Here is a 57,671-nt window from a genome sequence, read left to right as displayed (position 1 = left end):
GTGGTCGCGCCGACCAGGGCGAAGGTGCCCACCCGGTGCAGGGAGTCGACGACCTCGCGGCTGGGCACGCCGAAGTGGAAGGACACCACCGGTACGGGGTTGTCCAGCAGGACGGCGAGTTTGGTGTCGTAGCCGTCGTCCCGGGCGCAGTCGGGGTCGCCCAGCTCCGTCTCGTACCAGGTGGCCTCACCGGCCAGCTGGTGGGCGTAGACGTCGACGGCGGCGGGGTCGGCCGCCTCGGCCTGCGGGAGGAAGATGTTGACGCCGAAGGGCCGGCTCGTCAGCCCCCGCAGGTGCTTGATCTCCTGGTACATCCCGTCCGCGGTCTTGTACCCGGCGGCCAGGAAGCCCAGCCCGCCCGCCTCGGACACCGCGGCCGCGAGCCGTGGCACGGAGACGCCGCCCGCCATGGGCGCCTGCACGATCGGGTAGGGGAAGAGATCGGTCAGTGCGGAGGACATGACGGCATGTTGTCACGTCCTCCACACAAGTCCGAATCCGGGCTTCCGTTGGCATACGCCAGAAGCATCCGCATCGCGGCGTACGGCGTCAGCGCCCGTTGAACGCGTCCTTCAGCCGCGAGAACAACCCCTGCTGCCCCGACTGACTGTGTCTGCCCGGGGGACGACCCCCGGACCCCCGGCAGGCTTCGGCCACCGCCCGCACCCCCGCGGCACACCGACACCTGCCGGGCTCTACGTCAGCGCCCGTTGAACGCGTCCTTCAGCCGCGAGAACAACCCCTGCTGCCCCGGCTGGAACTGTCCCTGCGGGCGTTCCTCTCCCCGGAGCTTGGCCAGCTCGCGCAGGAGGCGTTCCTGTTCGGGGTCGAGCTTGCCCGGGGTGGTGACCTCGACGTGGACGATGAGGTCGCCCCGGCCGCCGCCGCGCAGGTGGGTGACGCCCCGGCCGTGCTTGGGGATCGACTGGCCGGACTGGGTGCCCGGGCGGATGTCGACCTCCTCCATGCCGTCGAGGGTCTCCAGCGGCACCTTGGTGCCGAGGGCGGCCGCGGTCATCGGGATGGTGACCGTGCAGTGCAGGTCGTCGCCGCGGCGCTGGAAGGTCGCGTGCGGCAGCTCGTGGATCTCGACGTACAGGTCGCCGGCCGGACCGCCGCCGGGGCCGACCTCGCCCTCGCCCGCGAGCTGGATCCGGGTGCCGTTGTCGACACCGGCCGGGATCTTCACGGTCAGGGTGCGCCGGGAGCGGACCCGGCCGTCGCCCGCGCACTCGGGGCACGGGGTCGGGACCACGGTGCCGAAGCCCTGGCACTGGGGGCAGGGCCGGGAGGTCATGACCTGGCCCAGGAAGGACCGGGTGACCTGCGAGACCTCACCGCGCCCGCGGCACATGTCGCACGTCTGGGCCGACGTGCCGGGCGCCGCGCCCTCGCCGTTGCAGGTGTTGCAGACGACGGCCGTGTCGACCTGGATGTCCTTGGTCGTGCCGAACGCGGCCTCGTCCAGCTCGACCTCGATGCGGATCATCGCGTCCTGGCCGCGCCGGGTGCGCGAGCGCGGCCCGCGCTGCGACGCCGTACCGAAGAACGCGTCCATGATGTCCGAGAAGTTCCCGAAGCCACCCGCGCCGAAGCCGCCGGCGCCACCGCCGCCCCCGGCCTGCGAGAGGGGGTCGCCGCCGAGGTCGTAGACCTGCTTCTTCTGCGGGTCCGACAGCACCTCGTAGGCGGCGTTGATCTCCTTGAACCGCTCCTGGGTCTTCGGATCGGGGTTGACGTCCGGGTGCAGCTCGCGGGCGAGCCTCCGGAACGCCTTCTTGATCTCGTCCTGGGAGGCGTCGCGGCGCACGCCGAGTACGGCGTAGTAGTCCGTGGCCACCTACGACTCCGCCAGGATCTGTCCGACGTACCGTGCCACTGCGCGTACCGCTCCCATCGTTCCCGGGTAGTCCATGCGGGTCGGTCCGACCACGCCGAGCTTGGCAACCGCCTCGCCGCCCGAACCGTAGCCGACCGACACGACGGACGTTGAGTTGAGTCCCTCGTGGGCGTTCTCATGACCGATCCGTACGGTCACGCCCGGATCCTTCGCCTCGCCGAGCAGCTTGAGGAGCACGACCTGCTCCTCCAGCGCCTCCAGCACCGGCCGGATCACCAGGGGGAAGTCGTGCCCGAAGCGGGTCAGATTGGCGGTGCCGCCGATCATCAGCCGCTCCTCGTTCTCCTCGACCAGCGTCTCCAGGAGGGTGGAGAGCACGGTGGAGACCGTACCGCGATCCTCGGCCTCGAAGGGCTCCGCCAGATCTTCCACCAGAGACGGCACATCCGTGAAACGGCGCCCCGCGACCCGGCTGTTGAGCCGCGCCCGCAGATCGGCCAGCGAGGCCTCGCCGAACGGCGCCGGGCAGTCGACCATCCGCTGCTCGACCCGGCCGGTGTCCGTGATCAGCACCAGCATCAGGCGGGCGGGCGCGAGCGAGAGCAGCTCCACGTGCCGCACGGTCGAGCGGGTCAGCGAGGGGTACTGCACGACCGCGACCTGCCGGGTGAGCTGCGCGAGCAGCCGCACCGTGCGGGCCACCACGTCGTCGAGGTCGACGGCGCCCTCCAGGAAGTTCTGGATGGCACGCCGCTCGGGCGCGGTCATCGGCTTGACGCCGGCCAGCTTGTCGACGAAGAGCCGGTAGCCCTTGTCGGTCGGGATGCGCCCGGCGCTGGTGTGCGGCTGGGCGATGAACCCCTCGTCCTCCAGGGCCGCCATGTCGTTGCGCACGGTGGCCGGGGAGACGCCGAGGTTGTGCCGCTCGGTGAGGGCCTTGGAACCGACCGGTTCCTCGGTGCCGACGTAGTCCTGGACGATGGCGCGCAGCACCTTCAGCCTGCGTTCACTCAGCATTCTGCGCGCACCTCCAGCTGTCGTCCGCCCGTTTCGGCCTGTCCGGCCTGCCCTGACCTGTCTGCCCTGGCACTCATGGCTCGCGAGTGCCAGACTTCCCCGGCCCAGTGTACGGCCGTGGGGTACGCCCCCGGCAAGGCCGGGACCAAGCCGTTAGCGTCGTCGCCGTGACGGTGACTTGGGAAGAGCTGGGCTGGGAGCGGCTGGCGGACGGGGTGGGGCGGCGCCGGCTGCCGGGCTGGGACTGCACGGCGGGGCTGGTGCTCGGCGCGGAGGCGGCGCTGATGGTGGACGCGGGGTCGAGCCTGGACGAGGGCGCCCGGTTGCGCGAGGGGGCGCGGCGACTCGCCGGCCGCCGTGTGACACATCTCGCGCTGACCCACCCGCACTTCGACCACGTCTTCGGCGCGGCGGCGTTCGCGGACGCGGAGGTGTACGGCGCGTACGGCGCCGGGGGCACGGACGCGTTGTTCGCGCCGGGCGGACAGGGCCGGGAGGCGCTGCGCGCGGACGCGGTGGCGGAGGGCCTGGACGCGGGGGCGGCGCGGGCGGCGGCCGACGCGCTCGCCCCCGTCCGGCACGAGGTCCGCGGCGAGCGGTGGCTCGACCTGGGCGGCGGCCGTCAGGTGCTGCTGGCCGACGTCGGCCCGGGCCACACCGGGCACGACCTCGCGGTGCTGGTGCCGGGCGCCCCGGCGGTCGTCTTCTGCGGCGACCTGGTCGAGGAGTCCGGCGAGCCGCAGGCGGGCCCCGACGCCGCACCGGGGCGCTGGCCGGACGCCCTGGACCGGCTGCTGGGCCTGGGCGGCGACGACGCGCTGTACGTCCCCGGTCACGGAGCGGTGGTGGACGCGGCGTTCGTCCGGGCCCAACGGGACGCGCTGGCCGCCCGGTTCGGCGTGTCGCACTGATCACGGCGCACCGTCTCCTCGTATCGTCATCAGAATGCGCCAGTACTCCGCCGACCTGACCCCTCCGTGGAAGAAGCCGCAGCCCGTTCCCGAGGTACCGGCCGATCCCGGCCTGGTGGTCGAGGAGCCCGGCACCGGTTTCTGCGGCGCGGTGATCCGCTGCGAGGCGGGCACGGTGACCCTGGAGGACCGCTTCGGCAAGCACCGGGTGTTCCCGCTGGAGCCCCGCGGTTTCCTCCTGGAGGGCCGGGTGGTGACCCTGGTCCGCCCGTCCTCCTCCGGCCCGGCGCGGTCCGCCCCCTCCCGCACGGCGTCCGGTTCGGTCGCCGTCCCCGGCGCCCGCGCACGGGTGGCGCGCGCCGGGCGCATCTACGTCGAGGGGCGGCACGACGCCGAGCTGGTCGAGAAGGTGTGGGGCGACGACCTGCGCATCGAGGGCGTCGTCGTGGAGTACCTGGGCGGCGTGGACGACCTCCCGTCGATCGTCGCCGACTTCACCCCCGGCCCCGACGCGCGGCTGGGCGTCCTGGTGGACCACCTGGTGCCGGGTTCGAAGGAGTGGCGCATCGCGGAGGCGGTGACGAGCGAGCACGCGCTGGTGGTGGGCCACCCGTACATCGACATCTGGGAGGCGGTGAAGCCGTCGTCGGTGGGGATTGAGGGCTGGCCCCGGGTGCCTCGCGGTCAGGACTGGAAGACGGGGGTGTGCCGGGCACTGGGCTGGCCGTCGGACAACACCGGCGCGGTGTGGCAGGCGATCCTGGCGCGGGTGTCCTCGTACAAGGACCTGGAGCCCGAGCTGCTGGGGCGGGTGGAGGAACTGATCGACTTCGTTACGGCGTGAGTGAACCCAGCCCCTCCGGCGTTTGAGGAGCGGGGGTCCGGGGGCAGCGCCCCCGGGGTCGGGACGGGAAGGGGCGGCGGGGGCGAGGAAAGCCCGGTCAGTCCACCAGGTCCCGTACCACCGCGTCCGCCAGCAGCCGCCCGCGCAGCGTCAGCACCGCGCTCCCCGCCTCGTACGGCCCCTCCTCCAGCAGCCCCTCCGACAGCGCCCGCCGGGCCGCCGCGAGTCCCGCCTCCCGCAGGAGTGACAGCGGGACGCCCTCCCGCAGCCGCAGCTCCAGCAGGATGCGCTCCACCCGCCGGTCCTCGTCCGTCAGCACCTCACGCCCGGCGCCCGGCGACTTCCCCGCCGCCAGCGCGCCCGCGTACGCCCCGGGGTGCTTCACGTTCCACCAGCGCACGCCGCCCACGTGGGAGTGCGCGCCCGGCCCCGCGCCCCACCAGTCGGCGCCCCGCCAGTACAGCTCGTTGTGCAGGCAGCGCCCGGCGTCGGAGGTGGCCCAGTTCGACACCTCGTACCAGTCGAAGCCCGCCGCCGCGAGGGTCTCCTCGGCGATCAGATACCGGTCGGCGTGCACGTCGTCGTCGGTCATCGGCACCTCGCCGCGCCTGATGCGCCGGGCCAGCTGGGTGCCCTCCTCGACGATCAGGGCGTACGCCGAGACGTGGTCGGGTCCGGCGCCGAGCGCGGCGTCCAGCGAGGCCCGCCAGTCGTCGTCGGACTCCCCCGGGGTGCCGTAGATCAGGTCGAGGTTGACGTGGTCGAAGCCGGCCGCGCGGGCCTCGGCGACGCAGGCCTCGGGGCGGCCGGGGGTGTGGGTGCGGTCCAGGATCTTCAGGACGTGCTGCTTCGCGCTCTGCATGCCGAAGGAGATCCGGTTGAAGCCGCCCTCGCGGAGGGTGGCGAGGTACGCCGGGTCGACCGACTCCGGGTTGGCCTCCGTGGTGATCTCCGCGTCCGGCGCCAGGCCGAACTCGTCGCGGATCGCGCCCAGCATCCGCACCAGGTCACCGGCGGCCAGCAGGGTGGGCGTGCCGCCGCCGACGAAGACCGTGCGGACCTCGCGGGGGTCGTCGCCGAGCACCTTGCGGGCCAGGCGGACCTCGTCGACGAGCGTGTCGGCGTAGTTGTCGCGGGAGGCGAGGACGCCGCCGGTGCCGCGCAGCTCGGTCGCGGTGTAGGTGTTGAAGTCGCAGTAGCCGCAGCGGGTCGCGCAGTACGGCACGTGCAGGTAGAAGCCGAGGGGGCGGTCGGCGGCCCCGGCGAGCGCGGACGCGGGCAGGGCGCCGTCGGCGGGGACGGGTTCGCCGTCGGGGAGTGCGGAGGGCATGCGTTCCATTGTCCCGTACCCGCGCGGATCCCCCGCCCGCTCACTCGGCCTGGAGCACCAGCAGGGCCAGGTCGTCCTCCGGGGGCCGGGGTCCGAACTCGTGCACCAGCCGCCGGATCCGCTCGGCGACCAGCTCGGCGTCCAGGCCCGTGCACCCGGCCAGCGCGGCGGCGAGCCCGTCGCCGTCGTCGAACTGCCGGGAGCCGCTGCGCCGCTCCGTGATCCCGTCCGTGACGCACAGCAGGGTGTCGCCGGAGCGCAGCTCGAAGGTCTCGCTGACGTACGTCGCGTCCTCGACGACACCGAGCAGGGTCTGCGGGCACGCGACCGCGCTCACCGTGCCGTCGGGCCCGAGCAGCAGCGGCAGCGGGTGTCCGGCGGAGGCGACGGTGCAGCGGACGCCGCCGTCGAAGGGGACCAGCTCGCCGTAGAGGAGGGAGAGGAACCGGGTCTGCGGTCCGTCGCCCGGGGCAACCGGTGGGCCTCCGGCGGCGACCAGGGCGCGGGCGGCGGCGTCGGCGGCCTCGGTGGCGTCGTCGAGGAGGAGCTGGTTGAGGCGGTCGAGGACGTCGGGGACGCCGTACTGCTCGCGGGCCAGCAGCCGCAGCCAGGGCCGGGCGAGGCCGATGACGACGGCGGCCTCGGGGCCCTTGCCCTGGACGTCGCCCACGGCGAAGCACCAGCGGCCGTCGCCGGCCGGGAAGAGGTCGTAGAAGTCGCCGCTGGGGCCGCCCTTGTCGCGCGGTTCGTAGACGAGGGCGCTGCGCACGCCGGGGATCTCGGCGACGGCGCCGGGCAGCAGACCGCGCTGGAGCACGGCGCTGATGGTGGCCTGCCGGGCGTACTGGCGGGCGGCGCCGATGGCGAGCGCCACCCGGCGGCTGAGGTCCTCGACCAGGCCCGTGATCTCGTCCGGGAAACCGGGGGAACCGGGCCGGCCGTCGGCGTCGGGCCGACCGTCGGTGTCGGGGGCGCCCGCGCCGTCCGGGCCGCCGGAGGCGTCCGGCGGGTCGGTCCGGCCGATGACCAGGGTGCCCAGGGGCCGGCCGCCGGCCACCAGGCGGTAGGCGAGCGCGCTGCCGTGCGTGCCGAGCGCCTCGGCGGGCCAGGGGTGGCCGACGGGACCGGAGCGCCACGGGTCGCGGGGGCGGGGCGGCTCCTTCTCCAGGGCCGCGCGCAGTGCGTCGAGGTGTCCCTCGCCCGCGTGCCACACCCGGGCCAGCCGGGCGCCGACGGCGGCCCCGGTGTCGTCGCTCCAGGCGGCCCGGCCCAGGGACTCGTCCTCCAGCCACACCCCGCACCAGTCGGCGAGCCGGGGCACGATCAGCTGGCCGGTGAGGGAGGCGACCAGGTCCTCGTCGAGCTGTCCGGCCAGCAGGTCGGAGGCCTCGGCGAGGAAGGACAGGGCGCCGCGGCCCAGCCACTCCCGGTCGCGGGGACGGCGCCGGCCGGACCTTCCGGACGCGCGGTCCGGGCGGTCGGGGACTGCCGGCTCCCCCGCGCCCGCGGCCGGTGCTCCGTGCGGGCCCCCGGCGTGCGCCCCGGTCCGCGCCCGGTGCCCGGACGACTCGACGGCCACGGCCTCGACGGCGCCCTCCGCCGGTTCGGCGCCCCCGGCCGGCAGTCGCGCCCACACCGTCTTGCAGCCCGGGCGGTAGGTGACGCCCCAGGCCTCCGCGAGGGCGGCGACGAGTCGCAGGCCGCGCCCGTACTCGGGGGGCTCGTGCGGCGTCTCGGGCTCGCCGCCCCTCGGGGCGCGGGAGGGGTGGTGGTCCGCGACCTCGACGACGAGGGTGCCGGTCTCCTCCACCTGGAGGACCACCTCCACGTCGGTACCGGCGTGCACGACGGCGTTGGTGACCAGCTCACTGACGACGACCAGGGCGTCGGCGGCGAGGTGCTCGGTCAGGTGTTCCGTGCCGGGCAGGCCGAGCGCGGACCAGTCGGCGAGCGCGGCCCGCGTCATCGCACGGGCCGCGCCGGGCGCCAGGGAGCTGCCGAGCAGGGTCACGCGCGCCCGCGCGCACTCCTCGAAGCCCTCGCCGAAGCCCTCGGCGGTGCGCGCGGCCGCGGCGCCGGCGCGGGAGGCGGTCTCCCGCTGCGTCGGAATGGCCCCCATGGACGTCTCCCCGGGCAGTGCGTGCGAATTCCTCGCAGTCGATGCCGACAGAGTGACAGACCGGACCCGCCCATAAGCGCGGAGTTACCGAAGTGGGCCGCGATGGGTGAGAACCGTGCTAGGCGAACGTTCGAAGACGGCCGGAAGGCGACCGAAACCGGCCGCCTTCGGACATCCGCCGTGCGGACAGTGACACCGGGCGCGGCCGTGGCCCCCGCCGTGGCTCCGGCCGGGGCCTGCCGTGTCCCGGGCCGCCCCGGGACTACGCCTCGCGCGAGCCCGCGTACATCTCCTCGATCAGGTTCTTGTACTCCCGCTCCACCACCGGCCGCTTCAGCTTCAGGCTCGGGGTGATCTCGCCGTGCTCGACGTCGAGGTCGCGGGGCAGCAGGCGGAACTTCTTGATGGTCTGCCAGCGCTGCAGGCCCTCGTTGAGCTGCTTGACGTAGCCGTCGACCATCTCGACGGTCGCGGGGGCCGCGACGATCTCCGCGTACGGCTTGCCCTCCAGGCCGTTCTCCTTGGCCCACTCGGTGATGGCGATCTCGTCGAGGGCGATGAGCGCGGTGCAGAAGTTCCGGTCGGCGCCGTGGACGAGGATGTTGGAGACGTAGGGGCAGACCGCCTTGAACTGGCCCTCGACCTCGGCGGGCGCGATGTACTTGCCGCCGGAGGTCTTGATCAGGTCCTTCTTGCGGTCGGTGATGCGCAGATAGCCGTCGGGCGACAGCTCGCCGATGTCGCCGGTGTGGAACCAGCCGTCGGCCTCCAGCACCTCGGCGGTCTTCTCGGGCAGCTTGTGGTAGCCCTCCATGATGCCGGGGCCGCGCAGCAGGATCTCGCCGTCGTCGGCGATGCGCACCTCGGTGCCGGGCAGCGGCTTGCCGACGGTGCCGGTGCGGTAGGCCTCGCCCGGGTTGACGAAGGAGGCGGCGGAGGACTCGGTGAGGCCGTAGCCCTCCAGGATGTGGATGCCGGCCCCGGCGAAGAAGTAGCCGATCTCCGGCGCGAGGGCGGCCGAGCCGGACACGCAGGCGCGCAGGCGGCCGCCGAAGGCCTCGCGGATCTTGGCGTAGACGAGCTTGTCGGCGACGGCGTGCTTGGTGCGCAGGCCGGCGGGGGCGCTCGCGGTGCCGGTGCGCTTGAAGTTGTCCTGGGTGACCTTGGCGTACTCGCGGGCGACACCGGCGGCCCACTGGAAGATCTTGTACTTGGCCCCGCCGCCCGCGCGGGCCTTGGCGGCGACGCCGTTGTAGACCTTCTCGAAGATGCGGGGGACGGCCGCCATGTAGGTCGGCTGGACGACCGGCAGGTTCTCGATGATCTTGTCGACGCGGCCGTCGACGGCGGTCACGTGCCCGGCCTCGATCTGGCCGGAGGTCAGCACCTTGCCGAAGACGTGCGCGAGCGGCAGCCACAGGTACTGCACGTCGTCCTTGGTGACCAGGCCGGTCGCCGCGATCGCCTTCGCCATGTACGACCAGCAGTCGTGCGGGAGGCGGACGCCCTTGGGCCGGCCGGTGGTGCCGGAGGTGTAGATGAGGGTGGCGAGCTGGTCCTTGGTGAGCGCGCCGACCCGCTCCTTGATCAGTTGCGGGTCCTTCTCCAGCCGGGCCGCGCCCCTGCGCTCCAGGTCGTCGAGGGTGAGGATCCACTCCTCCGCGATGTCCGCACCGGCCGCGTCGATCACGACCACGTGGGTGAGGTCGGGCAGCTCCGCCCGCTTCTCCCTCGCCTTGGCCAGCTGCGCGGCGTCCTCCGCGATCAGCACCCGGCTCTCGGAGTCGGAGAGGATGTACGCCGATTCGTCGGCGTTGGTCTGCGGGTAGACGGTGGTGGTCGCCGCGCCCGCGCACATGATGCCGAGGTCGGCGAGGATCCACTCGATCCGGGTGGCGGAGGCCAGCGCCACGCGCTGCTCGGGCTGCACGCCCAGCTCGATCAGGCCGGCCGCGATCGCGTAGACCCGCTCGGCGGCCTGCGCCCAGGTCAGCGACTTCCAGTCGTCGGGGCCCTCGCCCGCGGCCGGCGGCACCGGGTAGCGGTACGCCTCGGCGTCCGGCGTGGCGGCCACCCGCTCCAGGAAGAGTCCCGCCACGGAGGGCGGACGGTTCTCGATCAGTGTCTGTGTGTCGCTCACGACATCCTCCGGGCCCGCGACGGTGCGGCTGGCTCGTTGCGGCTGGCTCAGGTGCGGCTGGTTCACTCTCGGGCGGTGTTCGGGCGGTGACTCGGACTGTTGCCCGATCACTTGTTTAACTCACGAGTAACTACGCGGCAGGCATCAGGGTAAAGGGCGACCGGCCCCGGCGTAAGACTCCGCGCCCTGTCACTTCCTACAGATGCGCCCCCGTGACATGCGAAGGGACCCGCCGCACTTTCGTACGACGAGCCCCTCCGTGTCCGTTTCGCCCGGACTCGGTGTGTGCCGTGGCGGTTACTTCTTGCCCTTGCCCGACCCCGCGCTGTCATCGCTGGACAGGACCGCGATGAAGGCCTCCTGCGGAACCTCCACGGAACCCACCATCTTCATCCGCTTCTTGCCTTCCTTCTGCTTCTCCAGCAGCTTCCGCTTGCGGGAGATGTCACCGCCGTAGCACTTGGCGAGGACGTCCTTGCGGATCGCGCGGATGGTCTCGCGGGCGATCACCCGGGAGCCGATGGCGGCCTGCACCGGCACCTCGAAGGCCTGCCGCGGGATCAGCTCCTTGAGCTTGGCGACGAGCCGGACGCCGTACGCGTACGCCTGGTCCTTGTGGGTGATCGCCGAGAAGGCGTCCACCTTGTCGCCGTGCAGCAGGATGTCGACCTTGACCAGACTGGAGGTCTGCTCGCCGGTGGGCTCGTAGTCCAGCGAGGCGTAGCCGCGGGTCTTCGACTTCAGCTGGTCGAAGAAGTCGAAGACGATCTCCGCGAGGGGGAGGGTGTAGCGGATCTCCACCCGGTCCTCGGAGAGGTAGTCCATGCCGAGCAGGGTGCCGCGCCGGGTCTGGCACAGCTCCATGATCGCGCCGATGAACTCGGTCGGCGCCAGGATCGTGGCGCGCACGACCGGCTCGTAGACCTCGTCGATCTTGCCCTCGGGGAACTCGCTCGGGTTGGTGACGGTGTGCTCGCTGCCGTCCTCCATGACCACGCGGTAGACCACGTTGGGCGCGGTGGCGATCAGGTCGAGGTTGAACTCGCGCTCCAGCCGCTCGCGGATCACGTCGAGGTGGAGCAGGCCGAGGAAGCCGACGCGGAAGCCGAAGCCGAGGGCGGCGGAGGTCTCCGGCTCGTAGACCAGGGCGGCGTCGTTGAGCTGGAGCTTGTCCAGGGCCTCGCGCAGCAGCGGGTAGTCGGAGCCGTCCAGGGGGTACAGGCCGGAGAAGACCATGGGCCTGGGGTCCTTGTAGCCGCCGAGCGCCTCCTCGGCGCCCTTGTGCTGGCTGGTGACGGTGTCGCCGACCTTGGACTGGCGGACGTCCTTCACACCGGTGATCAGGTACCCCACCTCGCCGACGCCGAGGCCGTCGGCGGCGAGCATCTCGGGCGAGTTGGTGCCGATCTCCAGCAGCTCGTGGGTGGCGCCGGTGGACATCATCCGGATCCGCTCGCGCTTGTTGAGCTGGCCGTCGATGACCCGGACGTACGTCACGACGCCGCGGTAGGAGTCGTAGACCGAGTCGAAGATCATCGCGCGGGCGGGGGCGTCCTTGACGCCGACCGGGGCCGGGATGTCGGCGACGACCTTGTCCAGCAGCGCGTCGACGCCGAGGCCGGTCTTGGCGGAGACCTTGAGCACGTCGTCGGGGTCGCAGCCGACCAGGTTGGCCAGCTCCTCGGCGAACTTCTCGGGCTGCGCGGCCGGCAGGTCGATCTTGTTCAGCACGGGGATGATCGTGAGGTCGTTCTCCATCGCCAGGTACAGGTTGGCGAGGGTCTGGGCCTCGATGCCCTGGGCGGCGTCGACGAGGAGGATGGTGCCCTCGCACGCGGCCAGCGACCGCGACACCTCGTAGGTGAAGTCGACGTGCCCCGGGGTGTCGATCATGTTGAGGATGTGCGTGGTGCCCTCGTCGTGGGACGGGGCCCACGGCAACCGCACCGCCTGGGACTTGATCGTGATGCCGCGCTCGCGCTCGATGTCCATGCGGTCGAGGTACTGGGCGCGCATCTGCCGCTGCTCGACCACACCGGTCAGCTGGAGCATCCGGTCGGCGAGCGTGGACTTGCCGTGGTCGATGTGCGCGATGATGCAGAAGTTGCGGATCAGCGCCGGGTCGGTACGGCTCGGCTCGGGCACATGGCTGGGGATCGCGGGCACGCAGGGTCCTGATTCTTGAGGCGTCCGCAGTGTCTGCGGTCTCGGGTCTCGGGTCGGATCGATACGTAGCCTCCATGGTCCCACGGGTGGGGAGCCGGTATGGGTTTGGGACCCTCGATGACCCGCTGGTAGTGTGGGTGGCTGTGTCTCATGCCCTCTCAGCGCGAGGCACTCCAACAAGAAATCACCGGCACGGGACCCTCGCGGCCTCGTGCCTGAACCTGCAAAGGCTCATTCGTGGCGAACATCAAGTCCCAGATCAAGCGGAACAAGACCAACGAGAAGGCCCGGCTGCGCAACAAGGCCGTCAAGTCCTCTCTGAAGACCGCGATCCGCAAGGCCCGTGAGGCCGCCGCCGCGGGTGACGTCGAGAAGGCCACCGAGTACCAGCGCGCCGCTTCGCGCCAGCTCGACAAGGCCGTCTCCAAGGGCGTCATCCACAAGAACCAGGCCGCCAACAAGAAGTCGGCCCTGGCCCAGAAGGTCGGCGCCCTCAAGGGCTGAACCCCTTATCTGGATTCATCTGGTGTGATCGCCGGAGGGACCCAGAGCGGGCCCTCTCTCATCCGCTCCCGTCCGGCACCCAAGGATCCATGCGCGGCCTGCGTTCGCCACGCGGGCATGGATCCGCGAGTTTGATCCAAAGGCCCCGGTGGGCCGTCCTTCCCCAGGACGGACGCCGGGGCCTTCGGTGTGCGCCGCTGTGCGACCCGGGTCACGCGCGCCGCGACCCGGGTTACGCGCGTCCCCGGGAACGCGCCGCCCGCGCGATGGTCACCACGGCCTTCTCCAGGGCGTACTCGGGGTCGTCCCCGCCGCCCTTCACCCCCGCGTCGGCCTCGGCCACGGCGCGCAGGGCCACGGATACGCCGTCCGGGGTCCAGCCGCGCATCTGCTGCCGGACGCGGTCGATCTTCCAGGGCGGCATCCCCAGCTCGCGGGCGAGGTCGGCGGGGCGTCCGCCGCGGGCGGAGGACAGCTTGCCGATGGCCCGTACGCCCTGCGCGAGCGCGCTGGTGATCAGCACCGGTGCCACCCCGGTCGCCAGCGACCAGCGCAGCGCCTCCAGCGCCTCCGCCGCGCGGCCCTCGACCGCGCGGTCGGCGACCGTGAAGCTGGAGGCCTCCGCCCGGCCGGTGTAGTACCGCCCGACGACCGCTTCGTCGACGGTCCCCTCGACGTCGGCGGTCAGCTGGGAGACCGCGGAGGCCAGCTCCCGCAGGTCGCTGCCGATCGCGTCGACCAGTGCCTGGCACGCCTCGGGCGTGGCCGACCGGCCGGCCGTACGGAACTCGGAGCGCACGAAGGCCAGCCGGTCGGCGGGCTTCGTCATCTTGGCGCAGGCCACCTCGCGCGCGCCCGCCTTGCGGCCGGCGTCGAGCACGCCCTTGCCCTTGGCGCCGCCCGCGTGCAGCAGGACGAGGGTGATCTCCTCGGCGGGTGCGCCGAGGTAGGCCTTGACGTCCTTGACCGTGTCGGCGGACAGGTCCTGCGCATTGCGTACGACCACGACTTTGCGCTCGGCGAAGAGCGAGGGGCTGGTCAGCTCGGCGAGGGTGCCGGGCTGCAGCTGGTCGGGGGTGAGGTCGCGTACGTCCGTGTCGGCGTCGGCGGCCTTGGCGGCGGCCACCACCTCCTGCACGGCACGGTCGAGCAGGAGGTCCTCCTGGCCCACGGCGAGGGTCACCGGGGCGAGAGGGTCGTCGTTCGCAGTCTTCCTGGCCATCGCGACAAGCATCGCACGCACCACTGACAACGCCGGTCGGGTACTGCCGGTCGGGTACTGCCGGTCGGGTACTGCCGGTCGGGTACTGCCGGTCGGGCGGCGCTACGGCTCCTCGCGCCAGCCCTCCCACTCCGCGGCGAACGCGTCCAGCTCACCGGGGTCCAGCGCTTCCCGCTCGTCGTGCAGGACGACCAGCCACTGGGCGTCCTCGGCGTCGTCCTCACCGGCCAGGGCGTCCCGGAGGATGCGCGGTTCCTCGTCGGTCCCGAACCGCTCCCCGAGCGCCTGGGCGGCCTCCTCCGCGGCATCGCGGTCCGGCAGCACCAGTACATGTCTCACGTCGCTCACGGGAGCCATTGTCGGTCAGCCCCTGGGCCGGTCAGACCCTGGGCCGGTCAGCTCCTGGGCCGATCAGCCCTTGGGCACGATCTGCACGTCGAGGTCGATGCGGATGCTGGGGCCGACCACGGCGATGCCGCGGGCCAGCATCGTCTGCCAGCTCACCGTGAAGTCGTCGCGGTGCAGCTCGGTGGTGGCGCGGCAGGCCGCTCGCGTCTCGCCCTCCATGCCGTTGCCGAGCCCGAGGTACTCGGTGTCCAGCGTGACCGTGCGCGTCACACCGTGCAGGGACAGCGCGCCGGTGACAGCCCACCGGTTGCCGCCGCGGTGCGTGAACCGGTCGCTGTAGAACTCCAGGGTCGGAAACCGCTCCACGTCCAGGAAGTCGGCCGAGCGCAGGTGGTCGTCGCGCATCTTCACATTGGTGTCGATGGAGGCCGCGTCGATCACGACGTGCATCGCGGACTGCTGCATGTCGTCGGCGATGCGCACCGCGCCGGCGAAGGAGTTGAACCGGCCGTGGATCCGGGCCAGCCCGATGTGCCGCGCGGTGAACGCGATCGAGGAGTGCGCGGGCTCGATCTCCCAGTCGCCCGACGCGGGCAGCTCCGGCGGCTGGGCCACCTGCAGCGTCACGTCCCCGAGCGAGGCCAGCGAGTCCTCGACGACCGTCGCGGAGGCGCGGTACGGGGTGTACCCCTCGGCGGACACGGCGAGCCGGTACTCGCCCGCCGGGACCGTCGCCACGAACGATCCGAAGGGGTCCGTACCGCCCCCGACCACCTTGCGCCCCATGGCGTCGCTGACCGTGAACTCGGCGCCCGGCACCGGATCGTTGACGGGGTCGAGGACGCGGCAGCTCAGCACTCCCGCGGCCGGCGGGGTGCGTACCGCCGCCAGGGGACCCGTCCGTTGCATCCGCTTAGTTCGGCTTCCCAGCAAGCGGCCGATCATTTGCGACACCCTCTGCACGACATGAGAAAACTAGTTGACGGAGAAACATTCGATCACCGATGTGGCATTCGAGGCAACACGGGACCACATCGCGGGAAACCGTCACATGTGCTGGGAGTGGACAGAAGCGGCCCCGTGGGGTGAGCACGAGGGGCATGACGGTCCTCACTCCCCTGCCACCCGCAGCTCCTTCCCCGTACCGGCGACCGCCACCGCCCCGTCCCGGTCCGTGCGCAGCAGCGTCGCCCCCTGGGCGCGCAGGGCCGCGAGCGTGCCGGATGCCGGGTGGCCATAGGTGTTGTCCTCACCGCAGCTGATGAGCGCCAGCCGGGGGGCGAGTCGGCGGAGGAACGCGAAGTCCTGGTGGGCCGAGCCGTGGTGGGCCACCTTCAGCACGTCGACGCCCTCCAGCGCCGCTGCCGCCGGGGAGCGGGCCAGCTCCCGCTGGGCCGGGGGCTCCAGGTCGCCGAGGAGGAGCAGACGCAGGCCCGCCGTCCGGACGAGGAGGGTGACGCTGGCGTCGTTGGGGCCGCCTTCCGTGCCCGGTGCGGGGGTGGCCGGCGGGCTCGGCGGGGGCCAGACCACCTGCCAGGACAGCGGCCCGGAGCGCCGCCGCTCACCGGCGGCGGCGTGGCGCAGGGGGATCCGCCCGGCCGCCGCCTGCCTGCGGACGAACTCGGCCTGGTCCGCCGGTTCTTCGAGGCCGGTCGTCTCGATCGCGCCGACCGAGCGGCCCCGCAGCACCCCGGGCAGCCCGGCCACGTGGTCGGCGTGGAAGTGGGTCAGCAGCACGAGCGGGACGCGGGTGACGCCGAGCGAGCGCAGGCAGTGGTCGACCAGGTGCGGGTCGGGGCCCGCGTCCACGACCACGGCAGTCCCCTGTCCCGCCGCCAGGACCAGCGCGTCGCCCTGGCCCACGTCGCACATCACCATCCGCCAGCCCGGCGGGGGCCAGCCCTTGATCACCCGGGCCAGCGGGGGCGGCTGCGTCACCACGAGGACCAGCAGCAGGGCGCAGAGCCCGCACCACCAGGGGTGCCGCACCAGTCGTCGGCCGGCCAGCAGCACGCCCACCGTGACGAGGGCGAGCAGCGCCGCACCGGCCCAGCCGCCCGGCCAGTCCAGGCCCGCACCGGGCAGCGCCGCCCCGGTGCGCGCGATGCCCGCGATCCACTCGGCCGGCCAGCCCCCGCACCAGGCCAGGCTCTTGGCCGGCGGCATCGCCACCGGCGCCGTCGCCAGGGCCGCGAAGCCGAGCACCGTGGCCGGGGCCACCGCGAACTCCGCCAACAGGTTGCACGGCACCCCCACCAGACTCACCCGCTGCGACAGCACGACGACGACCGGTGCGCACACGGCCTGCGCGGCACCCGCGGCGGCCAGCGCCTCCGCGAGCCGGGGCGGCACCCGGCGCCGGCGCAACGCCGCGCTCCACCGTGGAGCGATGGTCAGCAGGGCGCCCGTGGCCAGGACGGAGAGCAGGAAGCCGTAACTGCGGGCCAGCCAGGGGTCGTAGAGGACCAGCAGCAGGACCGCCGTCGCCAGAGCGGGCAGGAGTGATCTGCGGCGGCCGGTGGCCAGCGCGAGCAGGGCGACGGAACCGAACGCCGCCGCCCGCAGCACGCTCGGGTCGGGGCGGCACACGACGACGAAGGCGAGCGCGAGCACCGCGCCGAGCAGCGCGGTCGTCCGCAGACGCAGGCCGAGGCGGGGTGCCAGGCCTCGGCGCTCGGCCCGCGGGGCCAGGCCCGGCGGGCCGAGGAGCAGCGCGAGCACGATGGTGAAGTTGGCGCCGGACACGGCCAGCGTGTGGGTCAGATCGGTCTCCTTGAACGCCTCCTCCAGCTCCGGCGTGACGCGCGCGGTGTCGCCGACGACCAGTCCGGGCAGCAGCGCCCTCGCGTCCGCCGACAGGTCCTCGGTCGCCGCGCGCAGGCCGGCCCGCAACCTCCCCGCCAGCCGTTGCGCCGCCGAGGGCCCGGCGAGCGACTCCGGCGGCCGTGGGCCCGCCCGTACCCGCAGCACCGCGGCGATCCGGTCCCCGCCCTTCCTCGGGGGTGACAGCCGGGCGGTGACCCGGAGCCTCGTGGTCGGCAGCAGCTTCAGCCAGCGGGCGGCGGGTGCGGGCCCCGTGCGGGACCGCGCGCCCTGCTCGCCGACGTCCACGAGTACGAGGACCGGCGTCCGGGTCGTCACCGCCGTCCCGCCCGCCTCCGTCACCCGCCGCACGTCGGCCTCGATCAGCACGGTGGGCGGCACCGCACGGTTGCCCCGGACCCGCGGCCGGGTGAGGCGGGGGTCGCCCGTGACCTCCACCTCCGCGGTGACCGTGGCGTACCTCCGCGCCAGCTCCGGCACCGGCCCCCTCCGCGGGTCCGCGCCGTACAGCGCGGCCGAGGCGGCGGACGCGGCGACGCACAGCAGCAGGGCGACGGCCACCGGTGCCCGGGGCCGTCCGCGCCTCGGCGCCGACAGCAGGGCCCCGGCCAGGAGCAGGGCGCCCGTCACCACGCCCACCGCCCAGCCGGTCGGCACGTCCAGCACCAGTGCCGCCGTCGCCCAGGCAGCGAGGGCCGGCGGCACCAGGCGCAGGTCCGCGGGGCCCTCCTGCCGGGGGCGGGCCGCGCCCAGCCGGTGGCCGGACGCGGCGTGCACGCCGGCGCGCGGGCGCCTCGTACGGGGCTCCCCCGGCCCGCCGCGCCCCTCCGGCCGGTCGTCCCCGCCCGGCCGGTCCTCCGCGCCCGCGCCCGGCCCACTTGGCCCGCCCGGCCCGCGCAGTCCGTCGGGCCGGTCCGCGTGCCTCACGTCCGCGCTCATGGCCGCACGAGGTCCCGCAGGTCGGCGAACCGGCGCTCGCCGATGCCGTTGACCTCGCGCAGCTCGTCCACCGAGCGGAAGCCGCCGTGCTCGGTGCGGTAGTCGATGATGTGCTGGGCGAGGACCGGGCCGACGCCCGGGAGGGTGTCGAGCTGGTCGGCGGTCGCCGTGCCGAGGGAGACCGGTGCCGCTGGGCCCACCGCTCCCGGTGCCCCCGCCGGGGCAGGGCCCGCGCCCGGCGCGGGCGCCGGGGCCGGGGCCGTCGCTCCGACGATCACCTGCTCGCCGTCCACCAGGAAGCGGGCGCGGTTCAGCCCGTCGGTCTTCGTGCCGGGTCGCACGCCCCCGGCGGCTCGCAGGGCGTCCGCGACGCGGGACCCGGCCGGGAGGCTGTGGACGCCGGGTTTGCGGACCTTGCCGCCGACGTCCACCACGATCTCGGGCCCGGCCGTGGCCGTCGGCGCGGCCTTGGCCCCGGGCTCGTCCCCCGCCTCGCGGTCTCCGGCCGTCGGCCCCGGTGTCCCGGCCCCGTACGCCCCCGCCTCCCGCACCACCTCGGGTGCCGCCACCGGCTGGGTGCGGCCGGACCAGAAGTGCTGCACCGCGAAGACCGCCGCCACGAGGAGCAGCATCGAGAGCGCGGCCACGCTGCGCCGCTCCAGCCCGCACCGGGTCTGCAGCCACAGCGGCATCCGCTCCCGCAGTGCCTGCCCGGTCCGCTCCCGCCAGGCCGTCGTGGTGCCGTCGGACGGACCCGTGCCGGTGTCCGTGTCGCCGAGACCGTCGGGACCGCCGAGGCCGTCGGGGCCGGGCGACGGCGGGCCCTTCCCCGGCCCGTCCGGCAGCTCGTCGGGGCCGGCCCGCCCGGCGCGCTCGCCGAACAGGGCCTCCGCCCTGCGCCGCAGCTCCTCCGGCGGCGCGGACCGGCGTCCGTGCCGGGCATGGGAGCGGGGGCGGGCGTGGGAGCCGGGTGCGCGGCGGTGGGCGAGGCGGCCGTCGGAGGCCGGGGCGCGGCCCGGGCCACTGGTCGCGGACGTGCTGCGTGAGCGTGATCGAAGAGCCATGCGACGAGGATCGGGCAGCCCGGCACCCTCGCGATGATCATGGTCAATTCCCGGGGACTACCCACGGGTTGTGGAAAACTCCGCCCCTCCAACGAGTGACCCGGCACGGCGACGCGGCGCGGCGAACCCGGCACGCCCTCATCGCGTCGAGACCACAACCCCCAGCAGCCCCGGCCCCGTGTGTGCGCCGATCACCGCGCCGACCTCGCTCACATGCAGGTCGGCCAGCCCGGGCACCCGCTCGCGCAGGCGGTCCGCGAGGGCCGTGGCCCGGTCGGGGGCGGCGAGGTGGTGGACGGCGATGTCGACGGGCGCGCCGCCCGCCCGGTCGGCGGCGATCTCCTCCAGCCGCGCGATGGCCTTGGACGCCGTCCGGACCTTCTCCAGGGGTTCGATGCGGCCGCCCGCCAGCTGCAGCAGCGGCTTCACGGCGAGCGCGGAGCCGAACAGCGCCTGGGCAGCCCCGATCCGGCCGCCCCGGCGCAGATAGTCGAGGGTGTCGACGTAGAAGTAGGCGGAGGTGGCCGCGGCGCGCTTCTCCGCGGCCGTGACCGCCTCGTCCACCGTGCCGCCGGCCTCCGCCGCCTCCGCGGCGGCGAGCGCGCAGAATCCGAGGGCCATCGCGATCATCCCGGTGTCCACCACCCTGACCGGTACGGCGGCCTCACGCGCCGCGACGACGGCCGCGTCGTGGGTGCCGGAGAGCTCGGCGGACAGGTGCAGGGAGACGATGCCGTCGGCGCCGGACTCGGCGATCCGGCGGTAGGTCTCGGCGAAGAGCCGGGGACTGGGGCGGGAGGTGGTGACCGGCCGGCGTTTCTGCAGGGCCTGGGCCAGCGACCGGGTCGAGATCTCGGTCCCCTCCTCCAGGGCCCGGTCGCCCAGGACGACGGTCAGGGGTACCGCGGTGATGCCGTGCCGCTCCATCGTCCGGGCCGGAAGGTAGGCCGTTGAATCCGTGACGATAGCGACATGGCGGGACATGAGCTGGAGGTTACCTGGCGTAGTGCCCGTACGGCAGTCCGGCCCCGGCGACCGGGCGTTCACAGCGCCCCGGCCGGGCGGCCGAGCGGCCGGACCGGGCGGCTCGGGTGGGGCCGGTCAGGTCAAGTCGTGCTCTCCGGACGGGCCTTCTTCTGCCAGGGGTACACGGGGCGCGCCGCGGGCGGGGTGATGGCGGGGCGCGTGGCGTCCGCCTCCGCCGGGTCCTGGGCGGGCGGATCCGGCCAGGTCTGCCGGCTGGACGGGGCGTCGGCGGAGGGGGCCTCGGGCCAGGACGGCGGTGCGGCGGCGGGCTCCGTTTCCGTCCAGTGCCGCAGCGCACCGGCCTCCACGTCGATCTGCGCGCTGAGCGAGTCCAGGTCGTCGTCCGCGAAGCGGCGGGCGCGGTCGCGGGCCGCCCAGCGCAGGGCGTCCGCCGACCGGGTGATGCGCTCGGTGCGCTCGCGCAGTGCGGGCAGGCGCTCGGCGAGGGTGGCCCGGTCCGGCTCGGACTCCAGCCGCCGCAGCTCGGCGTCCAGCTCGAAGCCGTGCGCGCTGAGCCGCTCGAAGAGGGCGAGCGACTCCTTGAGGGACTCGTCCTCGGCCACGCGCGCGTGCAGCGCGTCCTGCGTGGCCCGCATGGAGGTGCGCAGGGTCAGCCGCAGCTGCGCCAGCTCGGCCGCCGGGCCCACCTGGACGAGGGACTTGGCCCGCAGGGTGTGGTCCTCGACGGTGCGGCGGGCCTGGGTGATGCCGCGGTCCACACTGCGCTTGGCGGCGCCGACGGCCTTCACCGTGGCGTAGACGCCGAGCACCACGGCGAGCAGGAAGAGCAGGGCGAACACGGTGAGCGCTGCTTCCACGAGGCTCCTCCTTCGGACGTCCGGTCCGCGCACCGGCGGTCCACGGCGCTGGTCGCGCCGCTCTTCCACGGTAAACGCAGCGGGCAGGCCCAGGGTTCCGCAAGAACCCCGAACCTGCCCGTACCGGACCCGGGGCCGGCCCCTAGGGGACGCCCCGAAGCGCCTCCCGCCCGGCCCCGGTCACCGGCTACGCCGGCACGATGTTCACCAGCTTCGGCGCCCGCACGATCACCTTGCGGATCCCCGCCCCGCCCAGTGCGGCGACGACCTTCTCGTCGGCCAGCGCGGCCTTCTCCAGGTCGTCCTCGGAGATGCCGGGTGCGACCTCCAGCCGCGCCTTGACCTTGCCCTTGATCTGGACGACGCAGGTCACGGTCTCGTCCACGACGTAGGCCGGGTCGGCGACCGGGAAGTCCTCGTGGACCACCGAGGTCTCGTGCCCCAGCTTGCGCCACAGCTCCTCGGCGACGTGCGGGGCCAGCGGCGCGACCAGCAGCACCAGCCGCTCGGCGACCGACCGCGGGACCGGGCCCCCGACCTTGGTCAGGTGGTTGTTCAGCTCGGTGACCTTGGCGATGGCGGTGTTGAACCGCATGCCCTCCAGGTCCTGCCGTACGCCGTCGACGGCCTTGTGCAGGGCGCGCAGGGTGTCGGTGTCGATGTCGGCCTCCGCGACGTCGGCCACGGACAGCTCGCCGGTGTTCTCGTCGACGACGTTGCGCCACAGCCGCTGCAGCAGCCGGAACTGGCCGACCACCGCGCGGGTGTCCCACGGCCGGGAGACGTCCAGCGGGCCCATCGCCATCTCGTACAGGCGCAGGGTGTCGGCGCCGTACTCGGCGCAGATCTCGTCGGGGGTGACCGCGTTCTTCAGGGACTTGCCCATCTTGCCCAGCAGCCGGGAGACCTTCTCGCCCTGGTAGTAGTAGGCGCCGTCGCGCTCCTCCACCTCGGCGGCGGGCACCGCGATGCCCCGGCTGTCCCGGTAGACGTAGGCCTGGATCATGCCCTGGTTGAACAGCTTGTGGAACGGCTCGGCCGAGGACACGTGCCCCAGGTCGAACAGCACCTTGGACCAGAAGCGCGCGTACAGCAGGTGCAGCACGGCGTGCTCGGCGCCGCCGACGTACAGGTCGACGCCGCCGTGCGGCAGGCCCTCGCGCGGGCCCATCCAGTACTGCTCGATCTCGGGGTCGACCAGCCGCTCGCCGTTGTGCGGGTCCAGGTAGCGCAGCTCGTACCAGCAGGAACCGGCCCAGTTGGGCATGGTGTTGGTCTCGCGGCGGTACTTCTTCGGCCCGTCGCCCAGGTCCAGGGTGACGTTGACCCAGTCCTCGTTGCGGGACAGCGGGGTCTCGGGCTCGGTGTCGGCGTCGTCCGGGTCGAAGGTGCGCGGGGAGTAGTCCTCGACCTCGGGCAGCTCCAGCGGCAGCATCGACTCGGGCAGGGGGTGGGCGATGCCGTCCTCGTCGTAGACGATCGGGAAGGGCTCGCCCCAGTAGCGCTGGCGGCTGAACAGCCAGTCGCGCAGGCGGAAGTTGACGGTGCCCTCACCGGCGCCGGTGCGCTCCAGCCACTCGGTGACGCGCTCCTTGGCCTCGACGACGCCCAGACCGTCCAGGGAGACGTCCGCACCGGAGGAGTTCACGATCTTGGCATCGTAGGAGGCGAACGCCTCGTCCCACGTCGACGTGTCGGTGCCGCGGCCGTCCGTCGGCTCGACGACGCACCGGACGGGCAGCTCGAAGGCGCGCGCGAACTCGAAGTCGCGGGTGTCGTGCGCCGGGACGGCCATGATCGCGCCGGTGCCGTAGCCCATCAGTACGTAGTCGGCGATGAAGACCGGGACCTGCTCGCCGTTGACCGGGTTGGTGGCGTACGCGCCGATGAAGACGCCGGTCTTGTCCTTGGCCTCGGCCTGCCGCTCGACGTCGGACTTGGCCGCGGCCTGCGCGCGGTACGCGGCGACGGCCTCGGTCGGGGTGGCGTGGCCGCCGGTCCACGCGTCGCGCGTGCCCTCGGGCCAGGCGTCCGCGGTGAACTTCTCGACCAGCGGGTGCTCGGGCGCCAGCACCATGTAGGTCGCGCCGAACAGGGTGTCGGGGCGGGTGGTGAAGACGGTGATGCGCTCGCCGTCGACGGGGAAGTCGACGCGGGCGCCCTCGGAGCGGCCGATCCAGTTGCGCTGCTGCAGCTTGATGGCCTCGGGCCAGTCCAGCTGGTCCAGGTCGTCCAGCAGCCGGTCGGCGTAGGCGGTGATGCGCATGTTCCACTGGCGCAGCTTGGCCTTGAAGACGGGGAAGTTGCCGCGCTCGGAGCGGCCGTCGGCGGTGACCTCCTCGTTGGCCAGCACGGTGCCCAGTCCGGGGCACCAGTTGACCGGCGCGTCGGAGGCGTAGGCCAGGCGGAACTCGCCCAGCACGTCGGCGCGCTCGGTCTCGCTCAGGGTGTTCCAGGCGCGCCCGGGGTGGCCCGGGACCGCCCGCTCACCGGAGGCGAACTGCGCGACCAGCTCGGCGATCGGGCGGGCCTTCTTCGCCTCGTCGTCGTACCAGGAGTCGAAGATCTGCAGGAAGATCCACTGGGTCCACTTGTAGTACTCGGGGTCGATCGTGGCGAACGACCGGCGCTTGTCGTGGCCCAGGCCCAGCCGGCGCAGCTGGCTCTGCATGTTCTTGATGTTGGCTTCGGTGGACACGCGCGGGTGCGTGCCGGTCTGCACGGCGTACTGCTCGGCGGGCAGGCCGAAGGCGTCGAAGCCCAGGGTGTGCAGGACGTTGTGGCCGGTCATCCGCTGGAAGCGGGCGAAGACGTCGGTGGCGATGTAGCCCAGGGGGTGACCGACGTGCAGGCCCGCACCGGAGGGGTACGGGAACATGTCCATGATGAACTTCTTGGGCTTGGCGACCAGCTCCGGGTCGCCCGCCAGGTCGCCCTTGGGGTTCGGCGCGGCGTACGTCCCCTCGGCGTCCCAGAAGTCCTGCCAGCGTGCCTCGATCTCGGCGGCCATGGCAGCCGTGTAGCGGTGCGGCGCGGTGTCCGCCGACACAGGGGCGGTCGCCGCGGGGTTCGTCTCGCTCATGATCCTCAAAGCTCCATCGATCGTCTCTGCCAGCGGCTGCGACATTCAAGACCAGCGGCTGCGATTGCCGGGAAATGAAAAATCCCCTCGCACAGGAGGGGACGCCGCGCCGATTCCGGCCACCGGACTACGACCGGGGTCGGGACTGATCAGCGCGGCTCGCTAAGCAGAAGGCGTACGGCACGCATGGCGTCAGGGTACCGCAGTCGCCGATCGGGCCGCGACGGGCTCCCGGCCCACCTCCGCACGACCGGAATCCGGGGCCCGGGATCCGGAAACCGGGACCGCTCCTGAACCAAGGTCAAAGGTTACTTCGCGTAACGACCGCTAAGGGACACCAGCACGAGCGCGCTGTCATTTGATAACAACGCAATAACTCAAACCTCCTACCCACGGGTATGGCGCCACTTAGAGTGCGGCAGCGGGACCGCTTTCCCGAACCGCTCGGAGTCGCCCCCATGAACCCTCCCCCGATCCACCCCCGCCACGCCGGCTCGCCGCCTCCCCTCACGTCCCTGACGTGGGGAGGTCCGTCGTCATGACGAACGACAGCACGGTGGACGACACCTTCGCCCAGTTCCTGAACTTCGGCGCCGGCGTCCTCTCCCTCGTCTTCCTCAGCTGCTCGGTGATCTGGGGCCTGCTCGCCCAGGACCGGATCGTCCTCGACACCCGGCAGCGGATCCTGGCCCAGGCGGTGCACCGGACCACCGCGGTCGCCTCGGTCGTCTTCCTGCTGGTGCACATCGTGGTCAAGCTGGTCCTGGACCACACCACCTGGGTCGCCGCGGTCCTCCCGTTCGGGCTCCTGGCCACCGAGGACGAGGCGTTCGGCGGCCGGGCCGTCCTCATCGGCTTCGGCACCCTGGCCAGCATGCTCATGATCTTCGTGGGGGTCACCGGAGCCCTGCGCAACCGCTTCGCCTCCCCCGCTCCCGTGGCGGCCCGCTGGCGGGCCATGCACATGCTGGCCTACCCGGCGTGGTGCCTGGCCCTGCTGCACGGGCTCTACGCGGGTCGCGCGGCGAAGCCGGTCTTCGTGGTCCTGTACGCCCTCTCCGTGGTCGGCGTGATGGCGGCCCTGGCCCTGCGCGCGGCGCCCCGTCCGGTCAAGCGCAGGGTCGCCGACCGGATCGCCGGTCTCCTCGGGTCCGGGGAGCGGCCCGCCCGCGAGGAGCAGGCGGCGGGCCCCGAGCGGGACACCGCGGCGGCCCTGCCGGGCTACGGACGCGCCGGGGCGCCGCCCTCGCGCGGCACCGCCCGGTCCGCCCCGCTGTACGAGTCCGCGGAGCGGCTCACTCCCCCGGAGCCCGCGAGCGGCTTCGCGGCGGCCTACCGCGCCGTCTCCGGCCCCTCGGGCAGGCGCCGGCCGCCGCTGACCGCCGACCCGGGCACGTCCGCCCCGCCGCCGGACCTGCGGCCCACCGAGGCGATGCCGGTCGTGGACGGCGGCGGCAGCACCTCGGGCAGCTGGCCCGTACCGTCGCCGCCCCCGGTCGGTGAGGCGCCGCCGTCGGCCTACGACCCGCTCAACGACACCGGCCACACCATCCCCGTCTACGGCACCGCGGACGCACAGGACCACTCCGCGCCGTACTCCTCGGGCTACGGCTCGAGTGACGTGTACGACACCCGTGAGACGAACGCGGTCTACGACACGTACTACCCCAGCGACACGTACAACAGCGGTCCCGCCCCTGAACCAACCCCCGGTGTGCCGTCGTCCCACGACTTCGACGCACCGGGTTCCGGTGAACCTTGGAACACGCCTTCCGGAGGCCTGAAGTGAACGAGGCCCTGCCCGACGTCCCAGAGGTCCGCGTGGTCGGGCTTCCCCAGCTCACGTCGGGTTTCGACCTTGTCGAGCGCCTGGATCTGCCGATGCACCTCAAGGTGCACGGTCCGCTCGAACCGATGGGCGGGGAGCAGCTCGCGCAGCTCTCCGAACGCATCAACCTGAAGGGCCGCGGCGGCGCGGGCTTCCCCTTCCACAAGAAGCTGCGTTCGGTCGCCGAGGCGGCGATCAAACGCGGCGTACGGCCGGTGGTGGTCGTCAACGGCAGCGAGGACGAACCCGCCTGCCGCAAGGACACGGTGCTGATCAACCGCGCCCCGCACCTGATCCTGGACGGCGCGCTGCTGTGCGCCGAGGCCATGGGTGCCCGCACGCTCGTGATCGGGGTCACCCGCGAGTCCACCCAGCGCTCCATGGAGGCCGCCCTCGCCGAACGCGGCCTGAGCAACGGCCGCCGGTCCGCCCTCCGCGCGCGCGTGCAGCGCAACCCGGTGCGCATGGTCACCGGTGCGGCGGCCTCGCTGATCCGCTCCATCGACGGCGGCCCGGCGATCCCGCCCGGCCGCAAGGTGAGCGCCTCCAGAAGCGGCGTCGGCGGCGCCCCGACCCTGCTGTCCAACGCCGAGACCTTCGCCCAGCTGGCCATCGCCGCCCGCATCGGCCCGGAGCGCTACGGCAACACCGGCCTGTACGACGAGCCGGGCACCGTGATGCTCACCGTCTCCGGCGCGGTGGCCCGGCCGATGGTGATCGAGGTGCCGACGGGCGTGCCGCTGCGCTACGTCCTCCAGCTGGCCGGCGCGCCACCGGTGCCGCAGGGCGTGCTGACCGGCGGCTACCACGGCAAGTGGATCGACGCGGCGACCGTCGACGAGGCGATCGTCTCCCGCAACTCGCTGCAGCAGGTGGGCGGCTCGCTCGGCGCGGGCGCGATCCTGCCGATCAGTCAGGACACCTGCCCGCTGGGCGAGTCGCTGCGGGTGGCGCAGTGGCTGGCCGAGGAGAGCGCGGGCCAGTGCGGGCCCTGCTACCTGGGCCTGCCGGCCGCCGCGCGGGGCCTTGAGGACATTCTCAACGGCGGCGGCCCGGCCGCCCTGGAGGCGGTCAAGCAGGTCGCGCGGAACGTCAAGCGGCGCGGCGCGTGCTCGCACCCGGACGGCTCGGCGATGTTCCTGGAGTCGACCGTCACGGCGTTCACGGACGACCTGGCCGCCCATGTCCTCGGCAACGGCTGCGGCCGGCCGGTGGCGGGCGTCCTGCCGCTCTTCGAGGGCGGCAGGGCCCCGACCGGCGTCCCGGGCGGCGGGGAGGAGAACGGTCCCAGCCGCCAGAAGATCTACGTCGACTGGACGCTGTGCCGGGGGCACGGGCTGTGCGCGGACATCCTCCCGGAGGTCTTCCAGCTCGGCGCCGACGGCTTCCCGACCGTCGCGCAGGCCGAGGTGCCGCGCTTCGCGGAGGCCAAGGCGGTGCGGGCGGTGCGCCGCTGCCCGGCGCTGGCGCTGCGCATCGAGGAGGACACCCGCGGGCAGGCGCCGTCCTCGCGCGGCAACCTGCCGGTGCTGTCCCAGGGCCGCGGCCGCCGGGCGCTCGGCCGCTGAGCCATGAACGGCGAAACCCCCCGGATCGGAGATCCGGGGGGTTTCGGTGAATTGTGGAGCTAAGGAGAATTGAACTCCTGACCTCCTGCATGCCATGCAGGCGCTCTACCAACTGAGCTATAGCCCCTTGCTTCGCTCCGCCCGGTTTCCCCGGCGGCGACGCCAACATTACACGGTCCACCGGGCACAACACCAAATCGTTTCCGCTTTGCCCGTTTTGCCCTCTTGTGGGACCGTCACCCGCTGACCGCGTCAGGCCGTCACGAACGAGTAGAAGCGTTTGAGCGTGCAGTGCTCCTCCAGCAGCCGGCCGTAGATCGGCTCGCCCTCGAGTTCGCGGTACGTCTCGATGGGGTCGCCTTTTATGATCAGCGCCCGCGCGCATTCCTCGCACCAGTACTGGTAGTCCGGGTTGACCGGCTCCATGTCGCGCACGATGGGCGTGCCGCTGCCGCACCAGTCGCACTTCCGCCTGTGTGCACCCATCGATCAGCTCCAGCTGTGGCCGCAGGCCGTGCACACGTAAGAGATTCCGCCGTTGTCGCCGAGGACTTGGGCCACATGACCGGAACCGCAGGAAGGGCAGCTGAGGCGGGTGACCGTGTTCCGTGCCACCGCTCCGCCGAGGAGGTGACCGACCTCCTCGAGGATGCTCCCAGGCATCACCACTCCCTCCCGTCGGGCCGCGGTCCCCTTCCGGCCGTTTGATTCTGCCACGGCCGGGCCGACCCGGTCAGCGACGCCTCAGTACCGTTCCGGACACGGAGTTCCACCGACGTATACGCCTGTGGGACGCGGGTTGCTCAAGCGGACGCAGACGAAAAATCCCGCCCCCCGAAGGGGACGGGATTCGTCCGTGGGCTGTGGAGCTAAGGAGAATTGAACTCCTGACCTCCTGCATGCCATGCAGGCGCTCTACCAACTGAGCTATAGCCCCTGGTGCCACGCGACCCGGGCCGCATGGTCCTTCTTCTCGTCCGCTCCGCTCGGCGGGGCGAACAAGAAGAACTTTAGCCTGCGACCTGCCGGAAAGTGAAATCGTCGGTCAGACGTCGTCGCCGAGCACCGGTTCCGGCAGGGTGCCGGCGTTGTGCTCCAGCAGGCGCCAGCCGCGGGCGCCCTCGCCCAGGACCGACCAGCAGCAGTTGGTCAGGCCGCCGAGGCTCTCCCAGCTGTGCGGCTCCAGGCCCAGCAGGCGGCCGATGGTGGTGCGGATCGTGCCGCCGTGGCTGACCACGACGAGGGTGCCGTCCTCGGGAAGCTTCTCGGCGTGCCGGAGCACCACGGGGGCGGCGCGGTCGGCCACCTCGGTCTCCAGCTCGCCGCCGCCGCGGCGCACGGGCTCGCCGCGCTTCCAGGCCGCGTACTCGTCGCCGTGCCGGGCGATGATCTCCTCGTGGGTCAGGCCCTGCCAGACACCCGCGTAGGTCTCCCGCAGGCCCTCCTCCAGGGTCACCTCGAGACCGGTGAGCACGGACAGCTCGGCGGCCGTGTTCGCGGCGCGCGCGAGGTCGGAGGCGACGATCGCGTCGGGCCGCAGGTGCACGAGCAGCCCGGCCGCACGGCGGGCCTGGGCGACGCCGGTCTCGGTCAGCTCGACGTCCGTGCTGCCCTGGAAGCGGCGCTCCACGTTCCACGCGGTCTGGCCGTGCCGCCACAGGATGACCCGGCGGCCGCGGCCCGGCCTGCCCGCCGTCACCTCGCCGGTGGCGCTCACCGCCAGTCCTCGTCGGTCCGGGTCGCCTCCTCGGCGGCCTGGAGCCGGGCGTGCTCCTCCGCCTTGCCGCGGGTCTCCTTGGCGTCGGCGGGCAGCTCCAGCTCGGGGCAGTCCTTCCACAGGCGCTCCAGCGCGTAGAAGACGCGCTCCTCGCTGTGCTGGACGTGGACGACGATGTCGACGTAGTCGAGCAGGACCCAGCGGGCCTCGCGGTCGCCCTCGCGGCGCACCGGCTTGGCGCCCAGCTCCTTGTTCAGCCGCTCCTCGATCTCGTCGACGATCGACTTGACCTGGCGGTCGTTGGGCGCGGAGGCCAGCAGGAAGGCGTCCGTGATCGACAGCACGTCGCTGACGTCGTAGGCGATGATGTCGTGCGCGAGCTTGTCGGCCGCCGCCTGGGCGGCGGCGTTGATGAGTTCGATGGAGCGGTCGGTCGCGGTCACTGCCTGGCTTTCGGGTCGGCGGTCGGTTGACCTCAAGGGTCTCACGACCGCCGACACGGGCCCATGTGAAAAACGTCCGCCCCCGCGGCCCCTACGACGCCGGCTTGTAGTCCTGGCCGAGCACGACCGACACCCGCGCGTTCGCGGAGACCTTCCCCTGGGAGACGGCGTCGGTGGACAGGCCCAGGGTCTTGGCGACCTGGACGGCGTTCTCCTTGTCGGCGGCCTCGGCGTAGACGACCTTCGACGCGGCCTCGGTGCCGGAGGCGGTGCCGCCGGACACGAAGGTGAAGCCGCCGTTGAGGAGGACGACGCGGGCCTTGCCGGCGCGGTCCTCGACGCCGGTGGCGTTGCGGACCCAGACGCTGACGGCCGCGTCCTTGTCGGGGCTCTTGGCGGTGCCGCCGAGGACGTCCTTGACGACGCTGTCACTGGCCTCGGCGCTCAGCCCGCCGTCGTCCTGGACGGGCAGCAGCGCGGTCTTGAAGTCGCCGCCCTTGGCGCGGTCGGAGAGCCCGGCGAGGAAGGTGCCGAGGTCCTTCTCGGTCAGCGGCGGGTCGAGGATCAGCCCGAGGGTCTGGACGGTGGTCGTCGCGCCCTGCGGGTCGGAGGACAGCTTGCGCAGCACGCCCTGCATGACCTGCCCGAACCGCTGCAGCGGGGCGTTGGCGTCCTCGCCCTTGCCGCGGTAGGTGGCGTAGGCGACGGCCATCTTGCCGCTGAGGGTCTGGCTCTCGCCCTTGTGCACGAGGGGGGCGGCGCCCTTGTCCTTGGACTCCGGGTCGGGCACGTCGGCGTCGGTGTCGACGTCGATGTTGCCGACCAGGTCGACGAGGATCTGGAGGTAGGGCGTGTCCAGCCGCCAGGTGCCCTCGATCTCAGTGCCGAGGGCGGAGTCCAGGGCGGTGCGGGTGGCGTCGGGGCCCGCGTCGTCGACGGACTTGGCGAGCGTGGTGGTGCTGCCGTCGTCGCCGGTCAGCGCGAGCGCGTTGGGCACCAGCACGGCGGTGCCCTGCTTGGTGGTGGTGTTGTTCACCAGCAGCGCCGTGGAGGTGCCGCCGCCCTTGGTGTCGTGCAGGTGGACGGCGATCACGTCGCGCTTCTGGGCGCCCGCCGCCGTCGTACCGCCGCTCTTGTCGTCGGAGGAGGACAGGCCGGGCAGCTTCCCGGCGTACCAGAGGTAGCAGACGCCGCCGACCGCGACCAGCGCCAGGACGACGACCAGGGCGACGACACGTGTGCGGGCGCGCCGCCGGGCCTCCTCGCGGCGTTCGGTGCGGTTCTCCGTGAACTTCATCCAGTCGATGACGTCCTCGGAGTCGCCGGTCGGCTCCTCGACGAAGGCGAACTGCTCGGTCCGGTAGTCCCCGCCGGGTCCGGCGGCCTCGGCGGGGTCGGTGCGCTCCCGCTCCTCGGGCGGGCCCGCCTGCTGCGGGATGTGCGCGGTCTGCTCGGCGACCCGGGGCTGCGGACCGCTGGTCGCGGCCCGGCCGTAGGGGTCGTACGCCGGCTGCGCCGGCTGCTGCCCGGTGTCGTAGCCGCCCTGGGTGCCGTAGGGGTCGTAGGGCTGCTGGACGGGCTGCCCGCTGCCGGTGGCGTACGGGTCGTAGCCGTAGCCCTGCTGCCCGTACTCCTGCTGGGTGTACTCCTGCTGCCCGTACTGCTGCCCCGGCTGCCCGTACTGCTGCGCCTGCTGTCCGTACTGCTGCCCCTGCTGCTGCGCGTACGGGTCGTACTGCTGCGGGTGGCCGGGCTGGGCGTGGCCCGGTCCCTGGGCCTGGCGGTACACCGGGCGGCCGTACTCGTCGTAGCCCACGAGTTCGTACTGGTCGTCGCCGTGTCCCGCGTCGTATCCGTCGTTCACCGGTGCCCCTCTCGGCTCACTCGCCGCGGTACAGGTGGCGTTTGTCGATATAGCGCACGACGCCGTCGGGCACCAGGTACCAGACGGGATCGCCCTTGGCGACTCTCGCACGGCAGTCCGTGGAGGAGATGGCGAGGGCGGGGACCTCGACGAGCGAGACGCCGCCCTTGGGGAGCCCGGCGTCCGTGAGGGTGTGGCCCGGCCGGGTGACGCCGATGAAGTGGGCGAGCGAGAACAGCTCCTCGCTGTCGCGCCAGGTGAGGATCTGGGCGAGGGCGTCGGCGCCGGTGATGAAGAACAGGTCCGCGTCCGGGTTGAGGGCGCGCAGGTCGCGCAGGGTGTCCACGGTGTAGGTGGGGCCGCCGCGGTCGATGTCGATGCGGCTGACGGAGAACTGCGGGTTCTCGACGGTCGCGACGACCGTCATCAGATAGCGGTCCTCGGCGGCGGAGACCGCGCGGTGGCTCTTCTGCCACGGCTGCCCGGTCGGCACGAACACCACCTCGTCGAGCTGGAACTGCGCGGCGACCTCGCTGGCGGCCACGAGGTGGCCGTGGTGGATCGGGTCGAAGGTGCCGCCCATGACGCCCAGGCGTCGCTTGCCCGGCGACGGGCCGTCGCCCGGACCGTTGACCGGGCCGGTGGCGCGGGCGGGCACCGCGTTCTGCGTGCCGCGCGCCGGCGCGTGCGCCGGGCCGGTAGGCGTCTCGTGCTCTCCCATGCGAGCAGACCCTACCGGCCCGCCCGGAGCGACCCGGTCGCGCCCACTCGGCGGTGCGCTCAGCGGTCGCGGTTGAACCGGGTGGTGATCCACAGCAGGAGCATCAGGATGACGAACGCGCCGATGCCGGTGACGTAGGGGCTGAGGCTCTCGTGGTTGCCGCCGTGCTCCTCGCCGCCCTCGGCGGCGAGGGTGGCGAACTGGGCGGCGCTGAGGGGAAGGCTCATCTTCGGCAGGACCTATCCGGTGTGGGCGGGACAAGACGTCCGCTCATCGTATGCGGGCGCCCCGCGGGCGATCACGCCGACTCCGCCGTTGGGGCCGGGACGGCGCCGGGGCGTGGCGGGTCCGGGGAACCTTCGGATCGCCTCAGTCGTCCTTCTGCTTGTACCCCCGCAGCAGGAACCACGCGGTCAGCACGCAGCCCACCACCATGACGATCAGGACGATCCGGAGCAGATTCCCCGGCCCCTGCTGCTCGGCGGCGGTCGCGGCCCCGGCGAGCCAGTCGGCGTGGGGGATGTGCTGCATGGCGTGGACTCCTTAGACGTACTGCCCGTCCACGGTATCTCCGCCTAGGCTGGGCCCGGCTCGGGGGGCGCAAAGGACCGCACAAGGGTTCGCAAAAACCATACGTACGTCCAGGTCACACATACGCGCATGGGGGAAGAGATGTCCGACGGCCACCACAACGGGCACGAGCACGTGCCGAGCAGGCAGCGCAGGCGCTTCCCGGGAATCTCCTCGCGTGCGTACGAGCATCCGGCCGACCGCAGCGCGCTGGTGGCGCTGCGCAAGCTGAGCGGCTTCGACACGGTCTTCAAGGCGCTCAGCGGCCTGCTGCCCGAGCGGAGCCTGAGGCTGCTGTTCCTGTCCGACTCGGTGCGCGTCTCGGACCGGCAGTTCGCCCATCTGAACGTCATGCTGCGCGACGCCTGCTACATCCTGGACCTGGAGAAGGTCCCGCCGATGTACGTCAACCAGGACCCGGTGCCGAACGCGATGTGCATCGGCCTGGACGAGCCGATCATCGTCGTCACCACGGGCCTGGTCGAGCTGCTCGACGAGGAGGAGATGCGGGCGGTCGTCGGGCACGAGGTGGGGCACGCCCTGTCCGGGCACGCGGTCTACCGGACCATCCTGCTCTTCCTGACCTCCCTCGCCGTCCGGGTCGCCTGGATCCCCCTGGGGAACGTGGCGATCATGGCGATCGTGACCGCGCTGCGCGAGTGGTTCCGCAAGTCGGAGCTGTCCGCCGACCGCGCCGGTCTGCTGGTCGGCCAGGACCTCCAGGCCTCCATGCGGGGCCTGATGAAGATCGCGGGCGGCAACCACCTGCACGAGATGAACGTGGACGCGTTCCTGGAGCAGGCCGAGGAGTACGAGGCGGGCGGCGACCTGCGCGACTCGGTGCTGAAGATCCTGAACGTGCTGCCCCGCTCGCACCCGTTCACCACGGTGCGGGCCGCCGAGCTGAAGAAGTGGGCGGCCTCCCGGGACTACCAGCGGATCATGGACGGCCACTACCCGCGGCGGGACGAGGACAAGGACACCTCGGTGCGGGACTCCTTCCGGGAGTCGGCGTCCCACTACGCCACGCATGTGCGCAGCTCCAAGGACCCGCTGATGAAGCTGGTCAACGACATCGCGGGCGGCGCCGGCGACCTCGGTGACCGGATGCGCCGGGGCTTCGGCGGCTTCACGGGCTCCCAGCCGAGGCCGCCCAAGGACGGGGGCGGGTCGGCGGAGGGCTCCGAGGGGCCCGAGGGGCCTCGGGGGTCCGGTGACGGCGGCCCGGACTCCCCGCGGGACGGCTCACCCCGCGACGGCGCCTGACCCCGCCGCTCCGCTGCGCTCACGCCTTCGGCTGGGCGTTCTCCGCGAGGCTGCCGCACAGGGCCGTGGCGTTGTCCGAGGTGTACGGGTCGGTACCGGCGGGGACGCCGGCCCCGGCCTGCTGTCCGGCCAGCAGCGGGCGGAGGTGGTCCGCCGCGTCGTCGGCGCAGGACAGCGGCCCGGCCTGGACGTACGAGGCGACCAGGTGGGTCTGGTGCAGCCGCAGGTCGTCCCGGTCGAAGCGGAAGTGCAGCTCGCGCCGGACGGTGAACAGCGACGTCTCGGCCCGGGCGTCGCCGGCCGGCCGCAGCGCGTACACCATGGTGTGGTCGGCGGTGACCTCCAGCGTGGACGCGTCGCCCTCCACGACGCGCAGGCTGCCGTCCACCCGGATCCCGGGGTCGGCCAGCTCGGCGCGGGCCGGGTCGAAGCGGATCAGCCACCCGGTGGGGGCGTGCCGGCCGTCCGCGGCGGGCCGCTCGAAGCTCTCGTCGAACTGGTGGAGCTGGTCCGGGTCGAGCAGCACCCGCACCGAGCGGACCTCCCCGCCGCTGAGCACGCCCGGGTCGAGCGCCGAGCGGAGGATGTAGTTCTTGGCGGTGGTGAGGGCGCTCATCACCTGGTCCTCGGAGAAGTGCGCCGTGCGCCGGGCTCCCGGCAGCGGGACGCCCTGGGCGGCGGTCCTGAAGTGCGCGGCGGGGCTGCGCTCGTACAGGAGGGCGGCGTCGGCGGCGCCGGGCACCGTCTCCCGCGGGGCGAGCGGGACGACGGTCATCCGTGCCGGCTCGGCGGCCCGCTGCCCGGCGGGGCTCTGGTAGGGGTGCCGTACGCCCATGTAGACGGCGGTGCCGAAGGCGACGGCGATCAGCAGGACGAGGATCAGCGCCTGCCGGGACAGTCCGGCCCGGCGCAGCGGCGGGCGGCGGCGCACGGCGGGAGCGTGGTCGGTGATGCGCTCCTGGGCGGAGAACTCCTGGAGCCGGGCAGCGCGCACGAACGACTCGTCGAAGACGACGGATCGGTATTCGTCCTCGCCGCCTCCGGGAGCACCGTCGGGCGTACCTCCGGGCGGACCGCCAAGCCCTGCCATACCTTCAGAGTGAGTCTGCGGAAGGTCGCGTAAACGCTCCGCCACAGGTCAAGTTGGGACAGCTTGCCGCCGGTGCCGGTAGCGGTCAGGGGCTGCGCGGAATCACCGAGACGGCGGGCCGGGAGTAGTCGGCGGAGGCGGAGGGCGTCGCGGTGCCGCCCTGCTCCGGGCCGGTGGAGGCGGGGGGCGGCACCCGCTGCGTGCCGCCGCCCGAGGACGCTCCCCGGTAGACGGCCACGAAGGCCAGCGCGACCATGCCGATGCCCATCGCCAGGGCGAGCAGCCAGGCGACGGGGCGGTGCCAGCGGACCTGCTTGCCGTAGGCCGCGGGAGCGCCGTAGGGGCGGTCGAGGAGGTCGCGGTCGTCGTCCGGGTCGTCGAAGTCGGGATCGTCGGGATCATGGCCGAAATCGCCGTACCCGTCGTCGTAGCGCTCGGCTCTGCTGCGGCCCCGGCGGGCCGCTTCCGCCTCGGTGGCCTCGGCTCTGGCCTGCGCGGCGGCCAGGAGGCGCTCGACGGCGGTCGGCTCGTGCACCTCGGCCGCCCGTACGAAGGCCTCGTCGAAGACCACGGAGGCGAACTCTTCGTCCGACACCCCGCGGTCGTGGTCGTCGTCGGGCTCCCAGCCGTCCGGGAACGGCGTGCCCCCCACGTCCTCCGGCACGGCTCCAGAGTAGACCTGGGGGGTCGTTTTGGGCAGACGGCGGGGAAATTCATCCGGTGGGTGAGATGCCCCGATCGGTGCGCCCCCGGTGGTCCCGCGGGGTTCCCGCGGTGCGCCCGCCGTCAGCGCCGTACGTGTCCGTCGCCGGTGACGATGTACTTGGTGCTGGTCAGCTCCGGCAGTCCCATGGGGCCGCGGGCGTGCAGCTTCTGCGTGGAGATGCCGATCTCGGCGCCGAAGCCGAACTGGCCGCCGTCGGTGAAGCGGGTCGAGGTGTTGACGGCGACCGTGGTGGAGTCGACCAGCTGGGTGAAGCGCCGGGCGGCCTGCTGCGAGGTGGTCACGATGGCCTCGGTGTGGCCGGAGGTCCACAGCCGGATGTGCTCGACGGCCTTGTCGAGGGAGTCGACGACGGCCGCGGCGATGTCGTACGACAGGTACTCGGTCTCCCAGTCCTCCGGCGTGGCCTCGACGGCCGTCACCTCGGAGTCCTTGGCATACGCCATGACCCGCTCGTCGGCGTGCACGGTCACCCCGGCCTCGGCGAGCGCGGCCAGCGCGCGGGGCAGGAACTCGGCGGCGACGTCCTGGTGGACCAGGAGGGTCTCGGCGGCGTTGCAGACGCTGACGCGCTGCGCCTTGGAGTTGATCAGGATGTCGACGGCCATGTCGAGGTCGGCCTGCGCGTCGACGTAGACGTGGCAGTTGCCGGTGCCGGTCTCGATGACGGGGACGGTGGACTCCTGGACGACCGTGTTGATCAGCGAGGCCCCGCCGCGCGGGATGAGCACGTCGACCAGGCCGCGGGCCCGCATCAGCTCGCGCACGCTCTCCCGGCTCTCGCCGGGCACCAGCTGCACCGCGTCGGCGGGCAGCCCGGCCCCGCCCACGGCGTCGCGGACCACTCGGACCAGGGCGGTGTTCGACTGGTAGGCGGAGGAGGAGCCGCGCAGCAGCACCGCGTTGCCGGACTTCAGGCAGAGGGCGGCGGCGTCGACCGTGACGTTGGGCCGGCCCTCGTAGATGATGCCGACGACGCCGAGCGGGACCCGGACCTGACGCAGGTCGATGCCGTTGGGAAGGGTGGAGCCGCGCACCACCTCGCCGACCGGGTCGGGCAGCGCGACGACGTCGCGCACGTCGGAGGCGATGGCGCGGACCCGCTCGGGGGTCAGGGTGAGCCGGTCGATGATGGCCTCGCTGGTCCCGGCGGCGCGGGCCTTGGCCACGTCCTGGGCGTTGGCCTCGACGATCTCGCTCGTGCGGACCTCCAGCGCGTCCGCGACGGCGAGCAGCGCGTCGTCCTTGGCGGCCCGCGGCAGCGGCGCGAGGTCGGCCGCGGCGGACTTGGCCCGGTAGGCGGCCCGGGTGACGGGTGACATCGAGTCGTACGGCGAGAGCGTGGTCATGGGGGAAGGGTAATGGGCCGGACGGGAGCGCCCACGGCTTGTTCCGAACCCCGAGACACGAGCTTTTCGTCGAATCCGACACCGGCGAAACCGGCAAGCTCTGCCTCTGCAAAGGCACCGGCAACGGCGGCCTCACCACCCGCACCGAATCGGCACCGGCGGCTGGTAACGGCTAGAACGGGTGGACGCCGACGGGTGTCGCCGGTGCGGGGCCGTACCCCGCGGCGATGCGCTGGTGGTAGGTGGCCCGGTCGATGACCTCCAGGCCGACGATCTCCCACGGCGGCAGCCCCGCGGTCTGCCGGTGCTCGCCCCACAGGCGCAGGGCGACGGCGGCCGCGTCGTGCAGGTCGCGGGCCTCCTCCCAGTACCGGATCTCCGCGTGGTCGTCGGCGTACCGGCTGGTCAGCAGGAAGGGGTGGTCGTGCGCGAGCTGTTCGAGCGCCCGGCGCACCTCGGTGAGCGGGGCCCGGGCGCCGGAGACGCTGAGGGTGACGTGCCACAGGCGCGGGGTGTGCTCGGGCTCCTCGCCGTGGAAGCGGTCGCCGGCCGCGACGCTGGTCAGGGCGCGCTCCTCGCCGCCCGCGCGGTTCGCGCCCCGGGCGCCGCCGGAGCGCGCGCCCGTGCCGCCTCGGGAGGCGGTTCCACCGCGGGGCGCCGCCGTCCCAGGGCGTACTCCGCTCACGACGGCCTCCTTCACGCACACGGCTCGGCCCGGTGGTCGGCCGGGCTTGTCCCTGAGGAAAGTTGAGCAGGCCGCGCGAGATCGCGGGGCGGTTTTGCGGAACGTCCACCGCCGATTCGGGGACGTTTCGACCCATTACGGGTGCAGGATCACCAGATCGTCCCTGTGTACGACCTCACGTTCGTACGCGGGTCCGAGTTCGCGCGCCAGCTCCCGGGTGGAGCGGCCGATCAGCCGGGGCATCTCCTTGGCGTCGAAGTTGACCACTCCCCGGGCCACCGCCCGGCCCGTGCCGTCCCGCAGCTCGACGGGGTCGCCCGCGGCGAACTCGCCCTCGACGCCCGCGATCCCGGCCGGCAGCAGCGACTTGCGGCCCTCGACGACCGCGCGTACCGCCCCGTCGTCGAGGACGAGCGCGCCCCGCGGGGTGGAGGCGTGCTGGAGCCACAGCAGCCGGTCGGCGGAGCGGCGGCCGGTGGCGTGGAAGTAGGTGCCGGTGTCGCCGCCGGCCAGGGCGTCGGCCGCGTGCACCGCGCTGGTCAGCACCACCGGGATGCCGGCGGCGGCGGCGATCCGGGCCGCCTCGACCTTGGTGACCATGCCTCCGGTGCCGACCCCGGCCTTGCCCGCGCTGCCGATGTCGACGCCCGCGAGGTCGGCCATGTCCCGCACCTCGGCCAGCCGCGAGGTGCCGGGCCGGCTCGGGTCGCCGTCGTACACGCCGTCCACGTCGGACAGCAGCACCAGCAGGTCGGCGCGGACCAGGTGGGCGACGAGGGCGGCGAGGCGGTCGTTGTCGCCGAAGCGGATCTCGTCGGTGGCGACGGTGTCGTTCTCGTTGACGATCGGGAAGGCGCCCATCGCCAGCAGCTTGTCCAGGGTGCGCGAGGCGTTGCGGTGGTGGGCGCGGCGGCTCATGTCGTCGCTGGTCAGCAGCACCTGGCCGACACGGACGCCGTAGCGGGCGAAGGACGCGGTGTAGCGGGCGACCAGCAGGCCCTGGCCGACGCTGGCGGCGGCCTGCTGGCGGGCCAGGTCCCGCGGGCGGCGGCGCAGGCCCAGCGGGGCGAGCCCGGCGGCGATGGCGCCGGAGGAGACGAGGACGATCTCCCGGTCCGCGCCCCGCACCTTGGCGAGCACGTCGACGAGCGCGTCGACCCGGTCGGCGTCCAGGCCGCCCGCCGCGGTGGTCAGCGAGGAGGAACCGACCTTGACGACGATCCTGCGGGCCTCGCCCACGGCGTGCCTCGCCCCCGGCGCCGCTACCGGTCGCGACTCCGGCGCCGCTCCCGGTCCAGGCTCCGGCACCGCTCCGGGCCCCGTCTCCGGCGCTGCTCCCGGTCCCGTCCCCGGCCTTGCCCCTGCCACGGCCCCGTCCGCCTCTCCCGTCGACACGCGCCGATCCCTGCGCTCGCCAGGCAATCTACGCGAAGGCGAACGCACGCCGCACCGGAGTTCACGCTGCGGACGGAGCACTCGGACCCCGGTCGGCTCCGAGCCGTGCGGGGCCCGGTGGGCAACACGCGCGTGTCGTCCGGCGGTCACCGGGCGTTAACCCGGTTGTCCGATGCGCGACGAGCCTGGAGCGACCGCAGTGCCCCTACCCCTGCCCCGCCGCCGTCTCCCCCGCCCGCCCGGGCGGCGGACCGCCGTGAAGCTGCTCGTCCTGGGCGGGCTGGCGACCGCCTTCGCCGCCCAGGCCCTCGGCGCACTGCTGCCGCACGTGCCGCTGCTGCTCGCGGCGAGTGCCGCCTCGCTGGCCGCCGAGGGGGTGCTGTACCGGTGGCAGCGGGGCATGGTGTCGCTGTTCGCCAAGTCGCACGCCGACGTCACCGTCCGTCACGTGCTGCGCGACCTGCTGCTGGTGGTGGGCCTGCTGCGCCTGGGCGAGCAGCACCGCGAGGGGGCGTACGCGCCGCTGGTCGCCGGGCTGCTCGTCTTCTACGCGCTGCACTGGGCGATCCAGGCGGTCTCCGTCCTGGTCCGGCGCACCCGGACGCTGCCCGTGGTGACTCGGAACATCGACGCCTCGGCGCTGCGGCTGTCCCCGGCGCCCCCGGTGCTGCTGCGCCGCCCCGGGCACCGGCTGGCGGTCTTCGGGCTGCCCGCGACGGCCGGGCTGCTGGCGACGGCGGCGACCGACGCGCCGGTGTACGGGGCGGGCGGGCTCGCGCTGTCCCTGGCGCTGGCGCTGACGGGTCTGGGCGCGCTGCTGCTGCGGCTGCTGCCGGGGCGCCGGCCCGCGGGCGAGCAGGAGGTGCTCGACTGGTTCGAGGCGTGGCTGACCCGGTACCGGCCCACCGTCGGCCTCTACTTCTCGGGCGGGGCGTCCTCGGCGTACCAGGCGAACATGTGGCTGGAGCCGCTGGCGCGGCTGGACGGGCGGCCGGTGATCGTGCTGCGGGAGCGGCACATGGTGCAGCGGATCGCGGCGACCGACATCCCGGTGGTGTGCCTGCCCAAGGTGTCGACGCTGATGCGCCTGGAGCACTCGACGCTCCGTGTCCTCCTCCACCCCTCCAACTCCGGGAAGACCTCCCAGGTCCTGCGGATCCCGACCATCAAGCACGCCTTCGTCAACCACGGCGAGAGCGACAAGCTGTCCTCCTGCAACCCGTACGCGAAGGCCTACGACGAGGTGTGGGTGGCGGGCCCGGCGGCGCGCGAGCGGTACGCGCTGGCGGAGGTCGGCGTCGAGGACAAGGACGTGGTGGAGATCGGCCGCCCGCAGCTGGACGCCGTACGGCCGTACGCGGGGCCGCCCGCGCCCGGGGCGTTCACGACCGTCCTGTACGCGCCGACCTGGGAGGGCTGGGACGGCAACCCGGGCAACACCTCGGTGGTCGAGGCCGGGGAGAACCTGGTGCGGGCACTGCTCGCCGACCCGGGCGTACGGCTGCTGTACAAGCCGCATCCGCTGACCGGGTCGGTGGACCCGCGGGCCCGGGCCGCCGATCTGCGCATCCGCGAGCTGGTGCGGACGGCGAACCGGGCCCGGGGCGGGCCCCGCCCCGACGCGTCGGCGGCCGCCGGCCTGGCCCGGCGGGCGGCGGAGCTGGACCGGCTCACCGCGGCCGGTTTCCGCCCGGCGGCGGACCAGGCGGAGCGGATGCTGCGGCAGCCGGACCCGGAACCCGGGCGGGCGGCGGCGGTACGGCGGGCCCAGGACGCGTGGGAGGAGGCGTACTGGGCGTCGCTGCCCGAGTGGGAGCACCAGGTCGTCACGGACGCCCGGCCCGCGCTGTACGCCTGCTTCAACCGGGCCGACCTGCTGATCAGCGATGTGTCGAGCGTGATCAGCGACTTCCTGGCGAGCGGCAAGCCGTACGCGGTCGCCAACACCAGCACGCTGGCCGAGGACGTGTTCCGCAAGTCCTTCCCGACGGTGGCGGCGGCGACCGTGCTGGCTCCGGACGCGTCCGGGGTGCCGGCCCTGCTGACGGCGGTGCGCCATCCGGAGCGGGACGAACTGGCCGGGGAGCGTGCCGCGTTGGCCCTGCGGCTGCTGGGCCCGGCCGAACCGGCGTCCCAGGAGCGCTTCGCCGCCGCGGTGCGGGACCTGTGCGCGGCCGCGGTGCGGCACCGGGCCAGGATGGCGGAGCGGGTCGCCGCGGAGCTGCCCGTCCCCGGCCCGCGGCAGCAGCCCGCGCCGCTGCCCGAGGACAGCCGCGGCAGGCCCCGCGCCGGGGCCTGATCCGGCCGGGCTCGGGGTGGCCGCGCCCGCGACGTACAAGTAGCGCGGGGCGCGGCGCGGGCTGCGATGTGCACCACACCTGTCACAGCATGGTCACGAATCGCGCCCTCCAGCGCCGCCCGGTCCAGCACGCTGCCGACGACCAGCGCCGCCCCGTCGGGCACGCGGTCGGCGCTGCCGGTCGACAGGTCGTCGCACCCGACCACGCGTTCACCTCCGGCGGCCAGGGCGCGCACCGCATGCGCTCCGATGTACCGGGCTCCGCCCGTGACCAGCCAGCTCGTCCTCATGTCTCCCAGGTCTTCGGCACCGGGGGCCGGCTCGTCCCCGCGTGCCGGAAATTCGAGTCGGGCACATGGCGCAGAAACCGACAGAAGCCAAGGTAGGGGACAAGCAAGGCGAATGTGAGGAAGTTCTCCAGTTACTTCACAACCATGGATTCGGGCGTCTCGCTCCGGGCATTTCCCGCGGTGACAGCACACAGACGGGCCGACTACCGTGCCAGCGGAAACTCCGCGTGAATCCTTTACGCTGATGCGGCGGCGCACTCCAGGCCCCACGGCGGCTCACGGCCCCAACGACGCCCGGAGTGCGACCGGCCCCAGCCCGCGGTCCCGTGGTCGGTTCTCGGAACAGGTTGTAAGGATGCCCAAGCTCTCTCTCGTTGTCCCCGTGTACAAGGTGCAGGGCTATCTACCCGAGTGCCTTGACTCCGTACTCGGGCAGGACTGCACGGACTTCGAGATCATCGCGGTCGACGACTGCTCGCCGGACGGGTCAGGGGCAATTCTCGACGAGTACGCGAAACGGGACACCCGGATTCATGTGATTCACCTCACGGAAAACGTGGGCCTGGGGCGTGCGCGCAACGCGGGGCTGGAAAAGGCCACGGGTGACTACGTGTTGTTCCTGGACAGTGACGACACGTTGTCCGACGGTGCCTTGTCGGCCATTTGCAACCGGCTCGAGGCGACGGACAATCCCGAGATCCTCATCTTCGACTACGTGCGTACCTACTGGGACGGCAGGGTGCGCCCGAATCTGCGGGCCGACCTGCTCAAGGAGGAGGGCCCGGACGTCTTCTCCCTGGCCGAGCGCCCCCAGTTGCTCGACCTGCTGCAGATCGTCTGGAACAAGGCCTACCGGCGCGACTTCGTCACCCGGACCGGACTCACCTTCCCGCCCGGGTACTACGAGGACGCCCCCTGGACGTTCTGCTCCCTGATCAGCGCCGAGCGGATCGCCCTGCTGGACCGGGTCTGTGTGCGCTACCGGCAGCGCCGCGAGGGCGGCAACATCCTCAAGACGGTCAGCCGCAAGCACTTCGACGTCTTCGACCAGTACCAGCGAGTGTTCGACTACCTCGACGCGCACGAGGAACTGGCCGAGTGGCGCGGCCCGTTGTTCCGCAAGATGGTGGACCACTACCTGACCGTCCTGGAGCGGCCGGGCCGCCTGCCGCAGGACGCGCGGGCGGAGTTCTTCCACCGTGCCTCCAGGGACTACCGCGCCCGCCTGCCCAAGGGCTTCACCCGGCCGGCCGGGGGCCGCGGCCGCAAGTACGGGATGCTGGAGCGCGACGCGTACACGACCATGGTCAGCGCCCTGACGGCCGTGAAGGTCCGCCAGCGGGTCAAGAGCCGTGCCCGCACCGCGATCAACCGGTCCAAGCGCGGCGCGATGGGCGCCTTCTACCAGTCCCAGCTCAGGCTGCCGCTGGACGACAACCTGGTGCTGTTCTCCGCCTACTGGAGCCGCAGCGTCTCCTGCAACCCTGCCGCCATCGACGCCGAACTGGCCCGGCTGGCTCCGCACATGCGCCGTGTGTGGGCGGTCCGCGCGGAGAACGCGGGCCAGGTACCCAAGGGCGTGCGGGTCGTGCGGGTGGGCTCGCGCGAGTACTGGGCGGCCGTGGCCCGCGCCAAGTACCTGGTGAACAACGTGAACTTCGCGGACTCCGTGGTGAAGCGGGAGGGCCAGGTCCATCTGCAGACCCACCACGGCACCCCGCTGAAGACCATGGGCCTGGACCAGCAGAAGTTCCCGGCCTCCACCGACATGGACTTCGCGAAGCTCCTTGAGCGGTGCGACCGCTGGGACTACAGCATCAGCGCCAACCATTTCTCGACCGTGATCTGGGAGCGGGTCTACCCCTGCTCGTACACCACGCTGGAGACCGGCTACCCGCGCAACGACGTCCTCGTCAACGCCGGCTCCGAGGAGGTGCGCGCGGCCCGCGCCGCGCTCGGCCTGGCCGACGGCACCAAGGCGTTCCTGTACATGCCGACGCACCGCGAGTACCAGCCGGGCTTCACCCCGCCCCTGGACCTGGGCAGGTTCGCCCGCGAACTGGGGCCCGACGTGACCCTGCTGGTGCGCGGCCACTACTTCTACGGCAACTCCCCGCACGTGAACGAACTGCGCCGCACCGGCCGCATCGTCGACGTCTCCGGCCACCCCCGGGTCGAGGAGCTGTACCTCGCGGCCGACGCCCTGATCACGGACTACTCCTCGGCGATGTTCGACTACGCCGTCCTGGACCGCCCGATCATCAGCTACGTCCCCGACTGGGACGTCTACTCGGCGGTGCGCGGCACCTACTTCGACCTGCTCCAGGAACCGCCCGGTGCGGTGGCCACCAGGCAGACGGAGCTGCTGCAACTGCTCGCCTCCGGCGCGTACGACAGCCCGGAGACGACCGAGCGCCGGGACACCTTCCGCCGGCGTTTCTGCGAATTCGACGACGGACACGCAGCCGAACGGGTGGTGCGACGCGTCTTCCTCGGTGAAACGAGCCTGCCGCCCATCGTCCCGTTCGACGAACGCCACCATGCCCCGACCCCTGCCCAGGCGCTCGAACTGGTCGAGCGGGCCTGACCCCGAAAGGAGATCACCAAGCCATGGCCCCTCGGCTCAGTGTCATCGTCCCCATCTACAACGTGGAGCAGTACCTCCCCGCCTGTCTGGACTCCTTGGCGGCGCAGACCTTCCGCGACCTCGAAGTCCTGATGGTGGACGACGGTTCGCCGGACAGCTCGGCCTCGATCGCGGCGGATTACCAGGCCCGCGACCCGCGTTTCAAGCTCATCCGCAAGGAGAACGCGGGGCTGGGTGCCGCGCGGAACACCGGACTGACGCGGCTGGCGCCCGAGTCCGAGTACATCGCTTTCGTGGACAGCGATGACATGATCCCTCCGAACGCCTACCGGCTCATGGTGGACAGCCTCGACGAGAGCGGTTCGGACTTCGTCACGGGCAATGTCCAGCACATCAACAGCACCAAGATCTGGCAGTCGCCCATGCACCGGATCCTCGCGGGCGGCGCGGTCAAGGGGACCCACGTCTCGCGGAACCGGAAACTGCTGACGGACCGAATAGCCTGCAACAAGGTGTTCCGCCGCTCGTTCTGGGAGAAGCACGGGCTCTCCTTCCCCGAGGGCGTGCTCTACGAGGACGTCCCGGTGATCCTCCCGGCGCAGTTCCTCGCCGAAGGCGTGGACATCATCAGCGAGCCCACGTACTACTGGCGGCTGCGGGAAGGCGAGGCCGCGCCGTCCATCACCCAGCGCCGGACCGAGCCGAAGGCCGTGCGGGACCGTGCCGCGGCCGTGGAGTCGGTCAGCCGCTTCTTCGCCTCCCAGCCGGGTGAGGTGAGCGCCGAGCTGAAGCGCGCCTACGACCGCACCGCCCTCACCGGCGACCTGCGGATCTTCCTGAACGTCCTGCCGGACGGCGACGAGGAGTTCCGCGCCGAATTCCTGCGGGTCATCAACAAGTACCTGGACCAGGTCGACCCCCAGGTAGTCATGGACCTGCCGACGGCCGCCCGCATCAAGTGGCTGCTCGTCCGCAAGCACGCGGTGGACGAGATCGTGGACATGCTCAGGGCGGAGCGGCGCGGCGACCCGGTGGAGATCGACGGGTTCATCCGCAAGTACGTCACCTACCCGGTCCTGGAGTCGGCCTCCGCCCACCTGCCGAAGAAGGCCCGCCGCATCGACCCCGACCTCAAACTGCAGGCGCCGCTCCAGGACCTGCGCTGGGACAACGGCAAGCTGCACCTGGCCGGGCACGCCTGGATCAGCCAGATCGACCAGTCGCACAAGCGCAGCGCGGTCAAGATCCTCGTGCTGAAGAAGGACGGCTCCCGCAGGATGACCGTGCTTCCGCTGCGCAACACCCATGTCCCGGAAGCCACGTCGCTGTCCGGCCGGCGGCACACCAACTTCGACTGGTCGGGCTGGGAGGTCGATCTCGATCCGGCCAAGCTGCGCAGAGGCTCTCAGTGGGAAGAGGGCACCTGGCGCGTCGGCATCGGCATCACCACCGCGGGGCTCGTCCGCAAGCGCTCGGTCCAGGTGAAGGGACCGACGCGTGCCAACCACCCCCCGTACCAGTGGCTGGACGACAACTACCGTCTGCTGCCCACGCCGGAGAAGGGTGCGCTGCGGCTCACCATCGAGCGGGTCCGCGCGCTGATCACCGACCACCGCGCCATCGGCACGGACATCGAGATCGACGGTGAGATACGCGTACCCCTCGACGCGGGCGAGAACGTCCTGCTGCGCGTCACCAACCGCAAGAGCGGCGAGCGGCTGCACTACCCCGTCGTCCTCAGCGCGGCCACCGGTGCGCACACGCCGTTCACGGTGCGGGTGCCCATGCGCGACATCGCGCTGCTGCCCGAGCACCAGGACGTCGTGAAGGAGGAGAACGCCGCCGGCGGTGCCAACCCCGCGGCGGCCTCGCGCCGCAACTGGAGCACGCAGCTGGTGGCGGTGTCCCCCGACGGAAGCGAGCGCCGCTTCTCTACCGTCTCCCGCGAGGGCCTGGCGGACCGCCAGGTGCGGCTGCCGGCATCCCTCGCCGAGGGCGCCGACCGCAACGAGATCGCCCTGGTCTCGGGACACAACGGCTATCTCAAGTTCTCCGGCCGTCCGCTGCAGGCGAAGATCACCGATGTGCAGTGGGCCGGGGACCGTTACGTCGTGCACGGCACGACCCTCGCCGACATCGACGGTGCGGCATTCGTGGTCAAGGCCCGGGACCGGTTCGACGAGAAGACCGTGCCCCTGCACGCCTCGCCGGACGGGTCGTTCCGCGCCGAGTTCACCCCGGCGACCATGTCCGGCCCCAACGGGACGCTGCCTCTCAAGAGCGGACGCTGGAACTTCTTCCTGCGCCTCGCCGACGGTGAGGACGTGCCGTTCGTCATCGACCGGCTGGCCGTGGACAAGTTCCCCGTGCGCGGCGCCGCCAAGGACCGGGAGTACGAGTTCGAGGCCCGCTGGCACGACTTCCCGCAGCTGCACTGCCCGTCCGACCTGTCCATTCTGGAGCGTGGTGCCTACCGCCAGGAGCGGCTGCGCAGGGACGTGTACGAGGCGGGCCGGAGCAAGCCGCTGCGCGACGCGGTGCTGTTCATCAGCTACAACGGCAAGCAGTACTCGGACTCCCCGCGCGCCATGCACGAGGAGCTGCTGCGCCGGGGCGCCGACCTCGAGTACCTGTGGCTGGTCCGGGACGGTCAGGTGGACCTGCCCGACACGGCGCAGAAGGTCCGGTTCTGGAGCACGGAGTGGTACGAGGCCCTGGCCCGCTGCCGCTACATCGTCACCAACGCCCACCTGCCGCACTGGATGGAGCGCCGTCCCGGCCAGGTGATCGTGCAGACGTGGCACGGAACCATGCTCAAGAAGATCGGCCTGGACATCGAGGCGCCGAAGTTCGACCCCCAGTACCACGAGCGGCTCATCCAGGAGGCCCGCAACTGGACGATGCTGGTGTCCTCCAACCGCTTCAGCACGCCGATCCTCAAGCGCGCCATGGGATTCGACGGGAAGATCATCGAGACCGGCTACCCGCGCAACGACTACCTCTACGCGCCCGATCTCGCCCAGCGGGCCAAGGAGATCAAGGAGCGCCTCGGTCTGCCGTCGGACAAGCGGGTGATCCTCTACGCACCGACGTGGCGGGACGACCTGTCGCACCGGCGGGGGCAGTTCAAGTTCGATCTCCGCCTCGACGTGGAAGACGCCCGCGCACGGCTCGGTGACGACCACGTGCTGCTGATCCGCCGGCACTCCAACGTCGTGGACAGCATCCCCGGCTCGGGCAACGGCTTCGTCCACGACGTCTCGGAGTACCCCGACATCGCGGATCTGTACCTGATCGCCGACGTGATGGTGACGGACTACTCGTCGGTGATGTTCGACTACGCGCACCTGAAGCGCCCCATGCTGTTCTTCACGTACGACCTGGAGCACTACCGGGACAAGCTGCGCGGCTTCTACTTCGACTTCGAGAAGGACGCGCCGGGCCCGCTGATCCGGACGTCGGAAGAGCTGGTCAGCGCCCTGTGCGACATCGACAAGGTCTCCGCCGACTACGCGGACCGCTACCAGCGCTTCCATGAGCTGTTCTGCGATCTCGACGACGGCCACGCCGCGGCCCGGGTCGTGGACCGGATGCTGGAGCAGGCCCGCGAGGTCTGATCCCGCCGACACGGCGGTGTCACAGGGGTGAGCCCCGGAGGACGTCTCCTCCGGGGCTCACCCCTGTGACCCGTGGGCGGGGGTCAGAGCGTGACCGTCTTGAAGGCCAGTTGCGCGGTGGTCGTGTAGTAGGGCCGGATCTCCACCCTGGTGGGCGTGGCGAGGGTTCGCGTACCGCGGTCGCCCAGCAGGAACCTCCGACCGGTGCGAGGTCCGCTCACCACCGCGGAGGGGACGCGCTCTCGCACGGGACGCGGGTAGCGGAAGACCTTCTGCGGCTCCAGGACGTCGGTCACCAGCTTTCCGATCTGGGCCGGGTCTCCTCCTGCGTGCTGTATCCAGAAGTCCCAGACCTCCTCCTTCTCCTCGCCGTGCGCGGCGACGAGTGCCTCCAGCGCGATCTCGCAGCGGAAACGCACCCCGTCCGTCCATACGACGGGGAAGGACAGCACCCGGTGCTTGTCGCTCCGGTGGACGGCCGTGACGGCGTCGTCCGTGCTGACGGCCTCGCCGCCCCACAGCTCACCCTCCACGAGGATCTGGTGCTCGCCCGCCTCGATCCGGCGCACCTCGGCGTGCTCCACGCGCACCCGGCTGCGCACCCGGAGCCGGCCGTCGTCCTCCTTGTACGGCAGCAGCACCTCCAGGCCCGCCGTCTCCGCCTCCCAGCCCGGAGCGACCAGGCTGCCCGAGTCGCAGTGCTCGGCGTGCAGCGGCTTCTCCCGGCCTTCCGCCGAGACGACGAACTCCCAGAGCCCTTCGACGAGGGTGCCGCGGCGCGGTACGACCGCCGTGCCTCCCGTGAAGGGGAGCACTACGGGCTTCTCCTTGCCGCGTACGTCGCGGCACAGGAGCGACAGCCCGTCCGGGACCCGGTCCTCGCCCTCCGGCGGACGGAGGTCCAGCTGGATGTCCCCGTCGGCGAGGACGGCGCAGTCGACCGTGCCGGGCAGCTCGCGGATGGCCGCCGCCTCCGACAGGATCTTCTCGAACCGCTCGGCGCTCGGGCCCGGACCGAACCGCTCCGAGGTCAGCCTGGCCTGCCGGCCCATGCCGAGGCGCCGGCCGTCGTCCTCGATCAGGTCGATGATCGCCGCCGCCATGGCCTCGGTGTCCCCGAGCGGCACGAGCAGACCGTCCGTTCCGTGGGTGAGGATGTTCCGCGGCCCGTGATCGCAGTCCATGCTGACCACCGGCAGCCCCCGGGTCATCGCCTCCACCGTCACGTTGCCGAACGGCTCGCGCAGGGACGGCAGTACGAAGATCGACCCCTTGGCGAACTCGGCGGTCACCGGGAAGGCCGGACCCATCAGGTGGACGTGGTTGTACAGTCCCTGCTCCTGGATCCTGCGCCGCATGGCCGCTTCCTCCGGTCCGCTGCCGTAGATCCGCAGTTGCCAGTCGGAGTGGCGTTCCGCCACCGTCGCGAAGGCGTCGATGAGACCGAGGAAGTTCTTGTGCGGCTTGAAGACACCCGCGGTCACGACCACCTTGTTCCTGCCGTCGGACTGCCGGCCGCCGGGGTCCGGAATGCAGTTCGGCATGACGTGGATCCGGTCGCGGACATCCGGCACCAGATCGCCGAGCCCCGCCTGCTCCTCGGGCGAGAGCACGGTCACCGCGTCCAGTCGCCGATAGGCCTCCTGGAACAGGAGCCGGCGTATTGACGCCGTATAGATCCCGGGCATGGAATGCTCCTGGGCGACCTTCAGATAACCGCCCGGCGCCGCGGCCAGCAGCACGGTGATGCGCGGGTTGGAACTGACCACCACGTCGGCGTCCGTGTCGGCGAGATAGGAGAAGAGCCGTTTCTCCGCGAGCCTGCTGACCACCGGCTTCTTCTCGCTCTCCGGATACGGGTAACGCACCGGGAACTCGTGCACCAGCGGATCGTCGCCGTCGTACGCCGGCGAATGCGCCCGCAGGTCGGTGAGGGCCCGCACGTTCACGCGGTGGTCGAGCGCGAAATGCGACGTGTCGCGCACCTTGCGCAGGGCAACGATCTCCACGTCGTGCTTGTCGGCAAGCGCCCCAGCAAGATTCTGGGTGGCACTGACCACGCCCCCCATATGACACAGGTCACGAACCAGAAATGCGATCCTCACTGGCGTGGGTCCTCTCACAGGGCGCCGTCTGCCGCCATCGCCCCCTAGATGACAATGCACCCGGTTTGACTGACAGCGGCAGACGAAGGTTGCCCGTGCGCGTCACCCAGTCGAGGACCCCCGGACCCGTCCCGTCCCTCAGAACGGCTCGAAGCCGTCGAACTCCTGCTGGGCCTCGTCCCGTTCGGCCTCCCGGTCCCGGCGGCGCTGGGCGGCCGGGCGGGGTGCCTCGAAGCGGTGGTCCTCGCCGCGGCGGCCGAGCATCTCGGCGCCCGCCGTGACCGAGGGCTCCCAGTCGAAGACGACCGCGTTGTCCTCGGGGCCGATGGCGACGCCGTCGCCGCCGCGGGCGCCCGCCTTCACCAACCGCTCCTCGACACCGAGGCGGTTGAGCCGGTCGGCGAGGTACCCGACGGCCTCGTCGTTGTTGAAGTCGGTCTGGCGCACCCAGCGTTCGGGCTTCTCGCCGCGCACCCGGAACAGGCCGTCCTCCTCGCGGGTGACGGTGAAGCCCGCGTCGTCCACGGCCTTGGGCCGGATGACGATCCGCGTCGCCTCCTCCTTCGGACGGGCGGCGCGCGCCTTGGCGACCAGCTCGGCCAGCGCGAAGGACAGCTCCTTGAGGCCGGTGTGGGCCACGGCGGAGACCTCGAAGACCCGGTAGCCGCGCGCCTCCAGGTCCGGCCGGACCATCTCGGCGAGGTCCTTGCCGTCGGGCACGTCGATCTTGTTGAGGACGACGATCCGGGGCCGGTTGTCCAGGCCGCCGTACTCGCGCAGTTCGGCCTCGATGACGTCCAGGTCGGAGAGCGGGTCGCGCTCGGACTCCAGCGTCGCCGTGTCCAGGACGTGCACCAGCACGCTGCACCGCTCCACGTGCCGCAGGAACTCCAGGCCGAGGCCCTTGCCCTGGCTGGCGCCCGGGATGAGCCCGGGGACGTCGGCGACCGTGTACACGGTCGATCCGGCCGTCACCACGCCGAGGTTGGGGACGAGCGTCGTGAAGGGGTAGTCGGCGATCTTCGGCTTGGCCGCGCTCAGCACGGAGATCAGCGAGGACTTGCCGGCGCTCGGGTAGCCGACCAGTGCCACGTCGGCGACGGTCTTCAGCTCCAGCTGGACGTCCTGGAGGTCGCCGGGCTCGCCGAGCAGCGCGAAACCGGGCGCCTTGCGCCGCGCGGAGGCCAGCGCCGCGTTGCCGAGGCCGCCCCGGCCGCCCTGGGCGGCGACGTAGGAGGTGCCGTGGCCGACGAGGTCGGCGAGCACGTTGCCCGCCTTGTCGAGGACGACGGTGCCGTCGGGCACCGGCAGCACCAGGTCCTGGCCGTCCTTGCCGGAGCGGTTGCCGCCCTCGCCGGGCTTGCCGTTGGTGGCCTTGCGGTGCGGGGAGTGGTGGTATTCGAGGAGCGTGGTCACCGACTGGTCCACGGTGAGGATCACGTCGCCGCCCCGGCCGCCGTTGCCGCCGTCCGGGCCGCCCAGCGGCTTGAACTTCTCCCGGTGGACGGAGGCACAGCCGTGGCCTCCGTTACCCGCGGCGACGTGCAGCTCGACGCGGTCCACGAAGGTGGTCATGGGATGTGCCTCCAGTTACTACTTACTGCGGGAATGTCTCTTGGGTAACACGCGAAAGGCGGACCCGCTTCCCCTGGGGGAAGTGAGGCCCGCCTCGCGAAAGTGTCCGGTCAGGCGACCGGGACGATGTTCACGACCTTGCGGCCACGGTGGGTGCCGAACTGCACCGCACCGGCCTGCAGGGCGAACAGCGTGTCGTCGCCGCCCCGGCCGACGCCGGCGCCCGGGTGGAAGTGGGTGCCGCGCTGGCGGACCAGGATCTCACCCGCGTTGACGGCCTGACCGCCGAAGCGCTTCACGCCGAGCCGCTGGGCGTTCGAGTCGCGACCGTTCCGGGTGGACGATGCGCCCTTCTTGTGTGCCATGTCTCCTCAGTCCCTTACTTCGCAGCCGCGGGGATCTCAGTGACCTTGATCGCCGTGTACTGCTGGCGGTGGCCCTGACGACGGCGGTAGCCGGTCTTGTTCTTGTAGCGCAGAATGTCGATCTTCTGGCCCTTGTGGTGGTCCACGACCTCGGCCTGGACCTTGATGCCGGCCAGCACCCACGGGTCGCTGGTCACAGCGTCGCCGTCGACGACGAGCAGGGTCGAGAGCTCGACCGTGTCGCCGACCTTGGCGGTGGAAATCTTGTCAACCTCAACGATGTCGCCGACAGCAACCTTGTGCTGGCGACCACCGCTGCGCACGATGGCGTACACGCGGATCTCACTCTCTCGCTCGGGAACGGCACCCCCGCAGTCCAGCCGCCCGGTGACACACGGACGGCCTCTCCCGGCCGCAGCCCGCGAGGGCACACCCGGAAGGAAAGAGGTTTACGGGGATGTGACGCGCCAGTCGACACGCCGACGGTCAAGATTACGGGGCCGCACGACAGGGGTCAAACCGGTCCCCCGGCGTCAGACGCAGACCGTCGCGACGTACTCGGCGTACGCCTCCCCCGCCCGCGCGGGCGACAGGTCCAGGTGCTCCAGGATCGTGTACCGGCCGGGCCGGGTCTGCGGCGCGAACCCCACGGCCCGCACGAACTCCTCGTCGCCGAACCCGATCTCCCCGGCCGTCACCGGCAGCCCGTGCCGGCGCAGCGTGTCCGCCATCAGCAGGGCACCCTCCCGGTCGCCGCGCAGGTACGTCGCGAAGGCCGCGCCGATGCCCACCTGCTCGCCATGGCTGGCCGCCCGCCGGGGGTACAGCAGGTCGAGGGCGTGGCTGATCTCGTGGCAGGCACCGGACGAGGGTCGGGTGTGCCCGGCGATGGTCATGGCGATCCCGGACAGCACCAGGCCCTCGGTCAGCACGGTCAGGAACCCGTCGTCGCCGCAGCCTCCCGGGTGGCGCAGCACGGCCTCCCCAGCCTGCCGGGCCAGGGCGGCGGCGAGACCGTCGACCTTCTCGCCGTTCACCCGGTGGGACAGCTCCCAGTCGGCGACCGCGGAGACGTTGGAGACGGCGTCGCCGATCCCGGAGCGCACGAACCGGATCGGTGCCTCGCGGATCACCGCGAGGTCGACGACGAGCGCGATGGGCGTGGGCACGCCGTAGGAGCCGCGGCCGGCGTCGTTGTCGAGGATCGAGACCGGCGAGCAGATGCCGTCGTGGGACAGGTTGGTGGCCACGGCGACCATCGGCAGGCCCACCCGGGCCGCGGCGAACTTGGCGCAGTCGATGACCTTGCCGCCGCCGAGGCCCACGACCGCGTCGTAGCGCCCCGACTTCATGCCGTCGGCCAGCCGCACCGCGTCGTCGATCGTGCCGCCGCCGACCTCGAACCAGTCGGCACCCGGCAGGGACGGCTCGAGGCGTCTGCGCAGCCGGGCACCCGAGCCGTCGCTGATCGCCACGGCCAGCTTCCCGGACTGCGAGATCCGCTGGTCCGCGAGGACACTCGCCAGGTCGTCCAGGGCGCCCGGCCGGACGTCCACGACGAGCGGCGAGGGGATGAGCCTGGTCAGTACCGGCACGCGATCTTCCCTCCTCGCGGGTGGGGGCCTGTCGTTGATGATGCGCCCGGGAACGTCCGGGGAAACGTGCGGCCCCGTCCGAACGGAATCCGAACGGACGGGGCCACACGTGGGGCGACAGGCGCCGGATCAGCCCTCGTCGGTGGCGGCCGTGACCGAGGACGGCGCCTGCTGGGCGGCCGCCGCGGTCTTCTTCGACGCCGTCTTCTTGGCCGTGGTCTTCGCCGTGGCCTTCTTGGCGGTCGTCGTCTTGGCCGCCTTCTTGGCGGTGGTCTTCTTCGCGGTCGTCGTCTTCTTGGTCGCCGTCTTCTTGGTGGCGGCCTTCTTCGCCGTCGCCTTCTTGGCCGTCTTGCGGGCCGCCGCCTTCTTGGCCGGGGCGGCCTCCTCGGTCTCCGGCCGGGCCTCGGGCGCCTCCTCCGCCGTGGCCGACGGGACGACCACGACGGCCGCCTCCTCGGACGCGGTGGACGTGGTGGGCTTGCGCACCGCACGGCGCCGCGGCCGGGCCGGGGCGGCGCTCTCGGCCGCCTCGGCGGCGGCCGGGGCCACCTCCGGTGCCTGCTCCGGCTCGGGCGCGGGCTGCTCGGACACCGTGGCCGCGGTCTCCGGGACCGTCAGCACGGCGGCCTCGGCGCCCTCGGGCGAACCGGCGGGCGCGGACACCTTACGGGTGGCCCGGCGGCGGGTACGGCCCTTGGGCGCCGCCTCCTCCGGCCCGGGGGCCTCGGCCGGGGCCGGTGCCGGGGCGCCGGAGACGGCGTCCTCGACGGCGGCGGGCTCGGCCAGCACCTCGGCGGCGGGCTCGCGCCGCACGGGACGCTCGACCTCCTCCTGCACCGTGACGTCCTGCGCCGTCGGCACCTCGGCGGGCGCGGTCTCGGCGGGCGCGGCCTCGGCGGGCGCGGCCTCGGCCTTCGCCGCCTCGCCCTTCGCGGCCCTGGGGGCACCTGCGGGGGCGGACGCCCGACGGCTGGCGCGACGCCGGCCGCGACCGCGGGTGGCGGCGGCCTCGGCCTCGGCGGCGCTGCTGTACAGCTCCTCGTCCGGGGTGAACTCGGGCGCCGGGAGGGCTACCGGCTCGGCCACCTCGGCGGCGACCTCGGACTCGGACTCGGCCTCCTGCTCCGCCGTGGGACCGGTCTCGACCCCGGCGACCGCCTCGTGCTCGTGCGGCTGCTCGGCCCCGGCCCGCGCCCGCTTGCGGCGCTTGCCACCGCCGCCGCCCGCGGCGGACGTCGGCTGGTCGAGGTGGACGATGACACCGCGGCCGTTGCAGTGGACGCAGGTCTCCGAGAACGACTCCAGCAGGCCCTGGCCGACCCGCTTGCGGGTCATCTGGACCAGACCCAGCGAGGTCACCTCGGCGACCTGGTGCTTGGTGCGGTCCCGGCCCAGGCACTCCAGCAGGCGCCGCAGCACCAGGTCCCGGTTGGACTCCAGCACCATGTCGATGAAGTCGATGACGATGATGCCGCCGAGGTCGCGCAGCCTGAGCTGGCGCACGATCTCCTCGGCCGCCTCCAGGTTGTTCCTGGTGACCGTCTCTTCCAGGTTGCCGCCCTGACCGGTGAACTTGCCGGTGTTGACGTCGATGACGACCATCGCCTCGGTCCGGTCGATCACCAGCGAACCGCCGCTGGGCAGCCAGACCTTGCGGTCCAGCGCCTTGGCGAGCTGCTCGTCGATCCGGTACGTGGCGAAGACGTCGACCTCGCTGGTCCACTTGGACAGCCGCTCGGCGAGGTCCGGCGCCACGTGGGAGACGTAGCCGTGGATGGTCTGCCAGGCGTCGTCGCCGCTGACGACGACCTTGGAGAAGTCCTCGTTGAAGATGTCCCGCACCACCCGGACGGTCATGTCCGGCTCGCCGTACAGCAGCGTGGGGGCGCTGGAGCTGCCGCTCTTGGCCTTCTTCTGGATGTCCTCCCACTGCGCCTGGAGCCGCTCGACGTCGCGGCGCAGCTCCTCCTCGCTGGCGCCCTCGGCGGCGGTGCGCACGATGACGCCCGCGTCCTCGGGGACGATCTTCTTCAGGATCGTCTTGAGGCGGGAGCGCTCGGTGTCGGGCAGCTTGCGGCTGATGCCGGTCATCGAGCCCTCGGGCACGTACACCAGGTAGCGGCCGGGCAGCGAGACCTGGCTGGTCAGGCGGGCGCCCTTGTGGCCGATCGGGTCCTTGGTGACCTGCACGAGGACGGACTGGCCGGACTTGAGCGCGGACTCGATGCGGCGCGGGCCGTTCGCCATGCCCAGCGCCTCGAAGTTGACCTCACCGGCGTACAGGACGGCGTTGCGGCCCTTGCCGATGTCGATGAAGGCGGCCTCCATCGACGGCAGCACGTTCTGCACCTTGCCGAGGTAGACGTTGCCGACGTACGAGGTGGCCTGCTCCTTGTTGACGTAGTGCTCGACGAGCACCCCGTCCTCCAGGACGCCGATCTGGGTGCGCTCGCCGTGCTGGCGGACGACCATGACGCGCTCGACGGCCTCGCGGCGGGCCAGGAACTCGGCCTCGGTGATGATCGGCACCCGGCGGCGGCCCTGCTCGCGGCCCTCGCGGCGGCGCTGCTTCTTGGCCTCCAGACGGGTCGAGCCCTTGATGGACTGCACCTCGTCGGACGGCTCGGGCTTCGGGCGGGGCTCGCGGACCTTGACGACGGTGCGCTCGGGGTCGTCGGAGGAGGACTCGGCCTCCCCGGAGCCGTCCCCGGCCCGGCGGCGACGGCGACGGCGGCGCCGGCTGCTGCTGGAACCGCCGCTCTCGCCGGCGGCCTCCTCGCCGCTCTCCTCGGCGTCCTCCTCCGCCTGCTCGGCGGTGTCCGAGGCGTCCTGGTCGGCACGGTCGGCCCGGTCGTCCTGCTCGGCGCCGGTGTGCTCGCCCTCGCCGTCCGACAGCTCGCCGTCGGCGGCGTCACCCCGGCGACGGCGACGGCCGCCCCGGCGACGGCGGCGGCGCGAGCCGGACTCCTCATAGCCCTCGGCGTCGTCGTGCTCCTCGCCCGACTCGTCGGACTCGGACTCGGTGTCGGTGTCGGTGTCGGCGGCCTCGGCCCGGGGCTCGTCCCGGGTGACGGCGGCGGTGGCCCGCTCCTCGGCGGCCTCCTCGGCGGCGCCCCGGCGCTTGCGGCGGCGGCGCGCTCCGGCGGACTGCTCCTCCGCGCCCTCCGCCTCCTCGACCGGCTTGGACGCCTCGGCACCGGCCGCCTCAGCGGCGGCCTCGGCCGCGGCCCGCTCGGGCGTCTGGAACTGCGGCTCGGCGAACACGGGCGCCTGGAACACGGCGACCGCGGGACGCGACGGGCGCTTGGGCGCCTCCGCCTCCTCGGCTGCCGCGGCGGCGGTCTGCGCCGGGGCGGCGAAGCCGGTGGCGGCCTTGCGGGTGGACCGGCGGCGCGCACGACGCGGCGCGGCGTCCTCACCGGACTCGGCGGCCTCGCCGGACTCGGCGGTCTCCACGGACGCGGCGGCCTCGGTGGTCTTCGCCGGCTTCGCGGCCTCGGGAGCCGCGGCGGCCTCGGGCGCGCTCACCTCGGCGGCGGCCTCGGCGGCCGACTCGGCCGGGGCGGACACGCGGCGGGTGGCACGACGACGGGTCCGGCCCTTGGGCGCGGCGCTCTCGTCCGCCGCCTCGGCCTGCGTCGCCTGAGCGGGCGCCTCGGCGGCCTGGGGGGCCGCTTCCGCGGCCGGCTCGGCGGCGGACTCCGCGGCGGCCGACTCTCCGGCCGAGGTCACGCTGCGCGTGGCCCGACGGCGGGTGCGCCCCTTGGGCGCGGCGCTCTCGGTGGCCTCGACGGACTCGACGGGCTCCTCGGCCCGCTCCGGTGC

The 57,671-nt window shown here is 72.6% G+C and carries 42 protein-coding genes and 2 tRNA genes (1 of these 44 running past the window's edge); 8 read left to right on the top strand and 36 right to left on the bottom strand.

The annotated features are described in order from the left end of the window. The 3 genes from K7854_RS20870 to hrcA form a co-directional block, all read right to left on the bottom strand. Positions 1-461 carry the start of a nitronate monooxygenase gene (locus K7854_RS20870; protein ID WP_226028062.1) on the bottom strand. It extends 625 nt beyond the left edge of the window, so 461 of the gene's 1,086 nt are visible here — the first part of the coding sequence; it begins with the start codon at positions 459-461; the stop codon falls past the left edge of the window. Between the two features lie 239 nt (positions 462-700). Continuing rightward, the gene (gene dnaJ / locus K7854_RS20865; protein WP_226028061.1) at positions 701-1,840 is read right to left on the bottom strand and encodes a molecular chaperone DnaJ; all 1,140 of its coding nucleotides are present in this window, start codon (positions 1,838-1,840) and stop codon (positions 701-703) included. Next, positions 1,841-2,857, bottom strand: a complete 1,017-nt coding sequence (gene hrcA / locus K7854_RS20860) for a heat-inducible transcriptional repressor HrcA (protein WP_059302545.1) — start codon at positions 2,855-2,857, stop codon at positions 1,841-1,843. Positions 2,858-3,024: 167 nt separating this feature from the next. On the opposite strand from hrcA, the gene K7854_RS20855 reads away from it, so the two are divergent. Both K7854_RS20855 and K7854_RS20850 read left to right on the top strand, forming a co-directional pair. Beyond that, a complete protein-coding gene (locus tag K7854_RS20855) occupies positions 3,025-3,768 on the top strand; it encodes an MBL fold metallo-hydrolase (protein WP_226028060.1) in 744 nt (247 codons plus the stop codon). A 34-nt stretch (positions 3,769-3,802) separates the two neighbouring features. Beyond that, positions 3,803-4,612 carry a DUF3097 domain-containing protein gene (locus K7854_RS20850; protein WP_226028059.1) on the top strand — a complete coding sequence of 270 codons (810 nt, stop codon included), beginning with the start codon at positions 3,803-3,805 and terminating at the stop codon, positions 4,610-4,612. Positions 4,613-4,709: 97 nt separating this feature from the next. Here the strand turns inward: K7854_RS20850 and hemW are convergent, their stop codons facing one another. The 4 genes from hemW to lepA form a co-directional block, all read right to left on the bottom strand. Next, positions 4,710-5,942 (bottom strand): radical SAM family heme chaperone HemW, encoded by a 1,233-nt coding sequence (gene hemW / locus K7854_RS20845; RefSeq protein ID WP_226028058.1) that lies wholly within the window; start codon positions 5,940-5,942, stop codon positions 4,710-4,712. A gap of 40 nt (positions 5,943-5,982) precedes the next feature. Then, entirely contained in the window at positions 5,983-8,061 is a 2,079-nt protein-coding gene (locus tag K7854_RS20840; protein WP_226028057.1) for an ATP-binding SpoIIE family protein phosphatase, read from the bottom strand. 262 nt (positions 8,062-8,323) lie between these two features. Next, positions 8,324-10,201 (bottom strand): AMP-dependent synthetase/ligase, encoded by a 1,878-nt coding sequence (locus K7854_RS20835; protein ID WP_226028056.1) that lies wholly within the window; start codon positions 10,199-10,201, stop codon positions 8,324-8,326. A gap of 297 nt (positions 10,202-10,498) precedes the next feature. After that, positions 10,499-12,367, bottom strand: coding sequence for a translation elongation factor 4 (gene lepA / locus K7854_RS20830; RefSeq protein WP_226028055.1), 1,869 nt, complete (start codon positions 12,365-12,367; stop codon positions 10,499-10,501). Between the two features lie 237 nt (positions 12,368-12,604). On the opposite strand from lepA, the gene rpsT reads away from it, so the two are divergent. Beyond that, positions 12,605-12,871 (top strand): 30S ribosomal protein S20, encoded by a 267-nt coding sequence (gene rpsT / locus K7854_RS20825; protein ID WP_226028054.1) that lies wholly within the window; start codon positions 12,605-12,607, stop codon positions 12,869-12,871. A gap of 232 nt (positions 12,872-13,103) precedes the next feature. On the opposite strand, the gene holA is transcribed toward rpsT, so the two are convergent. From holA to leuS, 8 genes are all read right to left on the bottom strand, one after another. After that, entirely contained in the window at positions 13,104-14,093 is a 990-nt protein-coding gene (holA, locus tag K7854_RS20820) for a DNA polymerase III subunit delta (protein ID WP_226028053.1), read from the bottom strand. A gap of 102 nt (positions 14,094-14,195) precedes the next feature. Further along, positions 14,196-14,441 carry a hypothetical protein gene (locus K7854_RS20815; protein WP_226028052.1) on the bottom strand — a complete coding sequence of 82 codons (246 nt, stop codon included), beginning with the start codon at positions 14,439-14,441 and terminating at the stop codon, positions 14,196-14,198. A gap of 63 nt (positions 14,442-14,504) precedes the next feature. Further along, complete coding sequence (locus tag K7854_RS20810; RefSeq protein WP_226028051.1) at positions 14,505-15,386, bottom strand: YceI family protein; 882 nt, start codon at positions 15,384-15,386, stop codon at positions 14,505-14,507. A 165-nt stretch (positions 15,387-15,551) separates the two neighbouring features. Continuing rightward, the gene (locus K7854_RS20805) at positions 15,552-18,203 is read right to left on the bottom strand and encodes a ComEC/Rec2 family competence protein (RefSeq protein ID WP_226028050.1); all 2,652 of its coding nucleotides are present in this window, start codon (positions 18,201-18,203) and stop codon (positions 15,552-15,554) included. After that, entirely contained in the window at positions 18,200-19,267 is a 1,068-nt protein-coding gene (locus K7854_RS20800) for a ComEA family DNA-binding protein (protein ID WP_226028049.1), read from the bottom strand. Before K7854_RS20800 ends, K7854_RS20805 begins: the two co-directional genes overlap by 4 nt. A 138-nt stretch (positions 19,268-19,405) precedes the next feature. Next, on the bottom strand, positions 19,406-20,251 hold the full coding sequence (locus K7854_RS20795; protein ID WP_226028048.1) for a DegV family protein: 846 nt from the start codon (positions 20,249-20,251) through the stop codon (positions 19,406-19,408). Positions 20,252-20,373: 122 nt separating this feature from the next. Beyond that, positions 20,374-21,111: a hypothetical protein gene (locus K7854_RS20790; protein ID WP_226028047.1), complete on the bottom strand. Its 738-nt coding sequence runs from the start codon at positions 21,109-21,111 to the stop codon at positions 20,374-20,376. Positions 21,112-21,298: 187 nt separating this feature from the next. After that, positions 21,299-24,193, bottom strand: coding sequence for a leucine--tRNA ligase (leuS, locus tag K7854_RS20785; protein ID WP_226028046.1), 2,895 nt, complete (start codon positions 24,191-24,193; stop codon positions 21,299-21,301). Positions 24,194-24,731: 538 nt separating this feature from the next. Between leuS and K7854_RS20780 the strand changes: the two genes are divergently transcribed. Together K7854_RS20780 and K7854_RS20775 are read left to right on the top strand one after the other, a co-directional pair. Continuing rightward, on the top strand, positions 24,732-25,982 hold the full coding sequence (locus K7854_RS20780) for a ferric reductase-like transmembrane domain-containing protein (protein ID WP_226028045.1): 1,251 nt from the start codon (positions 24,732-24,734) through the stop codon (positions 25,980-25,982). Beyond that, a complete protein-coding gene (locus tag K7854_RS20775; RefSeq protein WP_226028044.1) occupies positions 25,979-27,589 on the top strand; it encodes an NADH-quinone oxidoreductase subunit NuoF family protein in 1,611 nt (536 codons plus the stop codon). The genes K7854_RS20780 and K7854_RS20775 overlap by 4 nt, the downstream gene beginning before the upstream one ends. Positions 27,590-27,643: 54 nt before the next feature. Here the strand turns inward: K7854_RS20775 and K7854_RS20770 are convergent. From K7854_RS20770 to K7854_RS20730, 9 genes are all read right to left on the bottom strand, one after another. Further along, positions 27,644-27,716, bottom strand: a tRNA-Ala gene (locus K7854_RS20770). Positions 27,717-27,841: 125 nt separating this feature from the next. After that, a complete protein-coding gene (locus K7854_RS20765) occupies positions 27,842-28,075 on the bottom strand; it encodes a hypothetical protein (RefSeq protein WP_003976229.1) in 234 nt (77 codons plus the stop codon). A 378-nt stretch (positions 28,076-28,453) separates the two neighbouring features. Next, positions 28,454-28,526 (bottom strand) — tRNA-Ala (locus K7854_RS20760). A 108-nt stretch (positions 28,527-28,634) separates the two neighbouring features. Further along, positions 28,635-29,306, bottom strand: a complete 672-nt coding sequence (locus K7854_RS20755; RefSeq protein ID WP_226028043.1) for a histidine phosphatase family protein — start codon at positions 29,304-29,306, stop codon at positions 28,635-28,637. Continuing rightward, positions 29,303-29,749, bottom strand: a complete 447-nt coding sequence (gene rsfS, locus K7854_RS20750) for a ribosome silencing factor (protein ID WP_226028042.1) — start codon at positions 29,747-29,749, stop codon at positions 29,303-29,305. Before rsfS ends, K7854_RS20755 begins: the two co-directional genes overlap by 4 nt. 91 nt (positions 29,750-29,840) lie before the next feature. Further along, a complete protein-coding gene (locus tag K7854_RS20745) occupies positions 29,841-31,613 on the bottom strand; it encodes a LytR C-terminal domain-containing protein (RefSeq protein WP_226028041.1) in 1,773 nt (590 codons plus the stop codon). Positions 31,614-31,629: 16 nt separating this feature from the next. After that, the gene (gene nadD, locus K7854_RS20740) at positions 31,630-32,334 is read right to left on the bottom strand and encodes a nicotinate-nucleotide adenylyltransferase (RefSeq protein ID WP_226028040.1); all 705 of its coding nucleotides are present in this window, start codon (positions 32,332-32,334) and stop codon (positions 31,630-31,632) included. A gap of 59 nt (positions 32,335-32,393) precedes the next feature. Then, on the bottom strand, positions 32,394-32,561 hold the full coding sequence (locus tag K7854_RS20735; protein ID WP_202559784.1) for a hypothetical protein: 168 nt from the start codon (positions 32,559-32,561) through the stop codon (positions 32,394-32,396). A 142-nt stretch (positions 32,562-32,703) separates the two neighbouring features. Further along, positions 32,704-32,865, bottom strand: a complete 162-nt coding sequence (locus K7854_RS20730) for a hypothetical protein (RefSeq protein ID WP_205350983.1) — start codon at positions 32,863-32,865, stop codon at positions 32,704-32,706. Between the two features lie 141 nt (positions 32,866-33,006). On the opposite strand from K7854_RS20730, the gene K7854_RS20725 reads away from it, so the two are divergent. Continuing rightward, positions 33,007-34,170 (top strand): M48 family metallopeptidase, encoded by a 1,164-nt coding sequence (locus tag K7854_RS20725; RefSeq protein WP_226028106.1) that lies wholly within the window; start codon positions 33,007-33,009, stop codon positions 34,168-34,170. Between the two features lie 19 nt (positions 34,171-34,189). Here the strand turns inward: K7854_RS20725 and K7854_RS20720 are convergent, their stop codons facing one another. The 6 genes from K7854_RS20720 to K7854_RS37685 form a co-directional block, all read right to left on the bottom strand. Then, complete coding sequence (locus K7854_RS20720; protein ID WP_226028039.1) at positions 34,190-35,260, bottom strand: SCO2583 family membrane protein; 1,071 nt, start codon at positions 35,258-35,260, stop codon at positions 34,190-34,192. A gap of 85 nt (positions 35,261-35,345) precedes the next feature. Then, entirely contained in the window at positions 35,346-35,924 is a 579-nt protein-coding gene (locus K7854_RS20715) for an SCO2584 family spore wall biosynthesis protein (RefSeq protein WP_226028038.1), read from the bottom strand. Between the two features lie 122 nt (positions 35,925-36,046). Then, positions 36,047-37,333, bottom strand: a complete 1,287-nt coding sequence (locus K7854_RS20710; RefSeq protein WP_226028037.1) for a glutamate-5-semialdehyde dehydrogenase — start codon at positions 37,331-37,333, stop codon at positions 36,047-36,049. 172 nt (positions 37,334-37,505) lie between these two features. Then, a complete protein-coding gene (locus tag K7854_RS20705; RefSeq protein ID WP_226028036.1) occupies positions 37,506-38,018 on the bottom strand; it encodes a DUF8830 family protein in 513 nt (170 codons plus the stop codon). Between the two features lie 135 nt (positions 38,019-38,153). Further along, entirely contained in the window at positions 38,154-39,257 is a 1,104-nt protein-coding gene (gene proB, locus K7854_RS20700; RefSeq protein WP_226028035.1) for a glutamate 5-kinase, read from the bottom strand. A 1,389-nt stretch (positions 39,258-40,646) separates the two neighbouring features. Then, a complete protein-coding gene (locus K7854_RS37685; RefSeq protein WP_308112549.1) occupies positions 40,647-42,002 on the bottom strand; it encodes an NAD-dependent epimerase/dehydratase family protein in 1,356 nt (451 codons plus the stop codon). Positions 42,003-42,357: 355 nt separating this feature from the next. On the opposite strand from K7854_RS37685, the gene K7854_RS20685 reads away from it, so the two are divergent. Both K7854_RS20685 and K7854_RS20680 read left to right on the top strand, forming a co-directional pair. Next, complete coding sequence (locus tag K7854_RS20685; RefSeq protein ID WP_226028033.1) at positions 42,358-44,589, top strand: bifunctional glycosyltransferase/CDP-glycerol:glycerophosphate glycerophosphotransferase; 2,232 nt, start codon at positions 42,358-42,360, stop codon at positions 44,587-44,589. A gap of 23 nt (positions 44,590-44,612) precedes the next feature. Further along, a complete protein-coding gene (locus K7854_RS20680) occupies positions 44,613-48,206 on the top strand; it encodes a bifunctional glycosyltransferase/CDP-glycerol:glycerophosphate glycerophosphotransferase (RefSeq protein ID WP_226028032.1) in 3,594 nt (1,197 codons plus the stop codon). A gap of 83 nt (positions 48,207-48,289) precedes the next feature. On the opposite strand, the gene K7854_RS20675 is transcribed toward K7854_RS20680, so the two are convergent. The 6 genes from K7854_RS20675 to K7854_RS20650 form a co-directional block, all read right to left on the bottom strand. Beyond that, entirely contained in the window at positions 48,290-50,275 is a 1,986-nt protein-coding gene (locus K7854_RS20675) for a glycosyltransferase (RefSeq protein WP_226028031.1), read from the bottom strand. 174 nt (positions 50,276-50,449) lie between these two features. Next, positions 50,450-51,886: a GTPase ObgE gene (gene obgE / locus K7854_RS20670; RefSeq protein ID WP_226028030.1), complete on the bottom strand. Its 1,437-nt coding sequence runs from the start codon at positions 51,884-51,886 to the stop codon at positions 50,450-50,452. Positions 51,887-51,996: 110 nt separating this feature from the next. Further along, complete coding sequence (gene rpmA, locus K7854_RS20665) at positions 51,997-52,251, bottom strand: 50S ribosomal protein L27 (RefSeq protein WP_003976205.1); 255 nt, start codon at positions 52,249-52,251, stop codon at positions 51,997-51,999. A gap of 14 nt (positions 52,252-52,265) precedes the next feature. Beyond that, positions 52,266-52,586, bottom strand: coding sequence for a 50S ribosomal protein L21 (gene rplU / locus K7854_RS20660; RefSeq protein WP_004931419.1), 321 nt, complete (start codon positions 52,584-52,586; stop codon positions 52,266-52,268). A gap of 198 nt (positions 52,587-52,784) precedes the next feature. After that, a complete protein-coding gene (locus K7854_RS20655) occupies positions 52,785-53,846 on the bottom strand; it encodes an iron-containing alcohol dehydrogenase family protein (RefSeq protein ID WP_226028029.1) in 1,062 nt (353 codons plus the stop codon). Positions 53,847-53,975: 129 nt separating this feature from the next. After that, positions 53,976-57,671: Rne/Rng family ribonuclease (locus tag K7854_RS20650; RefSeq protein ID WP_226028028.1), on the bottom strand; the 3,696-nt coding region annotated here is incomplete at its 5' end.

The sequence above is a fragment of the Streptomyces hyderabadensis genome (genome assembly GCF_020404845.1).
GTDB classification, from domain to species: Bacteria; Actinomycetota; Actinomycetes; order Streptomycetales; family Streptomycetaceae; genus Streptomyces; species Streptomyces hyderabadensis.
Note: the sequence above shows the minus strand (reverse complement) of the source record. Positions and strands in the feature narration are given on the sequence as shown.

What these genes read in the sequence shown, in the direction of transcription:
- holA (WP_226028053.1), bottom strand. Translation starts at nt 14,093, where the DNA reads ATGGCCAGGAAGACTGCGAACGACGACCCTCTCGCCCCGGTGACCCTC.
- K7854_RS20840 (WP_226028057.1), bottom strand. Translation starts at nt 8,061, where the DNA reads ATGGGGGCCATTCCGACGCAGCGGGAGACCGCCTCCCGCGCCGGCGCC.
- K7854_RS37685 (WP_308112549.1), bottom strand. Translation starts at nt 42,002, where the DNA reads ATGAGGACGAGCTGGCTGGTCACGGGCGGAGCCCGGTACATCGGAGCG.
- rpmA (WP_003976205.1), bottom strand. Translation starts at nt 52,251, where the DNA reads ATGGCACACAAGAAGGGCGCATCGTCCACCCGGAACGGTCGCGACTCG.
- leuS (WP_226028046.1), bottom strand. Translation starts at nt 24,193, where the DNA reads ATGAGCGAGACGAACCCCGCGGCGACCGCCCCTGTGTCGGCGGACACC.
- K7854_RS20735 (WP_202559784.1), bottom strand. Translation starts at nt 32,561, where the DNA reads ATGAGCCTTCCCCTCAGCGCCGCCCAGTTCGCCACCCTCGCCGCCGAG.
- K7854_RS20850 (WP_226028059.1), top strand. Translation starts at nt 3,803, where the DNA reads ATGCGCCAGTACTCCGCCGACCTGACCCCTCCGTGGAAGAAGCCGCAG.
- nadD (WP_226028040.1), bottom strand. Translation starts at nt 32,334, where the DNA reads ATGGGAGAGCACGAGACGCCTACCGGCCCGGCGCACGCGCCGGCGCGC.
- obgE (WP_226028030.1), bottom strand. Translation starts at nt 51,886, where the DNA reads ATGACCACCTTCGTGGACCGCGTCGAGCTGCACGTCGCCGCGGGTAAC.
- K7854_RS20780 (WP_226028045.1), top strand. Translation starts at nt 24,732, where the DNA reads ATGACGAACGACAGCACGGTGGACGACACCTTCGCCCAGTTCCTGAAC.
- K7854_RS20710 (WP_226028037.1), bottom strand. Translation starts at nt 37,333, where the DNA reads ATGACCACGCTCTCGCCGTACGACTCGATGTCACCCGTCACCCGGGCC.
- K7854_RS20675 (WP_226028031.1), bottom strand. Translation starts at nt 50,275, where the DNA reads ATGGGGGGCGTGGTCAGTGCCACCCAGAATCTTGCTGGGGCGCTTGCC.
- K7854_RS20730 (WP_205350983.1), bottom strand. Translation starts at nt 32,865, where the DNA reads ATGCAGCACATCCCCCACGCCGACTGGCTCGCCGGGGCCGCGACCGCC.
- K7854_RS20720 (WP_226028039.1), bottom strand. Translation starts at nt 35,260, where the DNA reads ATGGCAGGGCTTGGCGGTCCGCCCGGAGGTACGCCCGACGGTGCTCCC.
- K7854_RS20725 (WP_226028106.1), top strand. Translation starts at nt 33,007, where the DNA reads ATGTCCGACGGCCACCACAACGGGCACGAGCACGTGCCGAGCAGGCAG.
- hemW (WP_226028058.1), bottom strand. Translation starts at nt 5,942, where the DNA reads ATGCCCTCCGCACTCCCCGACGGCGAACCCGTCCCCGCCGACGGCGCC.
- K7854_RS20765 (WP_003976229.1), bottom strand. Translation starts at nt 28,075, where the DNA reads ATGGGTGCACACAGGCGGAAGTGCGACTGGTGCGGCAGCGGCACGCCC.
- K7854_RS20800 (WP_226028049.1), bottom strand. Translation starts at nt 19,267, where the DNA reads ATGGCTCTTCGATCACGCTCACGCAGCACGTCCGCGACCAGTGGCCCG.
- K7854_RS20810 (WP_226028051.1), bottom strand. Translation starts at nt 15,386, where the DNA reads ATGATCGGCCGCTTGCTGGGAAGCCGAACTAAGCGGATGCAACGGACG.
- K7854_RS20685 (WP_226028033.1), top strand. Translation starts at nt 42,358, where the DNA reads ATGCCCAAGCTCTCTCTCGTTGTCCCCGTGTACAAGGTGCAGGGCTAT.
- K7854_RS20680 (WP_226028032.1), top strand. Translation starts at nt 44,613, where the DNA reads ATGGCCCCTCGGCTCAGTGTCATCGTCCCCATCTACAACGTGGAGCAG.
- K7854_RS20795 (WP_226028048.1), bottom strand. Translation starts at nt 20,251, where the DNA reads ATGTCCCGCCATGTCGCTATCGTCACGGATTCAACGGCCTACCTTCCG.
- K7854_RS20805 (WP_226028050.1), bottom strand. Translation starts at nt 18,203, where the DNA reads ATGAGCGCGGACGTGAGGCACGCGGACCGGCCCGACGGACTGCGCGGG.
- hrcA (WP_059302545.1), bottom strand. Translation starts at nt 2,857, where the DNA reads ATGCTGAGTGAACGCAGGCTGAAGGTGCTGCGCGCCATCGTCCAGGAC.